This is a genomic window from Pseudomonas sp. 50_B, assembly GCF_017491625.1.
Classification (GTDB): Bacteria; Pseudomonadota; Gammaproteobacteria; order Pseudomonadales; family Pseudomonadaceae; genus Aquipseudomonas; species Aquipseudomonas danubii.
Map to the genome: position 1 here is coordinate 558,488 of NZ_JAFGYX010000001.1, position 55,429 is coordinate 613,916.

Consider the following 55,429-nt stretch of genomic DNA (forward strand, 5'->3'; position numbering starts at 1 on the left):
AAGGCCTTTGGCCCGCAGGCCACCGATGAGGCTGGCCGCCATGTTGCCGGCGCCGATAAAAGCGATACGAGTCGTGTTCATGACAGGTCCTTATGAGAGGTCAGGGTCAGTCGCATCAGGACTGACTGTAGTCGCGGGCACCAAACAGTGCGGTACCGATCCGCACCCAGGTGGCGCCCTGGGCGATGGCCGCTTCGAGGTCGTGGCTCATGCCCATGGAAAGGGTGTCCAGGGGCAGCTTGAGGTTGTCGCGCAGTTGGTTGTTCAGGGCCTGCACCGCCGCGAAGGCGGCTTCCTGGGCGGCGCGGTCCTCGGTGGGCTCGGGAATCGCCATCAGCCCGCGCAGTTGCAGGCGTGGCAAGGCGCTGATGGCCCTGGCCAGGTCTGGCAGGTCGGCCGGGGTACAGCCGGACTTGCTGGCTTCGCCACTGACATTCACCTGGATGCAGATGTTCAGCGGCGGCAGCTCGGCGGGGCGTTGCTCGGACAGGCGTTGTGCGATTTTCAAGCGATCCACGGAATGCACCCAGGCAAAGTGCTCGGCAATGGCGCGAGTCTTGTTCGACTGAATGGGGCCGATGAAGTGCCAACTCAAGGGCAGGTCCGCCAGTTCCTGTTGTTTGCCCAGGGCTTCTTGCAGGTAGTTCTCGCCGAAGTCCCGCAGGCCGGCGGCATAGGCTTCGCGCAGGGCGGCGGCGGGTTTGGTCTTGCTCACGGCCAGCAGCATGACGCTGTCCGGGGCACGCTGTACGGCCTGGCAGGCGCTGCGGATGCGCTCGGCTAGCTGGGCAATGTTGTCTGCTATCGTGGACATTCGATTTCTTCTCAAAAGTACCGGCGACCGGGAGCCTGTGACCTTGGCCGCCAACCGCCGCATGAATCCACCAGACCCTGATTGTCGACCGGCCCGAGCATCGCTCAAGGGCCGCGCCGGTCATTGCCTGGCATGGCGGCTGGGTCTGAAGCTCGCGGCATTCTACTGGAATTGGGGGGCACTATGGACATCACCGAACTCCTGACTTTGAGCATCTCCCGGGGTGCTTCCGACTTGCATCTGTCTGCCGGACTGGCGCCGATGTTGCGCATTGATGGCGATATTCGTCCGCTGGACAGCCCGGCCCTGGATGCACAGCAGGTGCTGTCCTTGATGCATGGCCTGATGAGCGAGCCACAGCGGCAGGTATTCGCCAGCCAGCAGGATCTGGACTTTGCCTACGAACTGCCGGGCGTGGCGCGGTTCCGGGTCAATGCCTTCCAGCACGTCCGGGGAGCGGCTGCAGTGCTGCGCCTGATCCCGTCACGGGTACAGAGCCTGGAGGCGTTGGGACTGGGGCAAGTGTTTCAGCAGATTGTCGAAGCGCCTCGGGGGCTGGTGCTGGTCACCGGGCCCACCGGTAGCGGCAAGTCCACCACCCTGGCGGCGATGATCGATCACCTGAACCAGCATCGGCAGCAGCACATCCTCACCCTCGAAGACCCCATCGAGTTCATTCATCCGCAGAAAAGTTGCCTGATCCACCAGCGCGAGGTGCCGCGTGATACCCGCAGTTTCGCCACCGCCTTGCGTGCGGCGCTGCGGGAGGACCCGGACGTGATCCTGCTGGGAGAGTTGCGCGATCTGGAAAGCATTCGCCTGGCCCTGACCGCCGCCGAAACCGGGCACCTGGTGTTCGCCACCCTGCACACTGCATCCGCGGCCAAGAGCATCGACCGGCTGGTGGACGTGTTCCCGGGGGAGGAAAAGGCCCTGGTGCGCTCGATGCTGGCCGAGTCGCTGCAGGCGGTCATTGCCCAGGTGTTGCTGAAGAAAGTGGGCGGTGGGCGGGTGGCGGCTCACGAAATCATGCTGGGCAATGCGGCGATCCGTAACCTGATTCGCGAGGACAAGGTGGCGCAGATGTATTCGGCGATCCAGACCGGCGGGGCCCAGGGCATGCGCACCCTGGACATGAGCCTCAAGGAATTGCTGGGGCAAGGGCTGATCAGCCGTGAACAGGCGCGGGAGCAGGCCCGGATGCCGGAGAGCTTTTGACAGGGCTGGAAATGCATTCGCCGGCAAGCCGGCTCCTACAGGTGGGTGTAGGAGCCGGCTTGCCGGCGAATGGGCGAATCAGCAGATCAGCGCTGCACGACCCGCAGAGGTGCCTGTTCCTTGGGCAGTACCCGCTTGGCAACCACGTAGTGGCTCTGCCAGTAGGGTTTCTTCAGGGTGTCGATGGTCACTGCCTTACCGCGCCGTGGGGCGTGGATAAAGCGGTCTTCGCCCAGGTAGATGGCGACGTGGTTGACCTTGCGGCTCTTGATGTTGAAGAACAGCAGATCGCCCGGCTTCAGGTCCTTGCGCTCGACCTTCTGCCCGTGGCCGCTGGCCATGGCGTTGGAGGTGCGTGGCAGGTCCACGGCGGCGACGTCATTGAAGGCGTAGCGCACCAGGCCGCTGCAATCGAAGCCTTTACTTGGGCTGCTGCCGCCCCAACGATAGGGGGTGCCCAGCACATTGACCGCACGGCTGAGGACAGTGGTGCTTGGCCGGCCGGCGTTGTTGGCCACCAGCTTGCTGTCGGCCTTGCTCAGGCGGGTGGGGTGCTTGATGGTGGTCTTGTTCTTGGCGGTGACCGTCGAAACATGGGGTTTCGGGGTGTAGCCATTAACGTTGGGAAGTCGTTGCTCACGGTTGGTGGCGTGGGCGGCCAGTGGCATTAATAGGCAAATGGTTAGCCATGTCTTGAAAAATGGTCGCATTAGGCAAGGCTCTTATTTGGTTAGCGCGCAACTTTATAACAGCTTTCAGGTCACTTCCGTGGCCGTTTGTCGATTCAACCTTGGGGTCAACTTCGGCAAAGAGGTGGCAACTTGACGCAGAAAACCGTCAGAAGTCAGGCAGTACAAGGCTTTGGCGGAACAGAAGGTAACATTGTCCACACGTCGAAAGCCTGTAAAAAAGTCACAAAGATTTTAAGAATATTTATCTATCACCTAGCAAGAGGCTCTTAATGAACACCTATCGTCAGGATGCATCCGCCCATGACACCCACAGCAAGGTGATCGGTTACCTGTTGTGGATTCTCGGTTTTACCGGCGCTCACCGCTTCTATTACGGCAAGCCGGTGACCGGGACCATTTGGTTCTTCACCCTTGGTCTATTGGGCATTGGCTGGCTGATCGACTTGTTCCTGATCCCGTCCATGGACCGGGAAGCGGACTTGCGCTTTACCTCTGGTCCCGTGGAATACAGCGTGGCTTGGATTCTGCTGACCTTCCTCGGGGTATTTGGCGTACATCGCATGTACCAGGGCAAATGGCTGAGCGGTGTGCTCTACCTGTTCACCGGTGGTTTGTTCTTCCTGGGGGTGCTGTACGACTTCTGGACCCTGAACGACCAGGTCTCCCTGGAAAACGCCAAACGCCGCTGATCCAGTCAGCGGCGCAGGCGGTGATGGCGTTGCATGGGGCTGTTGCCGCAGGCCGCCATCAGGAGCGGCGGCTCCTTCGGAGCCGTTCGCAGCCTGCGGCAGCGGCTACAGGGCGCCAGCCAGGCAATCAGCCTTGATAGCTGATATGCCCATCCACCAGGGTGTAGCGCACGGCGCCCGGCAGGCTATGGCCGAGGAACGGGCAGTTCTCGCCCTTGGACAGCCAGCGCTCGCCGGCCACGGTGGAACTGGCCGGGTCGAACAGCACCAGGTCCGCTGCACCCCCTTCCACCAGCTTGCCCGCCGGCAGGCGCAAGGCCTCGGCAGGACCCGCGCTGAGGCGCGCCAGCAGGGTCGGCAGGTCCAGTAAACCGTCCTGAACCAGGGTCAGGGCCAGTGGCAGCAGCAACTCGACGCTGCTGATGCCGGGCTCGGTGGCGCCGAACGGCGCCAGCTTGGCATCGCGCTCGTGGGGCTGGTGATGGCTGGAGATGGCTTGCACCACCCCGGACTTCACCGCTGCACGCAGGGCATCACGGTCGGCCCGCGAGCGCAGTGGCGGCTGCACGTGATACAGGCTGGAGAAGTCGATCAGCGCCTCATCGGTGAGGATCAGCTGATACAGCGCCACATCGGCGGTCACTGGCAGGCCGCGGGCCTGGGCCTGGGCGATCAGCTCAACGCCCCGGGCGCTGGTCAGCTGGCTGAAGTGAGCGCGCACGCCGCTTTGTTCCACCAGCAGCAGGTCCCGGGCCAGGGCCACGGTTTCCGCGCTTTCGGGAATCCCCGGCAAACCGAGGAAGCTGGCGGTAGCACCTTCATGGGCCAGGCCGCCTTCGGCCAGGTCGCGGTCCTGGGAGTGGAAGATCACCGTCAGGTCGAAGGTGGCGGCGTATTCCAGGGCGCGGCACAGGGTGCGGGTGCTGCGGAAACCGTCCAGGCCATTGCCGAAGGCCACGCAGCCGGCGTCACGCAACGCGATCAGCTCGGCTAATTGCTCGCCTTCCAGGCCCTTGCTCAGAGCCCCGATCGGGAAGACTTTGCTGTTGCCGGCTTCCCGGGCGCGGTCGAGGATCAGTTCGGCCACGGCCGAGGTATCCAGTACCGGTTTGGTATGCGGCGGGCAGCACAGGCTGGTGACGCCACCGGCCGCGGCGGCGCGGGTTTCGCTGGCGATGCTGCCCTTGCGGCTGTAGCCCGGCTCGCGCAGGGCCACGCTCAGGTCCACCAGGCCAGGCGCGGCCACCAGGCCCTTGGCGTCGATGATAGTGACGGCATTGAAACCATTGGGGGCGGCGCCGATGGCGACGATCTTGCCGGCTTCCAGGTGCAGATCAGTGGTTTGATCCAGGCCGCTGCTTGGATCGATGACGCGGGCGCCGAGAATGCTGAGCTTCACTGGGCGTTCTCCTGCTCGAATTGTCGCTGGGCGGTCTGCCCGCTCATGGCCATGGACAGCACGGCCATGCGCACTGCAATGCCGTAGGTCACCTGATTGAGGATCACCGAGTGCGGACCGTCGGCCACCGCCGATTCGATCTCCACGCCGCGGTTAATCGGGCCCGGGTGCATGACGATGGCGTCGGGCTTGGCCCCGGCCAGGCGTGCGGTGGTCAGGCCGAACAGGCGGTAGAACTCGCCTTCGCTGGGCAGCAGGCCGCCCTGCATGCGTTCACGCTGCAGGCGCAGCATGATCACCACGTCCACGTCTTTCAGGCCTTCGGTCATGTCGGTGTAGACCTTGACCCCGTACTGCTCGATGCCGATGGGCAGCAGGGTTTTCGGTGCGATCACGCGGATGTCCGGGCAGCCGAGGGTTTTCAGCGCCAGCATGTTGGAGCGCGCCACCCGCGAGTGCAGGATGTCGCCGACGATGGCCACCGAGAGGTTCTCGAAGCCGCCCTTGTGCCGGCGGATGGTCAGCATGTCGAGCATGCCCTGGGTCGGGTGGGCGTGACGGCCGTCGCCGCCGTTGATGATCGCTACCTGAGGGCACACGTGTTCGGCGATGAAGTGCGCGGCGCCGGAGTCGCCGTGGCGTACCACGAACATGTCGGCGGCCATGGCTTCCAGGTTGCGCAGGGTGTCCAGCAGGGTTTCACCCTTGCTCGCCGAGGAGGTCGAGACATTCAGGGTGATCACGTCCGCCGACAGCCGCTGGGCCGCCAGTTCGAAGGTGGTGCGGGTCCGGGTGGAGTTCTCGAAGAACACGTTGCACACGGTCTTGCCGCGCAGCAGCGGGACTTTCTTGACCGCCCGGGCGCCGACTTCGAGGAAGGAGTCGGCGGTGTCGAGGATTTCTGTCAGCAGCTCGCGGTTCAGGCCGTCGAGGGACAGGAAATGGCGCAGCTGGCCCTGATCGTTGAGCTGCAGCGGGCGCTTGGCGTCTAGAGGCGTCATCGCAATGGACTCTTAAAAGGGCGAGTTAGAGGGCGAGGTCTTGGAGCTCGAGTTGAAGCGGCGCAGGACCGGACAATTTTACCCGCTCGTGGGCGGCCAGCGACAGGGTCGCGCCCACCACATTCGGACGAATCGGCAGCTCGGCGGCGTTCAGGTCCAGCAGGCAGACCAGGGTCACGCTGGCTGGACGGCCATAGTCGAACAGCTCGTTGAGGGCGGCGCGGATGGTCCGGCCGCTCATCAGCACGTCATCGATCAGCACCAGATGCTGGCCTTCGATCTCGAACGGCAGTTCCGAAGGGCGAACTTGCGGGTGCAGGCCGTTCTGGCTGAAGTCGTCGCGGTAGAAGGACACATCCAGGGTGCCCAGGGGGGCGTCGCTGCCCAGGGCTTCCAACAGGGCCTGGGCCACCCACACGCCACCGGTACGGATACCGATGAAGCGCGGCTCGCTGATGGCGCGCTGGGCCAGGTGGGCGTTGAGATCAGTGGCCATCTGGCTGATCAGGGCGGCGGGATTGGGCAGGCTCATGGTGGCTCCTTCGTGGGCTCGCGCCTGCTGCCGGGCAGCAGGGCACGGGAACTTACGGCTGGTGTTGGGCCAGGAGGCGCGCAGCCTTGGGCCGCGCATCTTCAGGATTCGGGATCTCAGGTATTCAACAGCGTGGCGTTTTCGTCGAGCCAGCCCTGCAGCAGCAGGGCTGCGGCGATGGCGTCTACCGGGTTGTCGCGGTAACTGCCTTTCTGCCCGCCCCGGGCCAGGCGTTCGCCCTTGGCCTCGAAGGTGGTCAGGCGTTCATCGTGGGTATAGAAGGGCACATTGAAGCGGCCGTTCAGGCGCCGGGCGAACTTCTCGGCGCGCACGCACATGTCGCTGGGGCTGCCGTCCATGTTCAGGGGCAGGCCCACCACCACGGCGTCGGGTTTCCATTCCGTCATCAGCGCTTGCACCTGATTCCAGTCCGGCACGCCGTTCTGCGCCTTCAAGGTGCACAGCTCCCGGGCCTGGCCGGTGATGGCCTGGCCGACGGCAACGCCGATCTGCTTGGTGCCGTAGTCGAAGCCCAGGATCAGTCGCAAGGCCATCAGGCGTGCCCCGCCTGGCTGGTGAGCAGGCTGAGGTTGACCCCCAGGTGCCGGGCGGCGGCTTCCAGGCGCAATTCGCTGCTGGTGTTGAACAGGATGTCGGCGTCGAAGGGGCAGGTCAGCCAGGCGTTGTCCGCCAGTTCGGCTTCCAGCTGCCCGGCTTCCCAGCCGGCATAGCCCAGGGCGATCAGGCTCTTGGCCGGGCCCACGCCGTCGGCAATGGCGAACAGCACATCCTGGGAGGTGGACAGGGACAGTCCTTCGAATTCCACTGTGGCCTGATAGATCGGGCCGTTGGGGTGCAGGACAAAACCGCGATCAGTCTGCACCGGGCCGCCGCTGAAGATCGGCACATGCTGGCACAGCAGCGACGGTTCTTCGTCGGGGCGCAATTGTTCGAGGATATCGGCCAGGCTCAGGTCCAGGGGCCGATTGATCACCAGGCCCATGGCGCCGCTGGCATTGTGCTCGACGATATAGGTCAACGTCTGGGCAAAATTCGGGTCGGCCATATGGGGCATGGCGATCAGGAAGTGATGCTTGAGATAGCTGGGGCTGACATTTTTCATGAGCGCTAGTGTGGCGGTGGCGGGCCCGGCTGACAAGCGCGCCCTGTGCAGGAGCTGGCTTGCCAGCGAAGGCGTCATTGGGATTTGCGCCACTCTGTCGGGCCTCTTCGAGGCCGCAGGGGCGAACGATCAGTTGCTGGACAGTTTGTCGCCCCGGGCGAAGCGCCAGGTGCGGATGATTTCCAGGCGGTCGATGTCCGACAGGTCGCCGGTAAAGGGGGCGAACGGCGCCGCCAGGCGCACGATGCGTTGGGCGGCCTGGTCCAGCAGCGGCTGGCCGGAGGACTCCAGCACCAGCACTTCGTACAGGGAACCGTCGCGGTTGATCGAGACCATCAGCCGCAAGTTGCCGTAGATCTGCTTGCGCCGGGCTTCCTCGGGGTAGTTGAGGTTGCCGATGCGCTCGACCTTCTTGCGCCACTCGTCCTTATACCAGGCGCCCTTGTCGCGCATGGTGGAGGCGGCGCTCAGGCGGTGGATGCGTGGACGCTTGGCGTACAGCTGCTGTTCGTTGGCCAGTTCGGCTTCCAGGCTGGAAATCTCGCTGGACAGTTGGGCGCTGTCGAAACGCGGGGTATCGGCCTTGGGCGTCGGGTCTTTCTTGACCTCTTCACGCTGGGTCACGGTCTTTTTCGGCTTCGGCGCGGTGGTGGCCACGGCCGCTTTGGGCGCGACTTCCTTGACTTCAGGTTTGACTGACGGTGGCGGCACGACCTTTTTCACCGAGTTGTCCTGAAAGGGGGCGACTTCGGTGGTTTTCGGAATGGCTTTCTTGTCCAGGGTGCCGCTGCCTTCCTGATTTTCCTGGGCGAGGAAGTCGGCCTTCTTCGGCTTGGTCTCGCTCTTGAAGGTGGCCAGGGTGATTTCCAGGGTCTTGCTGATCGCCTTGGGTTCGGCAAAGGAAAAGCCCAGGCCGAGGATCAGTGCCAGGTGCAGGAGCGCCGCCAGGAACAGGGTAAATCCCAGGCGATCGGCCGCGCGCACGCCGCTATGGGCCAGCTCGGGGGGCAGATCGGACTGGAGGTTCATCGACGGTTCGACATCACAGGGGGCATCACACAACCAACATCACGGTTTCACAGGCGGCGCATGATAACGCAATGTTGGTTTCAAGCCTTGAGTGCCAAGCTTCAAGCGACAAGCTGCAGCTTGATGCAGATCAAGCTTGCGGCTTGTTGCTGGCGGCTTGCAGTTTGCGTTCGATGGTATCCATCAGCCGCGCGCCGATCTGGGTGCCGAAGGCATTGTCGATTTCACGGATGCAGGTGGGGCTGGTGACGTTGATTTCCGTCAGGTGCTCGCCGATCACGTCGAGGCCGACGAACAGCAGGCCCTTGGCCCGCAGGGTCGGGCCGACCTGGGCGGCAATCCAGCGATCCTTGTCGCTCAGTGGACGGGCCTCGCCACGACCGCCGGCGGCCAGGTTGCCACGGGTTTCACCGGCGGCGGGGATGCGCGCCAGGCAGTAATCCACCGGTTCGCCATCGATCATCAGGATGCGCTTGTCGCCGTCCTTGATGGCCGGCAGGTAGGCCTGGGCCATGATCTGCTGGCTGCCGAGCACGGTCAGGGTTTCCAGGATCACCGACAGGTTCGGGTCGCCGGCGCGGTGACGGAAGATCGAGGTGCCGCCCATGCCGTCCAGGGGCTTGAGAATCACATCGCCATGCTGGGCGGCGAACTCGCGCAACACATCGGCGCGACGGCTGACCACGGTGGGCGGGGTGCACTGGGGGAACAGGGTGGCAAACAGCTTTTCATTGCAGTCGCGCAGGCTCTGGGGCTTGTTGACCACCAGCACGCCGGCGCTTTCGGCCTGTTCCAGCAGGTAGGTGGAGTAGACGAACTCCATGTCGAAGGGCGGGTCCTTGCGCATCAGGATCACGTCCAGATCGCTCAGCGGGCAGTCGATCTCGGCGTCCAGCTCGAACCATTTCTCCGGGTTGGCGAACACCTGCAGCGGCCGCATGCGCGCCCGGGCCACGCCGGCGCCCTGGTACAGGTCGCGCTGCTCCATATAGAAGAGGGTCCAGCCGCGCTCCTGGGCGGCCAGCAGCATGGCCAGCGAGCTGTCCTTCTTGTAGGAAATGCTGGCGATAGGGTCCATGACAATCCCGACGCGAACGCTCATGGGTGGATTCCTTTAAGAAAATGAGTGGAAGCAAGGCAAAAAAAGTGGCGTCAGAGTGGCGCTGACAAGGGCCTGGGTCAAGGAAAAACCACTGCCTGGCGTGGTCCATAGATTGCAGGGGGGAGAGTGTGCTAAAAAGGCTCGCAGGCCGGGCCGAGGCCTTGAAGTTCAAGGGTTTGGGGCGTTGGCCAGCAGTACCGGATCAAATCATTCGCTGGGGCGATGGCAGAGCAGATATGGAACAGCATTCCAACGCCTTGAAGGTGATGGTGATCGACGATTCGAAGACGATTCGCCGCACGGCCGAAATGCTGCTGAAGAACGTCGGCTGTGAAGTCATTACCGCAGTGGACGGCTTCGAAGCGCTGTCGAAGATCGTCGACCACCACCCCGGAATCATTTTCGTCGACATCATGATGCCGCGGCTCGACGGTTATCAGACCTGTGCGCTGGTGAAGAACCACAGCGCGTTCAAGTCCATTCCCGTGATCATGCTGTCCTCCAAGGACGGCCTGTTCGACAAGGCCAAGGGGCGTATCGTCGGCTCCGACCAGTTTTTGACCAAACCCTTCAGCAAGGAAGAACTGCTGAGCGCAATCAAGGCCCACGTTCCGGACTTTGTCGCGCTTGCGCCACAGTAGACACGCACAATGGCGTCCGGCCCGCGGGCCGCGCGCCTATACCGTATGGGGAAGACCATGGCTCGTATTCTGATCGTCGATGACTCGCCGACTGAAATGTACAAACTCACCGGCATGCTGGAAAAGCACGGCCATGAAGTGCTCAAGGCCGAGAACGGTGCCGACGGCGTGGCCCTGGCCCGGGAAGAAAAACCCGATGCGGTGCTGATGGACATCGTCATGCCCGGCCTCAACGGCTTCCAGGCCACCCGGCAGTTGACCAAGGACGCCGAGACCAGCCACATCCCGGTGATCATCATCACCACCAAGGATCAGGAAACCGACAAGGTCTGGGGCACCCGCCAGGGCGCCAAGGACTACCTGACCAAGCCGGTGGACGAAGAGACCCTGATCAAGACCCTGAACAACGTCCTGGCCGGCTGATCGCCCGGCCATGAGCGAATCCCAGACCGCCTTCGAGCTGCTGCTGGAGATCGACCAGCGCTGCCGCCTGCTGGCTGCCGACCTGCCGTCCCAGGAAACCCGCCAGCACAGCTGGAGCGGTATCGGTTTCCGCCTGGGAGAGCACTGGTACGTCGCGGCCATGGGCGAGATCAGCGAAGTCCTGCACGAGCCGCGCTACACCCTGCTGCCCGGGGTCAAACCCTGGGTCAAGGGCGTGGCCAACCTGCGTGGGCGCCTGCTGCCGATCATGGACCTGTGCGGTTTTTTCGGTCATGAACTGTCGCCCCTGCGCAAGCAGCGGCGAGTGCTGGTGGTGGAGTACAAAGAGCTGTTCGCCGGCCTGCTGGTGGATGAGGTGGCCGGCCTGCAGCACTTTGCCCAGGACAGCCTGGAGCCCGGCCTTGGCGGATTCTCCGACGCCGCGATCAATCCCTACCTGCAAGGGCAGTTCCGTCGTGATCAGGTCTGGCAGGTGTTCAGCCCCTTCGCCCTGGCCCGTTCTCCCGGGTTCCTGGAGGTGGCGGCATGAATGACTCCCCGACGGCTGTGCAGCCCGTTTGCAGTGCCATGGCAGGCCCGTGCCTTCCTGGATCAATCCATGCTGCCCTGGCGATGCGTGCGTCCCGGGGACCCGAACGCGGGACCGCCCGCTCGCCAAAGGCCTGATCGATGACCAACGCCAAAACCGGCAAGCCCCTGGAGGGCTCCCGCAGTCGCTCGCAGATCATCGTGCTGTTCATCGCACTGATCGTGTTCATCATGCTGCTGTTCGCCAACTTCGCTTACCTCAATACCCAGGCCACCTACGACAAGCAGTACATCGGCCATGCCGGCGAGCTGCGGGTGCTGTCCCAGCGCATCGCCAAGAACGCCACCGAAGCGGCGGCGGGCAAGGCCGCGGCGTTCAAGCTGCTGGGGGATGCACGCAACGACTTTGCCCAGCGCTGGGGCTATCTGAAGAAGGGCGACCCGGCCACCGGCCTGCCCGGGGCCCCGGTGGCCCTGCGCCAGGAAATGCGCGCCGTGCAGTTGGACTGGGAAAAACTGCTGAAGAACACCGACGCGATCCTGGCCAGCGAACAGACGGTGTTGTCCCTGCATCAGGTGGCTGCGACCCTGGCGGAAACCGTGCCGCAGTTGCAGGTGGAATACGAAAAGGTGGTGGAGATCCTGCTCCAGCGCGGCGCCCCGGCAGCCCAGGTGGCAATGGCCCAGCGCCAGTCGCTGTTGGCCGAACGGATTCTCGGTGCGGTGAATACGGTGCTGGCCGGCGACGAAAACGCCGTGCAGGCCGCCGATGCATTCGGCCGCGATGCCGCGCGTTTCGGCCAGGTGCTCAACGGCATGCTGCAAGGCAACCCGGGGCTGAAGATCAGCCAGGTCGAAGACCTCGACGCCCGGTCCCGCCTGACGGAGATTTCCGAACTGTTCGAGTTCGTTTCCGGTTCCGTAGACGAGATCCTCGAAACCTCGCCCGAGCTGTTCCAGGTCCGCGAATCGGCGAGCAACATCTTCAGCCTGTCCCAGACCCTGCTGGACGAAGCCTCGCTGCTGGCCACCGGCTTCGAGAACCTGGCCGGCAGCCGCAAGCTGGACACCATCGGCGGTTATGTCCTGGGCCTGCTGGCACTGGCGTCGATCATCCTCATCGGCCTGGTGATGGTCCGCGAAACCAACCGCCAGTTGCGGGAAACCGCCGAGAAGAACGAGCGCAACCAGAACGCGATCATGCGTCTGCTGGATGAGATCGAGGACCTGGCGGACGGCGACCTGACAGTGACCGCTTCGGTGACCGAGGACTTCACCGGCACCATTGCCGATTCCATCAACTATTCCGTCGACCAACTGCGCGACCTGGTGGCCACCATCAACCTCACGGCGGGTCAGGTGGCCGGCGCGGTGCAGGAAACCCAGGCCACCGCCATGCAACTGGCGGAAGCCTCGGAGCATCAGGCGCAGCAGATTTGCGAAGCCTCCACGGCGATCAACGACATTGCCCAGTCCATCGATCAGGTCTCGGCCACCGCGGCGGAGTCCTCGGCGGTGGCCGAGCGCTCGGTGGAGATCGCCAACAAGGGCAACGAAGTGGTGCACAACACCATCCACGGCATGGACAACATTCGTGAACAGATCCAGGACACCGCCAAGCGCATCAAGCGCCTGGGTGAGTCTTCCCAGGAAATCGGCGATATCGTCAGCCTGATCGACGACATTGCCGACCAGACCAACATCCTGGCCCTCAACGCGGCGATCCAGGCCTCCATGGCCGGGGATGCCGGGCGCGGTTTTGCCGTGGTGGCCGATGAAGTGCAACGGTTGGCGGAGCGCTCCTCGGCGGCTACGCGACAGATCGAGACCCTGGTGCGGGCGATCCAGACCGATACCAACGAAGCGGTGATCTCCATGGAGCAGACCACCACCGAAGTGGTGCGCGGTGCGCGCCTGGCCCAGGACGCTGGGGTGGCCCTGGAAGAAATCGAAGGCGTATCCAGGACCCTGGCGGCGCTGATCCAGAGCATCTCCAATGCGGCCCAGCAACAGACCTCCTCGGCCGGTCAGATTTCCCTGACCATGAACGTGATCCAGCAGATCACCTCGCAAACCTCGTCCGGCTCCACTGCGACCGCCGAGAGCATCGGCAACCTGGCGAAGATGGCCAGCCAACTGCGCCGCTCTGTATCCGGCTTTACCCTGCCGGCGACCCGGGGACCGGCCCCGAATGACAACCGCTGACGCTGGGAACCCGTTTGCGATCTGGCGAGCACAGAAGGTTTTGACTGGAGTGGTTATGGTTGACCGGCATGACTATGTGGCCCTGGAATGGGTCAAGGGCGAAATTGCCGAGACCTTGAAGCAGGCCTATCAGGCACTGGAGCACCTGGCGGACGATCCCCAGGCCTTGGACGCCCTCGACCAGTGCCTGGAGGGGATTCATCAGGTCCATGGCAGCCTGCAGATGGTGGAGTTCTACGGCGCCGCGCTGTTGGCCGAGGAGATGGAGAAACTCGCCCTGGCCCTGCAGCAACAGCGGGTGGCCCAGCGTGACGAAGCCCTGCGCCTGCTGCGCCAGGCCATCAGCCAGTTGCCCCAGTACCTGGACCGGGTGCAGAGCGCCCGGCGCGACCTGCCGTTGGTGGTGTTGCCACTGCTCAACGACCTGCGCAGCGCCCGGGGTGAAAGCCTGCTTTCGGAAACCAGCCTGTTCAGCCCGCAATTGCCCAGCCTGCCGCCTCTTTCCGACAAGGCCCTGGCAGCCCTGGAACCCCTGGAATTCCCGACCCAGTTGCGCAAGCTGCGACACATGCTGCAGACCGCGCTGGTGGACCTGCTGCGTGAGCAGGACGCCGACATTTGCCTGGGCCACATGGCCAAGGTCTTCGAGCGCCTGGAGGCCCTGTGCCAGGATGCGCCGCTGGCGCCCTTGTGGCATATCGCCTCGGCCCTGGTGGAAGGCATGCGCCAGAACGAAATCGCCAACAGCCCGGCGGTGCGCAGCCTGCTCAAGGACGCCGACAAGGAACTCAAGCGGCTCCTGGAGCAGGGCATGCCCGGCATCAACCAGGCGGCGCCCGCCGAGTTGCTCAAGAGCCTGTTGTTCTACATCGCCAAGGCGCGCCATCCCACTCCATTGATGCTGACCATGAAAGAACGTTACGGACTGGACGATGCCTTGCCCGACAGCGCGGTGGTCGATGAGGAGCGGGCCCGCATGGCCGGCCCCGATCGCGATGCCATGCGTTCGGTGCTGGCGGCCGTGTGCGACGGCCTGGTGCGGGTCAAGGAGCGCCTCGACCTGTTCGTGCGCAGCGATCGCCAGCATGCCGGCGACCTGGACAGCCTGCTGTCGCCGCTGCGGCAGATCGCCGACACCCTGGCGGTGCTGGGGTTCGGCCAGCCGCGCAAGGTGATCATCGACCAGTTGGCGGTGGTGCAGAGTCTGGCTCAGGGCCAGCGGGCGCCGGACGACGCGGTGTTGATGGATGTGGCCGGTGCCCTGTTGTATGTCGAGGCGACCCTGGCCGGCATGGTCGGCACTGTGGAGCCGGAGAGTCGCGAAGAAAGCCGCCTGCCCACCACCGACCTGACCCAGATCCACCAACTGGTGATCAGGGAGGCACGGCTCTGCCTGCAGCAGGCCAAGGACCTGATCATCGAGTGCATCGAAGGTGACTGGGAGCGCGAGCTACTGGTTTCGCTGCCAGAGCTGCTGACCCAGGTGCGCGGTGCCCTGGCGATGATTCCGCTGCCCCGTGCCGCCAGCCTGATGGAGGCCTGCAACCAGTTCATCGTCGAGCATCTGCTGCTGGCGCAACCCAGGCCGGCCTGGCAGCAACTGGACCATCTGGCTGACGTGATCACCAGCCTGGAGTACTACCTGGAGCGCTTGAGCGAGGACCATGAAGCCCCGGGCGAAAAGATCCTCGACGTTGCCGAGCAAGGCCTGGCCGCCCTCGGCTATGTACCGGTGGAACAGGTGCCGTTGCTGGATCAGCCCCTGAGTCCCAACCAGGCCCAAGTGGCGCAGGACCTGCAGGCTCAGGATGATCCCCAGGTGGCGCAGTCCCTGGCGGATGCGCTGGCGCTGCCGGTATCGGCCCTCAACCCGCCGGCCCTGATCACCCCGGGCAGCCTGCTGCCGCCCCCTCGGGACGAGGAGCCCGTGGACGACGAACTGCGGGAAGTGTTCCTCGAAGAAACCGAGGAAGTGCTGGAAATGCTTCGCGAGTACCTGCCGCGCTGGGCGGCCGACCCCCAGGGCACGTCCGCCCTGAGTGAGCTGCGGCGGGCCTTTCATACCCTCAAGGGCAGCGGCCGCATGGTGCGCGCGCTGGTGCTGGGGGAGTTGGCCTGGGCGGTGGAGAACCTCCTCAATCGGGTGCTGGAACACAGCGTGGCCCCCGGCCCCGAGGTCCTGCAGCTGGTGGCGGACACGCTGGAGCTGTTGCCTGAGCTGATTGCCGAATTCGCCGTCCAGGGTCAGCGTCAGCGCGATGATGTCGATCGCCTGGCGGCGCGTGCCCATGCCCTGGCCAAGGGCGCCGAGGAGCCTGCCAGCGTGGCGCCGGACGACCACGCCCTCGACCCGCAGTTGCTGGAAATCTTCCGTGCCGAAGCCCAGACCCACCTGGACAGCATCCAGCGTTTTCTCGATCAGGCCGCCGAGCACGTGCCGTTGCAGGCCAGCGACGCACTGCAACGTGCCCTGCACACCCTCAAGGGCAGCGCCTCCATGGCCGGAGTGCTGCCCATCGCCGAGCTGGCCGGGCCCTTCGACCAATTGGCCCGGGAGTACCGGGCGCACCTGATTCCCCTGGACCTGGACGAAGTGGAACTGCTGCTGGAGGCCGAAGGCCTGCTGCGCCGTGGCTTGCGGCAGCTGGACAGTGATCCGCTGGCGCCCATCGATGGTGCCCGCTCATTGGTCGGCCGCGTCCTGGTGCTGCTGGGGGAGCGGCTGGAAGCCTTGCTCAACGCCCCGGACAGTGCCCCTCGGGCCAAGCGCGATCCGCAACTGATCAACAACTTCCTGGCCCAGGGCATGGACATCCTGCTGGATGCCGAAAGCCTGTTGCGGCGTTGGCAGCAGCATCCCGGCGAGCGCCAGGAGCTCAGCGCCTTGCTGGACGAGTTGACCACCCTTGGCGAAGGCGCTCACCTGGCCGACCTGCATCCGGTGGATGAGCTGTGCGAGGCCCTGCTCGATCTCTATGGCGCCGTGGAGGAAAGCAGCCTGGCGGTCAGCGAGGGCTTCTTCAATGAAGCCGAAAGCGCCCATGAAGCCCTGATCAACATGCTCGACGAGCTGGCGGCGGGCCAGGAAGTCAGCCCGCGGCCGGAGCGGGTCGAGGCCCTGCGCGAACTGTTGCACCAGGGCCTCGACCCGTCCGCCACCGGCTTGATCAGAAGCGACGGCAGCCGTGTCCTGAGTATCAGTGAACTGGGGACGGCCACCGCTGGTCTGGAGCAGGTTGCAGATCCTCTGCAAGCCGATGACGAGATCGTCGAGATCTTCCTCGAAGAAGCGGTGGATATCCTCGAAAGCGCCGACCAGGCCTTGCAGCGCTGGCTGGCCGATCCTGAAAATGCTGCACCGCTGTCGTCCCTGCAGCGGGACATGCATACCCTCAAGGGCGGTGCGCGCATGGCCGAAGTGGCCCCGGTGGCGGAACTGGCCCATGAGCTGGAGTCGCTGTACGAGGGGCTGGTGGACCGGCGCTACAGCCACAGTCAGCACCTGGGCCTGCTATTGCGCAGCAGCCATGAGCAGTTGGCGCTGCTGCTGGAACAATTGCAGGGGCAACGGCCGCTGGACGAGTCCCGGGCCCAGGTCGATGCCGTGCGGGCCTACCGGCAGCAGGCCGCAAGCCCTGCGGAGCCGGTGCCGAGCGCGGCGCAGGAAGACAGTGCCGCCCAGGACCCGGAGCTGCTGGAGATCTTCCTCGAAGAGGGCTTCGACATCATCGACAGCTCCGCCGCGGCCCTGGGGCGCTGGCAGGCCGACCCCCAGGCCCGCCAGGAGGTGGAAACCCTGCTGCGGGACCTGCACACCCTCAAGGGCGGTGCGCGGATGGTGGAGATTGCTCCCATCGGCGATCTGGCCCACGAGCTGGAGTTTCTCTTCGAAGGCCTTTCCGCCGGCCTGCTGCAACCCAGCCCGGCGCTGTTCACCCTGTTGCAGAAAAGTCACGACCGTCTGGCGCAGATGCTCGACGCAGCTCGGGCTGGCCAGCCCATCGAGGCGGCGCAGAAACTCATCGACGCCATCCACGACCTGAGCCATCCCCGTGTGCCGTCCACGTCTGGGGTGCCAACCCCGCTACCGGCGAGCAAGCCCGAGCCTGTTGCACCCGCTCCAGAAGCGGCGGCAGCCGGGGACATGGTCAAGGTATCGGCGGAGTTGCTGGACGACCTGGTGAACCTGGCCGGGGAGACGTCGATCTTTCGTGGCCGCATCGAACAACAGGTCAACGATGCCCGGGTGGCCCTCGGCGAGATGGAAACCACCATCGAGCGGATGCGTGACCAGCTGCGCCGCCTGGACACCGAAACCCAGGGACGGATTCTCAGCCGCCAGCAGGTGGAGGCCGAGCGCCTGGGCTACGAAGAGTTCGATCCCCTGGAAATGGATCGACACTCGCAGTTGCAGCAGCTGTCCCGGGCCCTGTTCGAATCGGCCTCGGACCTGCTGGACCTCAAGGAAACCCTCGACCGGCGCAACCATGACGCCGAGAACCTGTTGCAGCAGCAGGGGCGCATCAACACCGAGTTGCAAGAAGGCCTGATGCGCACCCGCATGGTGCCTTTCGAACGCATGGTGCCAAGGCTCAAGCGCATCGTGCGCCAAGTGGCCGAAGAGCTGGGCAAGGACGTGGAATTCGTGGTGGGCAATGCCGAGGGGGAAATGGACCGCAACGTGCTCGAACGCATGGTCGCGCCCCTGGAGCACATGCTGCGCAACGCCGTGGACCACGGCCTGGAATCCGTCGAGGCGCGGCTGGCCGCCGGCAAGCCGCGACAGGGGCGGATCACCCTCGACCTGTCCCGCGAGGGCGGCGACATCATCTTCGACATGCGCGACGACGGTGCCGGAGTGCCCCTGGAGGCGGTGCGCAACAAGGCCATCAAGCGCGGCCTGCTGGACCCGCAAGCCCCCATCAGCGACCGCGAGGTGCTGCAGTTCATCATGCAGCCGGGCTTTTCCACCGCCGAGAAGATCACCCAGATCTCCGGGCGCGGCGTCGGCATGGACGTGGTCCATGAAGAAGTACGCCAACTGGGCGGCAGCATGAGCATTGATTCGGTGGCCGGGCAGGGGGTGCATTTTCGTATCCGTTTGCCATTCACCGTCTCGGTCAACCGGGCATTGATGGTGCAGTGCGCCGACGAGCAGTACGCCATCCCGCTGAACACCGTGGAAGGCATCGTCCGGGTGCTGCCGGGTGAGCTGGACGCCTATTACCAACTCGACCCGCCGCGCTATGAATACGCCGGCCAGCGCTATGACCTGTGCTACCTGGGGGAGCTGCTGCACACCGTGCCGCGGCCCAAGCTCCTGGGCCAGGTGCTGCCGTTGCCGGTGCTGCTGGTGCACTGCAACGAGCAGCGTATCGCGGTGCAGGTGGACACCACGGCCGGCACCCGGGAGATCGTGGTCAAGAGCCTGGGCCCGCAGTTCGCGGCGGTGCAGGGCCTGTCCGGTGCGACCATTCTCGGCGATGGCCGGGTGGTGCTGATTCTCGACCTGCTGGCGCATATCCGCGCACAGCAGTTGCAAGCGCCCGTGCCGCGTCCGGCCGGGGAAGAAGCGCTCAGCGAGGTGGAGCCGCCACGGCCGATGCTGGTGCTGGTGGTGGATGACTCGGTCACCGTGCGCAAGGTCACCAGCCGCTTGCTGGAGCGCCACGGCATGAACGTGCTCACTGCCAAGGACGGAGTCGATGCCATGGCCGTGCTGGCCGAGCACACCCCGGACCTGATGCTGCTGGATATCGAGATGCCGCGCATGGACGGCTTCGAAGTGGCGATCCAGGTGCGTAACGATCCCCGTCTGCAGCACTTGCCGATCATCATGATCACCTCCCGTACCGGCCAGAAACACCGCGATCGGGCCATGGCCATTGGGGTCAACGACTACCTCGGCAAGCCTTATCAAGAGTCGGTGTTGCTGGAAAGCATCGCCCTGTGGAGCAAGAACCATGCTTGATCACCGCTCCAGCACTCTCACCGGGCTGTTGTTGCCCCTGGCCGACCGCACCCTGATCTTGCCGAACGTGGCGGTGGCCGAGTTGATCGACTACCAGCAGGGCGCCTTCGACCTGGACTCGCCACCCTGGTACCTGGGCCAGGTGCTCTGGCGCGAGCGGCGGATTCCGTTGATCAGTTTCGAATCGGCCTGTGGCAACAAGACGGTGATCGGCGAGCGGGCTCGCATCGTGGTGCTCAATGCCCTGGGCGGGCGCCCGGAACTGAAGTTCATCGCCTTGCTGGTGCAGGGCATTCCCCGCTCTTGCAAGCTCGACAGCCAACTGAGCTATGTCGACGTGCCCCTGGCCCCCCTGGAAAAAGCCGCGGTGCAGGTGGCCGAGCTGGTGGCCAAGGTGCCGGATCTGCTGGCGCTGGAAGAGTTGCTGGTGGGGGGGCTTTAGGGCCGCTTCGCCGGCAAGCCGGCTCCTGCACAAAACCGCCTGTAGGCGCGGGCTTGCCAGCGAAAGCAGCGCCTCAGGCAGTACGCAACCTGTCCCGCACTTCCATCAGCGCATAGCCCAGCAGGTTCAGGCCGCGCCATTGCTCCGGCCGGCTGGCCTTGGCGTCCTCGGCGGCCAGGCCAATGCCCCAGATCCGGTCCACCGGGCTGGCTTCCACCAGCACCTGGTCCCGGGTGGACAGCAAGTACTCGCCCAGGGCCGAGTGCTGGCTGAACTTGGCCAGGTTGCCCTGGACCACGATGTCGAAGCGCGCCGCTTGCCATTGCGTGTCATCGAAACCACGAACCTCACGGCCCAGTTGCTTCACATCGGCGGGCGTCACGGCCTTGAGGATGCGCCCGTGGGTTTCCCGGTCGTCGAACAGCAGGGCCTTGCCGGCCATCATGAAGTGCTCGGCGCTGGGATAGTGGATGCCCTCGATCTCGAAACCGGCGGCAAACCACTGGCTGAAGCAACTCGGGGAAATGCGCCCGTCCCGGGTCGGCTGGTGCCCCCAGAACATCAGGTAGTCGGGCTTCAGGCCGTGCTTGATCTGTTCCAGCAACGCCTGGTTCGAGCGAATCGGTGTGTCCATGCTGACTCTCATTGTTGTCTGCTCAGGCCATTGGCTGGCCGGTCCGGTGGGCATTGTGTACCGAGAGCGAGAAACGGCGCCATTGGCTTGGCAATCGTTACGCTCAGCGTAACTATCCAACGCCGGGCTTGATTGATGACCCCAGGTTTCACTCCTATGGTGACTGCCACGACAGCGAACCCGTGGAGTGAGCATGACAACAATAATTTCCCCCGACGCGCGCTGGTCGCGGCGGCGCAGCGAAAAGCAGCGGCGCCTCGAGCAGGTGCGGGCCATCGCCGATGGCGTGGTGTTGCCGAGCGACAAGATCGTCGCCGCCCTGGAAGCCCTGATCCTGCCCGGCGACCGGGTGGTGCTGGAAGGCAACAACCAGAAGCAGGCGGACTTTCTCTCCCGCTCCCTGGCCAAGGCCGACCCGGCCAAGCTGCATGACCTGCACATGATCATGCCCAGCGTCGGTCGTTCCGAGCACCTGGACCTGTTCGAGCGTGGCATCGCCCGCAAGCTGGACTTCTCCTTCGCCGGCACCCAGAGCCTGCGCATCAGCCAGTTGCTGGAAGACGGGCTGCTGGAAATCGGCGCCATTCATACCTACATCGAACTCTATGCGCGGCTGGTGGTGGACCTGATCCCCAATGTGGTGCTGTCCGCCGGCTTCATGGCCGACCGCGCCGGCAACATCTACACCGGCCCCAGCACCGAGGACACCCCGGCACTGATCGAGCCGGCGGCCTTCAGCGACGGCATTGTCATCGTCCAGGTCAACCAGTTGGTGGATGACGTCAGCGAGCTGCCCCGGGTCGACATCCCCGCCTCCTGGGTCGACTTCGTGGTGGTGGCCGACAAGCCGTTCTACATCGAACCGCTGTTCACCCGCGATCCACGGCATATCAAGCCGGTGCACGTGCTGATGGCGATGATGGCGATCCGCGGCATCTACGAAAAACACAAGGTGCAGTCGCTGAACCACGGCATCGGTTTCAACACCGCGGCCATCGAGCTGATCCTGCCGACCTACGGCGAGTCCCTGGGGCTCAAGGGCAAGATCTGCCGCAACTGGACCCTCAATCCTCACCCGACCCTGATCCCGGCCATTGAAAGCGGCTGGGTGGAAAGCGTGCATTGCTTCGGCACCGAACTGGGCATGGAGAACTACATCGCCGCGCGTCCGGACGTGTTCTTCACCGGCCGCGACGGCTCGCTGCGGTCCAACCGGATGTTCTGTCAGCTGGCCGGGCAATACGCGGTGGACCTGTTTATCGGCGCCACCTTGCAGGTGGACGGCGACGGTCACTCTTCCACCGTGACCCGCGGCCGCCTGGCTGGTTTCGGCGGCGCACCGAACATGGGCCACGACCCACGCGGGCGGCGCCACGGCACTCCGGCCTGGCTCGATATGCGCCAGGATCAGAGCGATGCACCCCAGGCCATGCTCGAACGCGGCAAGAAGCTGGTGGTGCAGATGGTGGAAACCTTCCAGGAAGGCGGCAAACCGACCTTTGTCGAGACCCTGGATGCCGTGGAGGTGGCGCGCAAGAGCGGCATGCCCCTGGCGCCGATCATGATCTACGGCGACGACGTCACTCACCTGCTCACCGAGGAAGGCATCGCCTACCTGTACAAGGCCCGCTCCCTGGAAGAACGCCAGGCGATGATTGCCGCCGTGGCTGGGGTGACCGCCATCGGTTTGCGCCACAACCCCAAAGACACCGCGCGCATGCGCCGTGAAGGGCTGATCGCCTTGCCCGAAGACCTGGGCATCCGCCGGACCGACGCCAGCCGCGAGCTGCTGGCGGCGAAAAGCGTCGCCGATCTGGTGCAGTGGTCCGGTGGCTTGTACAACCCGCCCGCCAAGTTCAGGAGCTGGTAATGCACGCACTCAACCTGCAATCACAACCCCTGAGCCTGGCCGAACGCCTGGCGGACCTGGCGGTGGACGCGCTGATCGACGAGGCCGACCTGTCGCCCAAGCCGGCCCTGGTGGACCGCCGTGGCAATGGTGCCCATACCGATCTGCACCTGGGCTTGATGCACGCTTCGGCCCTGGCCCTGTGGCCGGCCTTCAAGGAGATGGCCGAAGCGGCGCTGGCGTTCGGTGAAGTCGGCCTGCCTCTGCGCGAAGCCCTGGGCCGCATCGGCCGCGAAGGCGAACAGGCCATGCTCGCCACCACGGCGGGGGTGAATACCCATCGTGGGGCGATCTGGGCCCTGGGCCTGCTGGTGGCCGCCGCCGCGCTGGAACCACGATCCACAGGTGCCGGCAGTGTTGCGCTGCGGGCTGCGCGCCTGGCCCTGCTGGAGGATCGCTATGCACCACGGCCCTTGAGTCATGGCGCCCAGGTGGCGCTGCGCTACGGCGTGCGCGGTGCTCGGGAAGAAGCCCAGCAAGGCTTCCCCGCGGTGCTGCAATGGGGGCTGCCACAGCTCAAGCGCAGCCGCGCCCAGGGCCATGGCGAACAGAACGCCCGACTCGATGCCTTGCTGGCGATCATGAGCCGTCTGGCGGATACCTGCGTGCTGTACCGCGCCGGTGAGCAAGGCTTGCAGGCCATGCAGCAGGGCGCCCAGGCGGTGCTCGATGCCGGTGGCAGCGCCAGCCTTGCCGGTCGTCGTCGTTTGCATGAGCTGGACCTGCAACTGTTGACCTTGAATGCCTCGCCCGGCGGTGCTGCTGATTTGCTGGCGGCCAGCCTGCTGTTGGACCGGATCGAATCCGCCGACGCCTTTATCCAGGGAGCGCTGTAATGGAAACCTTGTCTTTTCAATTCCCCGCCGGCCAGCCCGGCCGTGGCCGCGCCCTGGTGGGCTGTGTGGGCTCCGGCGACCTGGAAGTGCTGCTGGAGCCGGGTCAGCCCGGCACATTGACCATCCAGGTGCAGACTTCGGTAAACGGCAGCGCCGCCCGCTGGCAGCACCTGTTCGAGCGCATGTTCGACGGCCAGTTGCCGCCGGCGCTGCTGATCGACATCCATGATTTCGGCGCCACTCCCGGGGTGGTGCGCCTGCGCCTGGAACAGGGCTTCGAGGAGATCGGCCATGACTGACAGCGCACGTTTATTGAACAAGCACAGCTTCGTCGAGCTGGGTGCTCGGCAGCGGGCCCGGGCCTTGCTGGATGCCGGCAGTTTTCGCGAGCTGCTGGACCCTTTCCAGCGGGTCATGTCGCCCTGGCTGGCGCGTCAGGGCGTGGTGCCCCAGGCCGACGACGGCGTGGTGATCGCCAAGGGCAGCATCGCCGGTTTGCCGGTGGTGATTGCCGCCATCGAAGGCGCGTTCCAGGGCGGCAGCCTGGGTGAAGTGGGCGGGGCGAAGATCGCCGGAGCCCTGGAACTGGCTGCCGAGGACAACCGCAACGGCATCCCGACCTGTGCCGTGCTGCTGCTGGAAACCGGTGGCGTGCGCCTGCAGGAAGCCAACCTCGGGCTGGCGGCGATTGCCGACATCCATGCGGCGATTGTCGACCTGCGCCAGTACCAGCCGGTGATCGGCGTGGTGGCCGGCAGTGTCGGCTGTTTTGGCGGCATGTCGATTGCCGCCGGGCTGTGCAGTTATCTCGTGGTCACCCAGGAAGCGCGCCTGGGGCTCAACGGCCCGCAAGTGATCGAGCAGGAAGCCGGGCTTGAGGAGTACGACTCCCGGGATCGGCCGTTCATCTGGAGCCTGACCGGCGGCGAGCAGCGTTTTGCCAGCGGCCTGGTGGACCGTTACGTGGCCGACGACGTGGCGCAGATCCAGGCCCAGGTCCGCGAGTTGCTGGCCCTTGGCTTGCCCGAGCGGCAACGCAGCCGCGAGGCCGATCTGTACCTGCAACGCCTGGCCCGTTTGGACACCACGCCGCAAATCGATGCGGCGACGGTTCGCGATCTGTATCAAGGAGACCGCTCATGAGTGCTTGTTCTTTGCGGGGTTTGAACTGGTTCAACGCCTTGAGTGGCGGCGCCGCGCTGGTGGCCGGCCTGCCGCCGTCGCTGCGGGTGGCCGATGGTGAATTGGCGGGGCAACCGGTGCGTTTTATCGCCGTGGTGGCCGACCCGGAAAATCGCTTTCCCCGTGCCCGTCAGGGCGAGGTTGGATTACTGGAAGGCTGGGGCCTGGCCAAGGCCGTGGATGAGTTGATCGATGCCGACTGCGACCAGCCTCACAAGCGGGCGCTGCTCGCCATTGTCGATGTGCCGAGCCAGGCCTATGGCCGTCGCGAAGAGGCCCTGGGCATCCATCAGGCCCTCGCGGCGGCGGCCGACAGCTACGCCCGGGCGCGGCTGGCCGGGCACCCGGTGATTGCCCTGTTGGTGGGCAAGGCCATGTCCGGAGCCTTTCTGGCCCACGGTTATCAGGCCAACCGCTTGATCGCCCTGCGCGATCCCGGGGTGATGGTGCATGCCATGGGCAAGGCCTCGGCGGCGCGGGTCACCCTGCGCAGTGTCGAGGAACTGGAAGCCCTGGCCGCCAGCGTGCCGCCCATGGCCTATGACATCGGCAGCTACGCCAGTCTCGGGCTGCTCTGGGAAAGCGTATCGGTGCGGCAGATTGAACAGCCGGCAGTGGAGGATCTGGCGGTCGTCGAGGAATGCCTGTTGGCGGCGATTGCCGACGTGCGGGCCAAAGGTGTCGATCTGAGCTGCCGTCTGGGGGCGTCGAACCGGGCGGCGTCGAGCCGGGTTCGCCAATTGCTGCGGGAACAGTGGTGAACGGCCTCGGCCCCTGGCTGCCCCACGACTTGCTGTGGGGCATGACCCCGGCGCAGTTGGCCGCCGATGCGCCGGATTGGGCCTTTGCCGTGCTGGAGGCCGGGCAGCCGGTGGTGGTGCGGCGGGCGCTGACGGCGCCGGGGCAGATTGCTGTCGGCCTGCGCGGTCGCACCCGTGAGCAGCGCTACCCGGCTGTGCTGGCGTTGGAGTCGGTGCAGCGTGGGGTACATCCCGAGGCGCTGTGCCGGATGTCCGGCTCGCGCTCATTGCCGGCGCTTCGGGCGTTGCAGCAGTTACGCGGCGAGCTGGATGCCCTGGGCCTGGTCTGGGGCGTCAGCGGCAGCGCCGGTTTTGAGTTGGCCTGTGGGATTGCCGCGCTGCATCAGCACAGCGACCTGGACCTGATCCTGCGCACGCCGGAACCTTTTTCCCGGGCTCAGGCCCGCGAGTTGCTGGCCCTGCTGGAGTGCGCCGAGTGCCCGGTGGATCTGCAATTGCAGGTGCCGGCCGGCGCTCTGGCCCTGCGGGAATGGGCGGGAACGGCGCCTCGGGTGCTGCTCAAGAGTGCCGGGGGCGCACGCTTGGTCAGCGACCCCTGGTGCGCGCTGGAGCAAGCGGCATGAGCAGCTTGCTGGTGTTTCCGGGCCAGGGCGCGCAGCAGCCGGGGATGCTCCAGCGTTTGCCGCCAAGCCCTGAAATCCGCGCCTGCCTGGACGAGGCCAGCGAAGTGCTGGGCGAGGATGTGCTGACCCTGGATTCGCCCCAGGCCCTGGCCAGCACACGGGCCGTGCAGTTGTGCCTGTTGATCGCTGGCGTGGCCTGTGCCCGGACCCTGCTGCAAGCGCCGGTCAAGGCGGACTATGTGGCGGGCTTGTCCATCGGCGCCTACCCGGCGGCGGTGGTGGCCGGGGCCCTGGGGTTTGCCGATGCGTTGCGACTGGTGAGCCTGCGTGGCCAGTTGATGCAGCAAGCCTATCCGCAGGGCTATGGCATGACCGCATTGATCGGCCTGGATCTGGCGCAGGTGGAGGGGTTGCTGGCCCAGGTCCACAGCCCGCAAACGCCGGTGTACCTGGCCAATATCAACGCCGACAGCCAAGTGGTGATCGCCGGCAGCGATGCGGCGATGCATGCCGTGGCCGAGCTGGCCCGGGGGTGTGGAGTCGGCGTGGCCAAGCGTCTGGCGGTCAGCGTGCCGTCCCATTGCCCGTTGCTGGAACAACCGGCCCAGATCCTGGCCGCCGCTTTTGCCGAAGTGCCCTTGCAGGTGCCCGCCCTGGGTTATCTGAGCGGCAGTCGGGCCCGACCGTTGCGCACGGTGGAACAGGTGCGCGATGACCTGGCGTTCAACATGTGCCGGGTGGTGGACTGGCGCGGCACCGTGCAAAGCACCTACGAGCGCGGGGTGCGCCTGCAGATCGAACTGCCACCCGGCGCGGTACTCACCGGGTTGGCCCGCCGGGTGTTTGCCCAGGGGACGGTGATCGCCTTCGACGGCGCGCGCCTGGACACCTTGCAGGCGCTGATGCGTGAGGAGGGAAGCCGCGACCGATAGAGCACCGACTCAGGCTGACGAAGCACAAGAACAACAACTTCGACGATGCACTTTGAGGACAACAACAATGATTATCTACGGTGTGGCCTTCCTGGCCTTTTGTACCCTGGTGGGTATTTTCATCGGTGAGCTGCTGGGCAAATTGATCGGCGTGCCGGCCAATGTCGGCGGCGTCGGTATTGCCATGCTGCTGTTGATCGGCCTGGGCAGCTACCTGCACAAGCGCGGCTTGTTCGCCGGCAAGTCCGAGCAGGGCGTGGAGTTCTGGGGCGCGGTGTACATCCCCATCGTGGTGGCCATGGCCGCCCAGCAAAACGTGTATGGCGCGCTCAAGGGCGGGCCGATGGCGATCCTCGCGGGCACCCTGGCGGTGGTGATCGCCTTTGCCCTGGTGCCGGTGCTGGTGCGCATCGGCAACAAGGCGCCGGATGCGGCCGTTGCTCAGAAAACAGCGGGGTAAGGGCCATGTACGAATCGATGATGAAGGTCATTACCGGCTACGGGCTGATCAGCGGTTTTGCAGTGATCGGAATCACCATGTGGGTCTCCTACTGGATCTCCAACACCTTTACCAAGGGCCGCCTGCATGGCTCGGCCATCGCCATTCTGCTGGGGCTGGTGCTGTCCTACGTGGGCGGCGCCTTCACCGGTGGGCAGAAGGGCGTGGTGGATATCCCGCTGCTCTCGGGCATCGGCTTGTTGGGCGGAGCGATGCTGCGGGACTTCGCGATTGTCGCCACCGCCTTCGGTGTCAGTGTCGAGGAGCTCAAGCGCGCCGGATTCGTAGGGGTGCTGGCGCTGTTCGTCGGGGTTGGCTCGTCCTTTGTGGCGGGAGTGGGGGTGGCCATGGCGTTTGGTTACACCGATGCGGTGAGCCTGACCACCATTGGCGCCGGGGCGGTGACTTACATCGTCGGGCCGGTGACTGGCGCAGCCATCGGCGCCAGCTCCGAGGTCATGGCGCTGTCGATTGCCGCGGGGTTGATCAAGGCGATTCTGGTGATGGTGATGACACCCTTCGTGGCACCGCTGATCGGCCTCAACAACCCGCGCAGCGCGGTGATCTTCGGCGGTTTGATGGGCACTTCCAGCGGTGTCGCCGGGGGCCTGGCGGCCACCGATCCGAAGCTGGTGCCCTATGGTTGCCTGACGGCGGCGTTCTACACGGCCCTGGGCTGCCTGCTGGGGCCGTCGCTGCTGTTCCTGCTGATGCGTGGCCTGCTGGGCGCGTAGGCGCCGGCTTGCCGGCGAAGGGGCCTTTGAGACGTGCACAGGTCTTATGGACGCCTTCGCTGGCAAGCCAGCTCCTACGGCGGGTTGCGGTGTTGCCAATGACGCGTTTTGGCAGGAACCGGCTTCCTACGTGATTTGCCGATTGGCGTACATCCGGCATTCGGCCAACAGTGCCAACAGGTTCGGGTCGCGTTCCTTGGCCTTGAGAAACACCACGCCGATATGTTGCTGCAGGCGGTAGCGCGCCTGCAGCGGTATCAGTTTCACGCGGTTCTCGTAGACGGCCGCGATCCTCCCCGGCAGCAACGCGTAACCCACCCCTGAGCTGACCATGCTCAGTAAGGTGAAGATGTCGTTGACCTGCATCGCTACCTTGGGTTCGAACCCCGCCTGCTTGAACACCCGCACCCCATCCTGATGAGTGGCAAAGCCTTGGGTCAGGGTGATGAAGGTGGCATCGCGCACGTCGGCCAGGTCCACTTCACGCTGCTGGGCGAAGGGCGAATCGGCGGGAGTGGCAAGGAAAATGTCGTCGGAAAACAGCGGCAGTTGTTCACAGTCCGGGTCGTTGACGCTGTCGTCCAGGGAAATCAGGATGGCGTCCACTTCCATGTTCTTGAGCTTGTACAGCAGGTCGATGTTGGAGCCCAGGATCAGGTCGATGTTCAGTTCGCTGCGGCGCAGCTTCAGGCCCATGATCAGCTGCGGCACGGTTTTCACCGTCAGCGAATAAAGCGCGCCGAGCTTGAAACGTTCTGCGGAAAAGCCCGCCGCTTCACGGGTCAAACGCACGCTCTCGACCACGTCCTGGACCAGCTTCTGGGCGCGTTCTTCGAGGACGAAGGCGCTTTCCAGCGGCGTCAGGTTGCGCCCCTCATGCTTGAACAGCGGGCAGCGCAGAGCGTTTTCCAGGGAGTGGATGGCGCGGTGCACGCTGACATTGCTGGTCTGCAACTCGGCGGCAGCGCGGGCCAGATTGCCGGTGCGCATGAAGGCCAGAAACACTTCGAGCTTTTTCAGGGTCAACTCTTCGTCGATGAGCATGGACTGGCCTCGGCTGATGAGGGGCTGATAATGCCCGATGAGTCAGGGCGTGGCCGCTGGTTTTTTATTGGCCGTGCCCCAATAGACATGTTGCGCTTTCAAGCTGCAGGCCTGAGCCTTGCGTGTTTTTTCAATGTTTCAAGGGTGAGCGACAGATGTATCACGGAGAAAGATTCAACGCCTGGACCCACTTGCTGGGTGCGATCGCCGCGTTTGTCGGCGGGATCTGGCTGGTGGTGCTGGCCAGCCTCGATGGCGACCCGTGGAAGATCGTCGGTGTGGCGATCTATTCCTTCACCTTGCTGGTGCTCTACAGCGTGTCCACGGTCTACCACAGCGTGCGTGGGCGGGCCAAAGGCATCATGCAGAAGGTCGATCACTTTTCCATCTATCTGCTGATTGCCGGCAGCTACACCCCCTTCTGCCTGGTGACCCTGCGCGGGCCCTGGGGCTGGACCCTGTTCGGGATTGTCTGGGGGTTGGCGCTGATTGGCATCCTGCAGGAGATCAAGCCGCGTTCCGAGGCGCGAATTCTGTCCATCGTGATCTACGCAGTCATGGGCTGGATCGTGCTGGTGGCGGTCAAGCCGCTGCTGGCGGCTTTGGGCCCCGCCGGTTTTGCCTGGCTGGCCTCGGGTGGCGTGCTGTACACCGTGGGCATCATCTTCTTTGCCCTGGATAGCCGCCTGCGTCATGCCCATGGCATCTGGCACCTGTTTGTGATCGCCGGCAGTCTGCTGCACTTCATCGCCATCCTGTTCTACGTCCTATAAGGGGTGGTCCAGCTGGGCCTGGGCCTGGTGGGCGAAGATCTCCAACAGGCTGGCCAGGGTGTGGGGCGGTGGTTCGGCGGCGCGGGTCACGGCGTACAGGGTGATGGGCAGCGGCGGGCTCAGGGGGCGGATGGCGGTGCTGGCGGTTGACGCGCCCAGGGCGGTGAACGGGTCGATCAGCGCCAACCCGGCGCCGGATTCGACCATGGCCCGGGCCAGGGAATAGGTCTGTACGGCAATGCTGATCCGCGGCGGCGGTTCCACGGCCTTGAGGTAGCTGTCGAGCCGGGCCGACAGCGGGTCGCTGCTGCTCAGGCCAATCAGTGGTGCATCCGCCAATTCCATCAACGCCAGCGGCTGGCCGCGCATGGCGGGCGGCCAGTAGTCCTGCGGGGCCAGGGCCACCAGCACGCCCTCGGCCAGGGGCTGTGCACAGAGCCCGGGGTGGTCCGGGCGCTGCAGGGTCAGGGCCACATCGATTTCCCGCATCAGCAGGTTCTGCACCAGTTCGCGGCTATGGGCGCTGGACAGTTCGCACAGGCTGTCCGGGTAGCGGCGGGTCCATTCGCTGATGGCCGGCGGCAGCAGTGCCAGGGCCAGGGCCGGGGTGGCGCCGATGCGCAGGCTCTGGCCCGGCGCCCGGCGCAGGTTCTGCGCCAGCCGCCTGACCCCTTGCAGGCTTTCGCTGACCTTGTCCACTTCCCGCTCCAGCTCCAGGGCTTCGGGCGTGGGTTGCAACTTGCCCCGTACCCGCAGGAACAACGGAAAACCCAGTTGCAGTTCGGCGTGCTGCAGGACCTTGCTCACTGCCGGCTGGGAGACGTGCAGCAGCTGCGCGGCGCCGCTGATGGAGCCGGTCTGGCGAATGGCCTGGAAGATTTCGATGTGACGCAGTCGCATGGGTAGTCCATAACCTTTGTTTATGGGTGGTCCATCTTTATTCATTGTTCGGCGCCTGTCACCTGCCCCTAACCTTGCGCCATTCAACAAGCGGTCGGGGACAGTCATGAGTCAGCGGGTTTGCATCATCGGCGGTGGCGTCATTGGCCTGGCCAGCGCCTATGCCCTGGTTCGCCAGGGCCTGGAAGTGACGCTGGTGGAGGCCCAGGATGCCCTCGGCAGCCAGACCAGCTTCGCCAATGGCGGGCAGTTGTCCTATCGCTATGTAGCGCCCCTGGCCGATGCCGGTGTGCCTTGGCAGGCCCTGGGCTGGATGCTCAAGGGCGACTCGCCGCTCAAGCTGCGCCCGCGCCTGGACCCGGCGCAATGGCGTTGGTTGGCGGGGTTTCTCGGCGCCTGCCGGCATTCGGTGAACCAGCGCAATGCTGCTCATCTGCTGCGCCTGGCGCTGCTCAGCCAGAGCACGATGCAGAGCTGGCGCGAGGACGACGGCTTGGCGGGCTTCGACTGGCGGCGCAATGGCAAGCTGGTGACCTTTCGTGAGCGTGGCAGCTTCGACCACGCTCGGCACAACCTCGCGGACCGCCGCCAGCAGCAGGTGTTGTCGGCCGCCGAGTGCGCGGCGCTGGAACCGACCCTGGGCGACGCGCCCTTTGTCGGCGGCATCCACACCCCCGACGAGGAAGTGGCCGATTGTCATGGCTTCTGCCAGCAGTTGGCGGCGCGGCTGCGGGCTTCCGGGCGTTGCGAGATTCTCCTGGGCCAGCGGGTTCGGGGCATTCATCACCAGGGCGACCGGGTGCAGGCCATCGATCTGGGCGACCGGCTCTTACCGGTGGAGCACCTGGTGCTGGCGGCCGGTCACCGCAGCGCCGAGCTGCGCCTGCCCGGGCTCAAGCTGCCCCTGTATCCGCTCAAGGGCTATAGCCTCAGCGTGCCCATCGGTCCTGAGCACCGCGCACCGGATATCAGCATCACCGACTACAACCGCAAGATCGTCTACGCCCGGATCGGCCAGCAGTTGCGGGTGGCGGCCATGGTCGACATCGTCGGCTTCGATCCGTCCCCGGACCCGGCTCGGCTGGCCTTGATGCGGCGTCAGGCCGAGCAGACCTTCGCCGCCGCCGGTGATTATGCGGCGGCCAGCGAATGGGCCGGGATGCGTCCCGCCACTCCCAGCGGCGTGCCGCTGATCGGCGCCACCGCTTATCGCAATCTGTGGCTCAACCTTGGTCACGGCGCGCTGGGATTCACCCTGGCCTGTGGCAGTGGCCAGCTGCTGGGCGAACTGATTGGCCAGCGTTCCACCAGCATCGACATGCAGGGCCTGGCGCCCCGCGTCGCCTGAACGTTCAACAGGAGTCTTCAGATGAGTATCCAGCGTATCCACAGCAACCATCGCCTCAGCGGTGCCGTCACCTTTGCCGGACTGGTGTTCCTTTCCGGCCAGGTGCCGGGGGCCAGCAGCGACATCGGCGGCCAGACCCGGGAGGTCCTGGAGAAGATCGACGCCTTGCTGGCCGAGGCGGGCAGCGACAAGGATCATCTCTTGAGCGCGACGATCTACCTCAAGGACATCCAGGCCGATTTCGCGGTGATGAACGAAGTCTGGTCGGCCTGGCTGTCCCCCGGGCAGGCGCCGGCGCGCACGACCTTGCAGGCGGCCCTGGCGCGCCCGCAGATCCTCGTCGAAATCAGCGTCATCGCTGCTCGCCGCTGAATCACCTCTACCCACAACGGAGAATAACAATGCATAAGATCACGTTGCTCGGCTGCACCCTGGGGCTGTTGTTCAGCGCCGTTTCCCAGGCCAACGAGGCGCCCCTGGATGGCACCCTGGCCAAGATCGCCAATAGCTCCAGTATTACCTTAGGTTATCGCGATGCCTCGGTGCCCTTTTCCTACGTCGGCGACAACAGCGGCCAGCCCATGGGCTATTCGGTGGAGCTGGCGGGCAAGGTGGTGGAGCGCATCCAGCAGCAGTTGCACCTGCCCAAGCTGAAGGTGAAGTACAACCTGGTGACGTCCCAGACGCGCATTCCCCTGGTGCAGAACGGCACCGTGGATCTGGAGTGCGGTTCCACCGGCGTGACAGCCGAGCGGCAGAAGCAGGTGGCGTTTTCCTACGGTTTTATCTACGTCAAAGGGCAACTCTTGACCGCCAAGGACAGCGGGATCAAAAGCTTCGCCGATCTGCGGGGCAAGAACGTGGTGACCACGGCGGGGACCACCAACGAGCGGTTTCTCAAGAGCTACAACGTCGAGCACAAGATCGACATGTTCGTGATCAGCGCCAAGGACCACGGCGAGGCATTCCAGATGCTGCAGTCGGGGCGTGCGGCGGCGTTCTACATGGATGATGCGCTGCTCTACGGCGAACGGGCCAAGGCGCGGGACCCGCACAATTGGGTGGTGGTGGGGGAGGAGCAGTCGCGGGAGATCTACAGCTGCATGGTGCGCAAGGATGACCCGCAATTCCTGGCCCTGGTGAATGGGGTCCTGGCGGATCTGTATCGCAGTGGCGAGATCAACGGCATCTACCAGCGCTGGTTCCAGCAGCCGATTCCGCCCAAGGGCCTGAACCTGGAGTTCCCCATGACTGCCGAGCTGAAGGCGATCATCGCCCAGCCCACCAGCGACCCGGTGCAATAACCGGCTGTTGCGCCGCCACCTGTAGGAGCCGGCTGCCGGCGAAGGGTCTTTGATACGTGTACGGGACTGATGGGCGCCTTCGCTGGCAAGCCAGCGCCTACGGTGGGTATTTGAACGGGGACTGTTTTAGAAGTCGCCCCACAGTTGCTGGGCCACGGCCAGGGCGACCACGGGGGCGGTTTCGGTGCGCAGCACGCGAGGACCAAGACGGGCAGGCAGAAAGCCTGCACCGTGGGCCTGATCCACTTCGGCATCGGACAGACCGCCTTCCGGGCCAATCAGGAAGGCCAGGGTCTGGGGTTTGGCGTGGCTTTCCAGGGGCTGGGCCACGGGATGCAGGACCAGTTTCAGGTCCGCCTGGGTCTGCTTGATCCAGTCCGCCAGCAATACCGGTGGATGAATCAGCGGAACGCGGGAGCGACCGCATTGCTCACAGGCGCTGATGGCCACCTGGCGCCAGTGCAGCAGGCGTTTGTCGGCGCGTTCGTCCTTGAGCCGCACTTCGCAGCGCTCGCTGAAGATCGGGGTGATTTCGCTGACCCCAAGTTCCGTGGCTTTCTGGATCGCCCAGTCCATGCGTTCGCCCCGGGACAGGCCCTGGCCCAGGTGAATCTGCAGCGGCGATTCGTCCTGGCCGGCAAAGCGTTCATCCAGCTGCACCCGTACCCGCTTCTTGCCCACTTCCAGCAGCGTGCCGCGAAACTCCATCCCTGAGCCGTCGAACACCTGCAAGGCATCACCTTCGGCCATGCGCAGCACGCGTCCGATGTAATGGGCCTGGGCTTCCGGCAGTTCGTGTTCGCCAAGGCTCAAGGGGGCGTCGATAAAGAAGCGGGACAATCTCATCTGGTTTCTCTGTGCTGTAGGAGCCGGCTTGCCGGCAATAAACGATGGTGCGCTGCGTGGCGAAGCGCTTCGCTGGCAAGCCCGCTCCTGCGCCAGAGGGTGCAGGAGCGGGGCGAGGGACTCAGCCCGGATCGCGGAAGCCCGGGTGGAAGTCCTTGGGCACGGCCATGCTGACGCTGTCGCGGGTGGCGATGTCGATGCCTTCGCTGGCGACTTCGGCGAGGAAGTCGATCTGCTCCGGGGTGATCACGTAGGGCGGCAGGAAATACACCACGTTGCCCAGGGGACGCAACAGGGCGCCGCGCTCCAGGGCGTGCTGGAAAACCTTCAGGCCGCGACGTTCCTGCCACGGGTAGGCGCTCTTGCTGGCCTTGTCCTGGACCATTTCGATGGCCAGGACCATGCCGGTCTGGCGCACTTCGGCCACGTGGGGGTGATCCACTAGATGCGCAGTGGCGCTGGCCATGCGCTGGGACAGGGCGCGGTTGTTCTCGATGACGTTGTCCTGCTCGAAGATGTCCAGGGTCGCCAGCGCCGCCGCACAGGCCAGCGGGTTGCCGGTGTAGCTGTGGGAGTGGAGGAAGGCGCGCAGGGTCGGGTAGTCATCGTAGAAGGCGCTGTAGACCTCATCGGTGGTCATGCACGCGGCCAGGGGCAGGTAGCCGCCGGTCAGGGCCTTGGACAGGCACAGAAAGTCCGGACGGATGCCGGCCTGCTCGCAGGCGAACATGCTGCCGGTGCGGCCGAAGCCCACGGCGATCTCATCATGGATCAGGTGCACGCCATAGCGGTCGCAGGCTTCGCGCAGCAGCTTGAGGTACACCGGGTGGTACATGCGCATGCCGCCGGCGCCCTGGATCAATGGCTCGACGATGACCGCGGCTAGCGTGTCGTGGTGTTCGGCCAGGGTCTGTTCCATGGCGGCGAACATGTTTCGCGAATGCTCTTCCCAGCTCATGCCGTCGGGACGCAGGTAGCAGTCCGGGCTAGGCACCTTGAGGGTGTCCAGCAGCAGGGCCTTGTAGGTCTCGGTGAACAGCGGTACGTCGCCCACCGACATGGCGGCGATGGTTTCGCCGTGGTAGCTGTTGCTCAGGGTGACGAAGCGCTTCTTGGCCGGCTGACCGCGGTTGAGCCAGTAGTGGAAGCTCATCTTCATCGCCACTTCGATGCACGACGAACCGTTGTCGGCGTAGAAGCAGCGGGTCAGGCCTTCGGGGGTGATCTGCACCAGGCGCTCGGACAGCTCGATCACCGGCTGGTGGCTGAAACCGGCGAGGATCACATGCTCCAGCTGGTCCACTTGATCCTTGATGCGTTGGTTGATGCGCGGATTGGCATGGCCGAATACATTGACCCACCAGGAACTGACCGCGTCCAGGTAGCGTTTGCCTTCGAAGTCTTCCAGCCAGACGCCTTCACCGCGCTTGATGGGGATCAAAGGCAGTTGTTCGTGGTCTTTCATCTGGGTGCAGGGATGCCACAACACCGCGAGATCGCGTTGCATCCACTGGTTATTCAGGCCCATGTAGAGTCTCCTGGAGGCGGAATCGGGCAAGCCTATGCAATGCATGGCCGCGGGACAACCTATTGTGTGGGGCGACGGTCAGACAAATGCGCCCTGTACGCAAAGACGTGTCTGAGAGCTGCCAGGGCACCCGCCCTTGGTTATCCCTGAGTCTTCTGAAACGGTCCTTAATCTTTTCTTAACGAGCTCGGCCCAGACTATCGATCGTATTTCTCGATATTTCAAAGCAAAATTTTTCGCTTTAATTCGATAGGTAAATCGCTAGTCTTGGTCAGCGTTTCTTACAGGATGCAACTCGATGCAGTTACGTAATTCTTCTTCGCGCTACGGCTGGGTAAGCATTGTTCTGCACTGGGGCGTGGCCCTGGCCGTCTTCGGATTGTTCGCTTTGGGCCTGTGGATGGTCGGTCTCGACTACTACAGCACCTGGCGCAAAGACGCCCCGGACCTGCACAAGAGTATTGGCCTGACGCTGTTTGCGATCATGCTGCTGCGGGTGCTGTGGCGTTTTGTCAGCCCACCACCACCGGCACCGGCCAATCATGGGCGTCTGACCCGCCTGGGGGCCAAGTTGGGACATGGGTTCCTGTACCTGGGTCTGTTCGCGGTCATGATTGCCGGTTACCTGATCTCCACCGCAGACGGCGTCGGTATCCCGGTGTTTGGCTTGTTTGAAGTTCCTGCCCTGGTTTCCGGACTGCCGGACCAGGCAGATGTAGCAGGCGTGGTGCATCTGTACCTGGCCTGGGCGCTGGTGATCTTTGCCGGCATCCATGGTCTGGCGGCCTTGAAGCACCACTTTATCGATCGTGATGCGACCCTCACCCGTATGCTGGGTCGCAAAGCCTGATGTTCAACCTCGACTCAAAAGGAATAGAAAGCATGTTGAAAAAGACTCTCGCCGCTCTGGCAATCGGATCGGCTGTATTGGCGGCCGGTCAAGTGATGGCAGCGGACTACGTGATCGACAAGGAAGGCCAGCACGCCTTCGTCGACTTCAAGATCAGCCACCTGGGCTACAGCTTCATCACCGGTACCTTCAAGGACCTGGACGGCAAGTTCAGCTTCGACGCGGCCAAGCCTGAAGACGCCAAGATTGAAGTCAATGTGCGCACCGCCAGCGTGTTCACCAACCACGCCGAACGTGACAAGCACATCACCAGCAAGGACTTCCTCGACGCTGGCAAGTTTGCCGATGCCAAGTTCGTCTCCACCAGCGTCAAGCCTACCGGCAAGAATGCCGACGGCAAGCTGACCGCTGATGTGGCCGGCGACCTGACCCTGCACGGTGTGACCAAGCCGGTTGTGGTCAAGGCCACCTTCCTGGGTGAAGGCAAGGACCCATGGGGCGGCTACCGTGCCGGTTTCGAAGGCACCACCAGCATCAATCGCCAGGATTTCGGCAAGATGATGGACCTGGGCCCGGCGTCCAACAACGTCGACCTGTACATCACCTTCGAAGGTGTGAAAGCGAAGTAATGCTTCGTCTGTAGCCGCTGCCGCAGGCTGCGACAAGGCCCGCAGGGCCGTCGCGATTCAATTCGCACAGTCCTTATTGGACTGATCGCAACCTGCGCCAGGGCAAAAAAGCGCCCCCGACCACAAATCGGGGGCGTTTTTTATTGCCCGTCGTGTAACCCGGTGAGCCTGGCAGGCCCTTGCGCCGGGCTCCCCGTCGTTCGCAGCCTGCGGCAGCGGCTGCAGAAAGCGCCCTCGACCAGCCGCCACAAAAAACGCCCCGGGTCTTGCGACCAGGGGCGTTTTTCATTGCAGCCTGCGGACTCAGCGATTGCGGGTCAGCAGTGCCGGCTTCTCGCCCCGTGGGCGGCTCGGCAACTGGTCCAGTTGCTCAGGCGTCGGGAAGCGATCGGCCTTGGACTCCTTGTGCATGATCTTCGGCTGGTTGCCCCGAGGATTCTGCACTGCCGGCTCCTGGCGTGGCTGTTCGTCACGGTTCGGGCGACGATTGCGCGACTCGTCGCGACGACCCTGGCTGTCACGAGGGGCGCCGTTGCGTGGACCGCCGCTGCGCTTGGCCGGTGCGGTGCCGGTGGTGCTGCCGTTGCTGTTGCGTGGGTTGCCGGAGCGACCCTGGCCACCACCAGCGCCACCGCGTGGCGGATTGCCGGCACCGGCGCCCTGGGCCGGAGCCCCTGGACGGCGACCACGGCCCTGGTTGTTCTTGTTCTGGTAGGGGCTGACGTAGTCAGCGCGGTTACCGAAGTTGTCCACGTCGTCGTCGAGGAACTCATCCGGTGCCCGGTCGGCACGTGGCGTCGGCTGGCGCTGTTCGCGGGCCGGAGTGCCTTCACGCGGTTTCTGCTCGCGGGCCGGGCGCTCGCCACGGGCCGGCTTGTCTTTGCCGCCCTTGTCCTTGCCCTTGTCCTTGCGACCACCGCCGCCACCGCCGCCGTTCGGGCCGTCGCCACGTGGGCCACGAGGATTGCGCGGGTTGCGTACGTCCGGACGCTCGCGCACTTCCGGCTTCTCGGCTTCCACGGCGCTGGCATCGAAGCCCATCAGGTCGCCATCGGCGATCTTCTGCTTGGTCATGCGCTCGATGCTTTTCAGCAGTTTCTCTTCGTCCGGAGCCACCAGGGAGATGGCCTCGCCCGAGCGACCGGCACGGCCGGTACGACCGATACGGTGCACGTAGTCTTCGTCGACGTTAGGCAGCTCGAAGTTGACCACGTGGGGCAGTTGGTCGATATCCAGGCCGCGGGCAGCGATATCGGTGGCCACCAGAATGCGTACGTCGCCGGCCTTGAAATCGGCCAGGGCCTTGGTGCGGGCGTTCTGGCTCTTGTTACCGTGGATCGCCACAGCGCTCAGGCCGTGCTTGTCCAGGTACTCGGCCAGGCGGTTGGCGCCGTGCTTGGTACGCGTGAACACCAGCACCTGTTCCCAGGCGCCGGCGGTGATCAGGTGCGCCAGCAGCGAGCGTTTGTGGCTGGCGGGCAGGCGGAACACCCGCTGCTCGATACGCTCAACCGTGGTGTTGGGCGGGGTGACTTCGATGCGCTCGGGGTTGTGCAGCAGCTTGCCGGCCAGGTCCGTGATGTCCTTGGAGAAGGTCGCGGAGAACAGCAGGTTCTGGCGCTTGGCCGGCAGGCGCGCGAGGACTTTCTTCACGTCATGGACGAAGCCCATGTCGAGCATGCGGTCGGCTTCGTCGAGCACGAGGATTTCCACGTGGGACAGGTCGACGCTGCCTTGGCCGGCCAGGTCCAGCAGACGGCCGGGGCACGCCACCAGCACATCGACGCCACGGGCCATGGCCTGGACCTGCGGGTTCATGCCGACGCCGCCGAAGATGCAGGCGCTGACGAACTTCAGATCGCGGGCATACAGCTTGAAGCTGTCATGCACTTGCGCGGCCAGTTCGCGAGTCGGGGTCAGGACCAGTACGCGCGGTTGGCGCGGGCCGTGACGCTGGGATTTGTCCGGGTGACCGTTGGGAAACAACCGCTCCAGGATCGGGAGGGCGAAACCGCCGGTTTTACCAGTACCTGTCTGTGCCGCGACCATCAGATCGCGACCTTGCAACACGGCGGGAATGGCCCGCTGTTGCACCGGAGTAGGCTGGGTGTAGCCGGCGGCTTCGATGGCACCGACTAAAGCCTCGGAGAGACCGAGGGAAGCAAAGGACATGAGTAATCCTGTTTTAGTGAGGGCTTGGCCCAAAGGGATAATCTTGCCGGGCGTGAATGGCGTTTAAGAGGACGCAATCCCGTCCGGTCCTGCTGGCCTGAAGACTCATCCAACACAGGCTCGCGCGGGCCGGTTGGCTGCGCCGTAGCGGGGTGGAGAGGCCTTGAACAGGTTCCAGCGTCCGGGCGTGAGCCTGGCGGGAGGCGGGAGTATAACAGAGCAATCAGTATGCGCTGCTTTCCTGCTGCTCAACGGTTTTTTCTGACCCCCGGGTAGAGGATGACCTGACAGGGGGCAGAACAGGTTCCGCTCCGTACTTGGCGCTCAACTCGGCGTAGGCCGGCTCGCGCTTGAAGCGCTTGAGTTCGGCGCCGAAGCGTTGCACCAAAAGGTCCATCCCGGCGTTGCGGCGCAGCGCCAGGTACTGGCTCTGGCGGCTGATGACCGTAGGGTTCTGGCTGACCTGATCGCGAATGCCCAGGCTGTCCAGCAGATGCTGGCCCACTCGCTTGTCGGTGATCAACAGGTCGATGCGTCCCAGTAGCAGCTTGCCGAAGTTGGCTTCATGGGTCGGTGCCGGCTCGCGGTTGAACAGCGTCGAATTGCTGAAGTCATCGCTGTACAGGTAGCCGGGAGAGGTGCCGATGGTCAGGCCCTTGAGTTCATCCAGGTGCTTGAACGGATGTGGGCGCTGCTTGGCGTAGAACATCACGAACTCCACATCCGAGAGAGGCTCGCTGGGATAGAGCAAGGTATGGTCGCGCTGGTCGCTATGGAAGATATCCAGGGCTCCGTCGGCCTGGCCGGTTTCCAGCATGGCCAGGCAGCGTTTCCATGGCAGGAACTGCCACTCGACTTCTATCCCCAGGCGCTGAAAGACAATGGCCGTGGTTTCGTAGTCCAGCCCCAGGGCCTTGCCGTTTTCCTCATAGACATAAGGCGCCCAGGGTTCGGTGACAATGCGCAGCTTCTCGCCATGGGCGGCGACGCTCAGGCAAGTGCAGAGGAGGGCTATCAGCAACTGGGCAATGACGGACATTGCTGGAGATTACGACGAGAGATCATGCAATTGCTAGGGGGAGTTCCAGCCGCTCTGGCTCAAGGCTTGGGCAAATAAAAAGGCCCCGGTTTGCGCCGGGGCCTGGTGAAGGGTTGCCGATCAGCGCGGCAGCTTCAGGTTGTTCCAGATGGCCAGGCTCGGGTCGGCCTGGTTCAGGGTGTAGAAGTGCAGTCCTGGTGCGCCGCCCTGCAGCAGGCGCTCGCACATCTCGCTAATGACCTGCTCACCGAAAGCCTGGATGCTGGTGCTGTCGTCACCGTAGGCTTCCAGTTGCTTGCGGATCCAGCGAGGGATCTCCGCGCCGCAGGCGTCGGAAAAACGCGCCAGCTTGCTGTAGTTGGTGATCGGCATGATGCCCGGCACGATCGGGATGTTTACGCCCATCTTCTGCACGCGCTCGACGAAGTAGAAGTAGCTGTCGGCATTGAAGAAGTACTGGGTGATCGCACTGTCGGCACCGGCATTGGCCTTGCGTACGAAATGGGTGAGATCGTCTTCGAAGTTGCGCGCTTGCGGGTGCATCTCCGGATAGGCGGCGACTTCTATATGGAAGTGGCTGCCGGTTTCTTCACGAATGAAGCTCACCAGATCGTTGGCGTGGCGCAACTCGCCGCTGGCCATGCCCATGCCCGAAGGCAGGTCGCCGCGCAGGGCAACGATGCGCTTGATGCCAGCTGCCTGATACTGCTGCAGCAGACCGCGCAGGTCGTCCTTGCTGTCGCCGACGCAAGACAGGTGCGGTGCGGCAGGGACTTTTACTTCGCTCTCCAGTTGCAGCACGGTGTTGACCGTACGATCACGGGTCGAGCCGCCGGCACCGTAGGTGCAGGAGAAGAAGTCGGGGTTGTAGCTGGCCAGCTGACGGGCAGTGGCAAGCAGTTTTTCATGCCCAGCATCGGTCTTGGTCGGAAAGAACTCGAAGCTGTAGCGACGATCTTGGGACATGGAAGCAACCTCCAGCTACAAGCCGCAAGCTGAAAGCGCCAAGAGAAGCGTGGGTGCGCTCATCTCCTGATTCTGGAGCCTGTTGCCTGACACTGTTTAAGCAAATAGGGGCAAAGCTTGAGGCTCTGTGCGGCAAGCCCGGCTTGTGGCCCTGGCTTGCCGCTTGAAGCTCAACGCTTGCAGCTGCTCTTAGTAGCGATAAGCGTCTGGCTTGAACGGACCTTCGACGGTCACGCCGATGTAGTCAGCCTGTTGCTTGGTCAGTTGAGTGACCACGCCGCCGAAGCCGCGAACCATTTCCAGGGCCACTTCTTCGTCGAGCTTCTTCGGCAGGACTTCAACGGTCAGGCGCTCGGCTTTCTGGGCCGGCGACAGGTCGGCGTACTTCTGGCCGAACAGGAAGATCTGCGCCAGAACCTGGTTGGCGAACGAACCGTCCATGATGCGGCTTGGGTGACCAGTGGCGTTGCCCAGGTTCACCAGGCGGCCTTCGGCCAGCAGGATCAGGTAGTCGTCGTTCTGTGGGTCGAAATCGCCATGGCCGGTACGGTGGATCTTGTGTACCTGTGGCTTCACTTCTTCCCATGCCCAGTGCTTGCGCATGAAAGCGGTGTCTATTTCGTTGTCGAAGTGACCGATGTTGCAGACCACGGCGCGCTTTTTCAGGGCCTTGAGCATGTTGGCGTCGCAAACATTGACGTTGCCGGTGGTGGTCACGATCAGGTCGATCTTGCCCAGCAGGGCCTTGTCGATGCAGGCTTCGGTGCCGTTGTTGATACCGTCGATGAACGGCGAAACCAGTTCGAAACCGTCCATGCAGGCTTGCATGGCGCAGATCGGGTCGACTTCGGACACCTTGACGATCATGCCTTCCTGACGCAGGGACTGGGCCGAGCCCTTGCCCACGTCACCGTAGCCGATGACCAGCGCTTGCTTGCCGGACAGCAGGTGGTCGGTGCCGCGCTTGATGGCGTCGTTCAGGCTGTGACGGCAGCCGTACTTGTTGTCGTTCTTGCTCTTGGTCACCGAGTCGTTGACGTTGATCGCAGGAATCTTCAGCTCGCCCTTGGCCAGCATGTCCAGCAGGCGGTGTACGCCGGTGGTGGTTTCTTCGGTCACGCCGTGAACGCGATCCAGTACCTGTGGGTATTTGTCGTGCAGCAGCTGGGTCAGGTCGCCGCCGTCGTCGAGGATCATGTTGGCGTCCCAAGGCTGGCCATCCTTGAGGATGGTCTGCTCCAGGCACCACTCGTACTCTTGTTCGGTTTCGCCTTTCCAGGCGAACACAGGAATGCCGGCGGCGGCGATGGAGGCAGCAGCCTGGTCTTGAGTCGAGAAGATGTTGCAGGACGACCAGCGTACTTCGGCACCCAGGGCAACCAGGGTTTCGATCAGCACGGCGGTCTGAATGGTCATGTGGATGCAGCCGAGGATTTTCGCGCCCTTGAGTGGCTGTTCAGCCAGGTACTTGCGGCGCAGACCCATCAGAGCGGGCATTTCCGACTCGGCGATGATGGTTTCGCGACGGCCCCAGGCGGCCAGGGAAATGTCGGCGACTTTGTAGTCGGTAAAATCTGCAGGCGTGTTTACAGCGCTCATGAAGAGCCTCCATTCGTAGTGTGCGAATGGGCGCCGTTGTGCGTTTAGTGTCCGTACAGGGAAGCCTGTACCGACAACGCCCCATCCGAGCCTGACAGGTCATGCCTGCTGCAGCGCCCCTCGGACAGGTGGCGGGAAAACGGTATCAAGTGCAGATGACCGTTTTGAAACGGTGGCGATTATAGCCGCCAGAGCCAGACTTCCAAAAGTGTTTCTGTCGCCTGGATGAAGATCGTTAATCGCGACCATAGTCGATGTTGCGTAGAGCATGACCGTCCGGTCTGCCATTATGCCGGGCATCAATTGGCAGGACGGTCAGGAGTGAATATGAATTTCCACACCCGCAAGTGGGTAAAGCCCGAAGACCTCAACCCCAACGGCACGCTGTTCGGCGGCAGCCTGTTGCGCTGGATCGACGAAGAAGCGGCGATCTACGCCATTGTCCAGCTGGGCAACCAGCGAGTGGTCACCAAGTACATCTCGGAAATCAACTTCGTCAGTGCCTCACGCCAGGGCGACATCATTGAGCTGGGCATCACCGCCACCGAGTTCGGTCGCACTTCCATTACCCTGACCTGCGAAGTACGCAACAAGATCACCCGCAAATCCATTCTCACCGTAGAGAAGATGGTCTTCGTCAACCTGGGTGAAGACGGCCTGCCGGCGCCTCACGGGCGCACCGAAATCAAATACGTCAAGGACCAGTTCAAGGACGAAGCCTGAACCCACGCGCCAGCGAGTGCCTTGACCCCATTCGCCAGCCTGAGGCCTCCAATCCGAACGGAACAGCCCTGAACCTCGCGTGTCGTAACTCATACGACCCACCTGGTTCAGGACTCCCATGGACACTCGACACGACGGTAAAACCCCCGGTCTTTCGGCCGCGGAGCAGCAGGACGTCGACCGTAACCAGCCGCCCCGCGCGGCGGTCCTGCATGAAATCATCCGCACCCAGGGCGATCAGGAGCTGGAGCGCAGCGTCGCTGCCCTGTGGTGGTCGGCCTTGGCTGCCGGCCTGACCATGGGCCTGTCCCTGATGGGCATGGGCCTGCTCAACTCCCGCCTGCCGGATGGCGAAGCCTTCAAAGTGATCGCCAGCTTCGGCTACTGTGCGGGCTTTCTGGCGGTGATTCTCGCGCGCCAGAAACTGTTTACGGAAAATACTCTGACCGCGGTATTGCCGGTGATGAGCAAGCCGAGCCTGCAGAACTTCGGGCGGTTGTTGCGCTTATGGGGCGTGGTGCTGGTGGGTAACCTGTGCGGCACCTTGCTGGTGGCCTACGTGATGCTGCACCTGCCGATCTTCGACAGCCGAACCGACCAGGCCTTTCTGGAAATCGGTCGCAAGGTGATGGAGAACGACAGCTCGCAGATGTTTGCCAAGGGCATCATCTCCGGCTGGATGATCGCCACCATGGTGTGGATGATTCCGTCCATGGAGAGCGCCAAGATGTGGATCATCATCCTCATCACCTACCTGATGGCGCTGGGGGACTTCACCCACATCGTGGTGGGCTCGGCCGAAGTCTCTTACCTGGTGTTTGCCGGCGAGTTGGGGTGGCGGGATTTCTGGCAGGTGTTCGCCGGGCCGACCCTGGCGGGGAACATCATCGGCGGCAGTTTCATCTTCGCTCTGATCAGCCATGCCCAGGTGCGCAGCGAGAGCGGCACGCCGAACAAAAACGCGGATCGGGCAGGGGCACCCGATCCGCGACAGATCAAGAAGTGATCAGTGGGCCTCGGTCTTGGTTGCCGGGGTTTCCTGGGTGACGTGGCGCACCAGCTTGCCGATGCTCAGACCCTGCAGCAGGATCGAGGACAGCACCACGATGTAGGTGATGCTCAGCACCAGGTCGCGTTCCGGCCCCAGGGGCAGGGCCAGCGCCAGCGCCACTGAGACGCCACCGCGCAGGCCACCCCAGGTCAGCACGCGAATGGTGCCCCGGGGCACGCTGCGCCAGCGACGCAGCAGGAGGATTGCCGGGGCCACGGTCAACAGGCGCGACAGTATGATGGCCACTGCCAGCAGGCTCGCGGCCGCCAAGTGCAGCCAGTTGAACGGCAGCAGCAACAGTTCCAGGCCGATCAGGGCGAACAGCAGGGCGTTGAGCATGTCGTCCAGCAGTTCCCAGAAACCATCCAGGTAACGCCGGGTCATGTCGTTCATCGCCAGGTTGCGCCCCAGATTGCCGATGATCAGGCCGGCTACCACCATGGCGATCGGTGCCGATACGTGGATCTCGCTGGCCATGGCCGAACCGCCGATCACTAGAGCCAGGGTCAGCATCACTTCGATCTGGTGCTGCTCGATGCTCTTGATCATCAGGTACACCAGGTAGCCGATCAGCCCGCCGAACACCACGCCGCCGATGGCTTCATGCACGAACAGCCAGGCAGTGGCGCTCACCGTTGGGGTTTCACCCAGTTGGGCGATGCCCAGCAGCACGGTGAACACCACGACCGCTGTGCCGTCGTTGAACAGCGACTCGCCGACGATAGTGGTCTTCAGCGGCTTGGAGGCGTTGGCGGTCCGCAGTACGCCCAGCACCGCGATGGGGTCGGTGGGGGAGATCAGTGCGCCGAACAGCAGGCAGTAGAGGAAGCTCACGTGCCAGCCGAACAGGCCGAAGATCCAGTAGGCCAGGCTGCCGATGACGAAGGTGGCGATCAGCACGCCGACGGTGGCCAACAGGCCGATGGGCCAGCGATAACTGCGCAGATCGTTGAGGTTGACGTGCAGGGCGCCTGCGAACAGCAGGAACGACAGCATCCAGTTCATCAGCAGGTCGCCGAAGTCGATCTTGCCGATCAGTTCCTCGACATGCTCTTCCAGGCCGGGGAAACCGAGGTAGCTCAGTCCTTGCAGCAACAAGGAAAAGAGCAGGGCGGTGACCATCACGCCGATGGTCGGCGGCAGGCCGATAAAACGGAAGTTGACGTAGGTGAGCAGGGTGGTCAGGCAGATAAAAGCAGCGACAAGTTCAAGCATCCGGACTCCTTTGGATGATCGCAGGAAAAACAGCCTGAACTCTTTCAGGCCAAAGGTTTGATGTGCCGGCGACGGGACGGGACACAGTTCGTTATGGCGCGGGAGTCCGCTCCCTTGCCACGGCAATGCTGTTGAGCCGCACCCATTGACCGCAGCGAGGGGGCGACGTTGCAGGCCTGGCGGTAAAAATGCCCCGAGCACGCCCATGCTGCCGAATTCGCTGTCGCCACTGCCAAAAAAGCGGGCAACCAGTGCAAGCCGGGCAGCCGGCATGCGAGGATTCCCGCTCTGTGGTCGGGCACTCTGCCCAAGCATGACCGTGCCGCACGAGATCCGATGACCTTCAGGCAAACAGGGAGTGTGAGGTGCTGGCGACAAGTCTGGTTCTGGTGGCGGCGCTGCTGCATGCGGCATGGAACACCCTGATCAAGTTCAGCGGTGAACGATTGTTGGTGGTGGCCTGCATGGACAGCGTGGCGTTGCTGTTCGTGGCGATCATGCTGTTTTTCCTGCAGTGGCCGCCGCCGCAGATCTGGCCCTGGATCATCGCCTCGGCGGCCTTCGAGCTCTTGTACCGCTATCTGCTGATCCAGGCGTATCGGGTGGGGGACCTGGGGCTGGTCTATCCGTTGATGCGCGGCTTGTCGCCCCTGGTGGTGCTGGCCCTGACCCTGATTTTTGCCGGTGAGGTCCTGAGCACCCAGCAAATCCTCGGCATCCTGCTGATTCCCTTCGGCATGCTGTGTCTGCTCTGGCAAGGCGGGGGCGGCGCGCGCCTGCCCTGGAGCATGCTGCCGGTGGTGGCGCTGATCGGCCTGTGCATCGGTTGCTATACCTTTATCGACGGCCAGGCCCTGCGCCGCTGGTCGCATCCGCTGGACTACCTGACCTGGGTCACGCTGCTCAGCGCCTGGCCTTTTCCCCTGGTGGCCGTGGTGTGGAAACGGCCTGCGTTTGCGCAGTTCTGGCGTGAGCAGTGGCGCCTGGGGCTGAGCGTCGGCTTCTGTGTACTGTTGAGCTACGCTCTGGTGCTTTGGGCCATGCAGTTGGGCTCGATTGCAGAAGCGGCGGCGCTGCGTGAAATCAGTGTGATTCTGGTGGTGCTGTTCGGTATGCGCTACCTGAAAGAACCTTTCGGCCGGCCACGGCTCTTAGCCTGTGGATTGGTGCTGATTGGCATGTTGGTGATGAAGTTCTGAACACTCCCTAAAACTCTAAAAAAGGATTTGCTCCATGACTGTCGCTTTCTGGTGTGTGTTGATCGCAATTGTTCTGCCCTACCTGTGTACCGCCATCGCCAAGGGCGCAGGTAAATACGGGCTTCGCTACAACCATGACCCACGGGCGTTCCTGAGTACCCTGGAGGGGCTGCCCAAGCGTGCCCACAACGCGCAGCTCAATGGCTTCGAGGTGACTCCGGCATTTGCTGCGGCGGTGATCATTGCCCATGTGGCGGGTAACGCCGAACTGGTGACCATCAACGTCCTGGCGGTGTTGTTTGTCACCAGCCGCTTGCTGTACATGATCTGCTACCTGGCGGACTGGGCGATCCTGCGGTCCCTGGTGTGGTTCGTGGGCATGGGCCTGATCGCCAGTTTCTTCTTCGTTTCAGTCTGAAACACCCTCTTGCCGGCGAAAGCGTCTTCATGGTCGCCTCCGCCGGCAAGCCGGCTGCTACTGGGGTCAAGGGGTATCGGGCACTTCCGGTACTTTGGGCAGCGCCGCGCCCTTGGGCCAGAGCATCCAGATCTGCCCCTGCTGCTTCATGTCGCCGGCCAGTTGCCCGGCCGCCTCGCCTGTGCCCCAGAACAAATCGGCACGGACTTCTCCGGTAATCGCGCCGCCCGTGTCCTGAGCGGCTACGGGACGTACCAGGCTGCTGCCGTCGGGACGGGTGGTAGACAGCCACAACAGGCTGCCCAGGGGAATGACCTTGCGATCCACTGCGACGCTGTAGCCGGAAGTCAGCGGCACGTTCAATGAGCCACGGGGGCCTTCGTTGCTGTCCGGGTTGCGATTGAAGAACACGTAGCTCGGGTTGCTGCCCAGCAGTTCGGGAATCCGCGTCGGATGGGCCTTGGCCCAGGCGGCGATGGTGCCCATGGTCACGTCCTCTTTTTTCAGTTCTCCCTGCTCCACCAACCAGCGGCCGATGGGCCGGTACGGGTGGCCGTTCTGGTCGGCATAGCCGATCCGCAGTTGGCGACCGTCATCCAGCTGGATCCTTCCCGACCCCTGGATCTGCAGGAATTGCAGGTCCATCGGATCGGTCAGCCAGGCCAGCACCGGAGCCTTCACCCCCTTGGCTTCGATGGTCGCGGCATCGTCATAGGGCTTGAGCACCCGACCTTCGAGACGGCCCCTCAGGCGCTTGCCCTTGAGTTCCGGATAGAGGCTGTCCAGAGCGACGATGATCATGTCGTCCGGCACGCCGTACACCGGTACATTGGCCGTTCGGGTCTGGGTCAGGCTGCCGGGATACACCGGTTCGTAATAGCCGGTGATCAAGCCGGTGCTGCTGCCGCTGCCCGAGCGCAGCCCATAGACTTCCAGGTGTTCCTTGAGAAAGTCGCGGATGGCGGCCGGAGTCTGTGGCACGTTGGCTGCTGCAGCGCAGGTGGTGCCCCACACCGGGTCGGCTTTCAGGCGGTTGCAGGCACTGCGCCAGGAGCCGAAGCCGGCCAGCAGGTCGTTGTCGGCTACGCTGGGCAACGACTCCCAGGGTGCACTGTTGTAGGTGGCCAAGGCGTGGGTTGGCGCAGGCTTGCCGTTATCGCCGCCGTTGCAGCCGGCAAGCAGCGCCAGGGCTGGCAGGGTCCAGAGCGGGTGGCGACGCCAGCGGAGGAAGCTCGGGTTCATGCTGTATTTCCTTGAAGGGTCATCCACAGACTGGGTGGCAGTGGGCAACCCCTATTGTTAATAGGGCTATTGGTGTTTGCCGGGGAGGCGAGGATACTGGCCGCCGTTTCCGTGACCTGACCTGAAGCCACCATGACGCTAAAAAGACTTTCTGTTGTATTGCTGGCCTGCCTGACGCTTTCCGCCTGTGGCGGTGTCGACCCCAACTCTCCCCTGGGTCAGCGCAAGGCGATCTTCAAACAGATGCTCAAGACCGGCGAGGACCTGGGGGGCATGCTGCGTGGGCGGATTCCTTTCGACGGTGCACGTTTTGCCGAAGGTGCGGTCAAGCTCGACAGCCTGTCCCATGAACCCTGGAAGCACTTCCCCGAGGTCAAGGAAGAAGATCACACCAGCGCCACCGATGACGTCTGGCGCAAGCAGGCGCGATTCCAGGAGCTGGCACGCAACCTGGAGGCGGCCACCGGCGAACTGGTGACCATCAGCCAGGTCCAGCCTTACAAGGCCAGTAACCTGGGGCCGGCAGTGCAGAAGGTCGAGGATGTCTGCAGTGCTTGTCACAAAGAATTCCGCAATCACTGAGTGGCGGTTCTGACAAGGTGTTTTGCGCTGGCGAGGGAGCAGTCTCCCTCGTCACGACAAGCGCCGCTTACTTGTCCAGCTCGTCCAGGGCTTGCTGCAGTTCCTTGCGGGATTCGGCGAGTTTGTCCTTGCGCTTGTTGATCTTCTCCGAGTCGCCTTTCTTCATGGCTTTTTCCAGATCGGCCTGGCGCCGGCTGACTTCGTGCTTGGCTTCCAGCACCTTGTTTTCCCGATCCTTCTTCAGCGAGGCATCGGTGCAGTGGGCGTTGACTTCACTCAGGGCGCGCTCCAGGCCGGCTTGCTGATTGCTGTTGCCATGAGCCTTGGCTTGTTCAATCTGGGTCATGATCGCTTGGCGCTTGGCGGCACAACCGGTCAGTTGCGGAGCTTGTTCGGCGGCCAGCAGGGGCGCGCTCATCAGGCTGCACAGGGTCAAGGCAGCGAGGGATGGAAACAGTTTCATGGAAGGCTCCAGGTGGAAAAAAAGATCAAAAAATAACCAATTAAAATATTGACGCTGGCATCGGGAGTGGGGTGTTGGAGCCCAATCCCGCCTGGGTGGTTCAACCTGCGCCCCAGGATGATGGGTTAAAAACCTTCGATACCCGCTTCACTCAAGGTGGCACGCAGGGCCAGTACCTGTGGATCACGAAAGAATGCCGTCAGTTGCGCAGCACGTTCCGCTCCTATTCCTGCCTCGTCCTGCCAGTCCTGGCTGCTTTTCAGCGCCAGGGTTTGCCATGGCCCGCTCAGGTCAGCTGAGCCACTGGGTGGCAGCCCCAGGGATTTCAGCCAGCGAGGGAAGGGTTGCTGTCTTGCCCGGTGCAGGCTCTCGAGTAAACGAGAGCTGCTGCGCTTGCCGAAGCCGGCAATGTTAGCAAGCTCCGCCTGATCCAGGGTCAGCCAATCCAACAGGCCTTTGATACGCCCTGTTTCAATCAGCCTGCTCCAGGTTCGCTCGCCGATATTCTGCAGGTCCAGGCCCTGTTTGCTGCTGAGCCAGGTCAGTCGCGCGAGAAACTGACTCTCGCAACCGGGAGATGGCTGCCAGCAGCTCAAGCCATGAAAGTCCTCCTGGGCCGGAGCCTGGATGGCCTGGCGTTGCGGGCTCCTGAGTACCACGCTCTCCAGGCGCGGAATGGTCAGTCCGGCAAGGCTGATGGCCACCTGATCGCCGGGCGCTATGTCCAGTGCCCGCCAGCGTTGTAGCGAGCCGACGCTGACGCGACGGATCTGTCGGTCGTCGAGGGTGACAGGCTCGATATCCAGCAAAGGGGTGATGCGTCCGGTGCGGCCGATGCGGAATCGAACCTGACGCACATGGGCCAGGGCCTGGGCGTAGGGATACTTCCACGCGGCGATCCAGTGCGGCGCTTTGGCCTGCCAGCGCTCGGCGGCCGGGCGCTGGCTCTGCCGCAGGATGATGCCGTCGCTGGCGAAGGGCAGGGGTGAGCGGTACCAGTGTTCTCGCCATTGTCGAGCTTCGCTGAACCCGGTGATGGGCCGGCTGTATTCACGGCCCTCGGGAAAACCCAGTTGCGCCAGTTGCTCCAGGCGTTCACTCAAGGTGGCGGGGCCTTGGGGCCAGTCCCAGACAAACAGGCCGATCTGCTGTGCTTCTGCCATCGACAGGTGTTTGCGTGCCAGCCATCCGGCGACCCGGCTGCGGGCATTGAGGCTGCCCGCGCGGGACTGGATGTGTTGCTCCAGTCGTTGATACAGCTCCCCTTGCAGCAGCAGGTCCACGGGCTGTGGCAATTGTTTGGGGATGGCCGGGATCTGATGGGCGCTGGCGCTCCAGTCATGGCCCAGCAGGCCGTCACCCCGACTTAACGCCTGGTGGAAGCGACCCTGGCGGTAGATCAGGGTCACGGCCACGCCGTCGATCTTGGGTTGGGCCCAAACACCTTCGCGACCTTTTAGCCAGAGCTGGACGGCATTGTCATCGGGGAGTTTTTCCACTCCGGTGTGAGCAATAGGGTGGGGGATGCTGCCCCGGGCGTCGAGCAACGGCCGGTCCGCAGTCACGGGAATCTGTGGAAAGCAGTGCCGCAGGTTGGCCAGGCGCTGACGGGACTGGTCGTACAGCTCGTCGGCTACAGGCGATTGGCCGTGCCGGTGGTAGGGGGTATCCCAGTTCTTGAGCTGTTGTTGCAGGGCGGTGATTTCCAGGTTGGCCTGGGACGTTGGCCAGTCGGGACATTGGGCCTGAGCGGTTGGAGCGGCGAGGGCCAGAAGCAGCAGGAAGAGTCTTGGCGGCATGGGGAGCATCCTTGCTCTGATGGGCATGCGCTAAAGGCTAGAGGGGATTGGCTGTGGGCTTGGACGAAGGTGTTTGCCGGGTGTTTCATCGGGCGCCAAAACTTGTCGTCAATGGCGCAGGGCCCTGTATCGACGGTTGTCGGCTGGCTTTGCAAGGAAACCTTCAGCCACAAAAAAGCCCCGCCAGGCGAGCCGGACGGGGCTTTGGATGTTGCCAGGTGAAGCTTACAGGCCGGCAGCAGCGCGCAAGGCGTCGGCGCGGTCGGTTTTTTCCCAAGTGAAGGTGGTGAAGGTGTCCTCACCCACGGTCTTGGTTTGTGGGGCACGGCCGAAGTGACCGTAGGCCGCGGTTTCCTGGTACATCGGGTGCAGCAGGTCAAGCATGGTGGTGATCGCGTAAGGACGCAGGTCGAAGTGCTCGCGTACCAGCTTGACGATCTTGTCGTCGCTGATCTTGCCGGTGCCGAAGGTGTTCAGCGAGATCGAAGTCGGTTGCGCCACGCCGATGGCGTAGGACACCTGGATCTCGCAACGCTCGGCCAGGCCGGCGGCAACGATGTTCTTGGCCACGTAGCGACCAGCATAAGCGGCGGAACGGTCAACCTTGGATGGGTCCTTGCCGGAGAACGCGCCACCGCCGTGACGGGCCATGCCGCCGTAGCTGTCGACGATGATCTTGCGGCCGGTCAGGCCGCAGTCGCCCACCGGGCCACCGATGATGAACTGGCCGGTCGGGTTGATGTGGAACTGGGTGTCCTTGTGCAGCAGCTCGGCTGGCAGCACGTGCTTGACGATCAGTTCCATCACGCCTTCACGCAGGTCGTTGTAGGACACTTCCGGGTTGTGCTGGGTCGACAGCACCACGGCGTCGATGCCGACCACGATGCCGTTTTCATAGCGGCAGGTGACCTGGGACTTGGCGTCCGGGCGCAGCCATGGCAGCAGACCCGATTTGCGAGCTTCAGCCTGGCGATGGACCAGTTGGTGGGAGAAGGCAATCGGCGCCGGCATCAGCGCTGCGGTTTCGTTGCTGGCGTAGCCGAACATCAGGCCCTGGTCGCCGGCGCCCTGATCTTCAGGCTTGGCGCGGTCAACGCCCTGGTTGATGTCGGGGGATTGCTTGCCAATGATGTTCATCACGCCGCAGGTGGCGCCGTCGAAGCCGACGTCCGAGCTGGTGTAGCCGATGTCGCAGATCACGTCACGGACGATCTGTTCCAGGTCGACCCAGGCAGTGGTAGTGACTTCGCCAGCGACGATGGCCACGCCAGTCTTGACCAGGGTTTCCACCGCGACGCGGGCATGCTTGTCCTGGGCAATGATGGCGTCCAGCACCGCATCGGAAATCTGGTCGGCGATTTTATCCGGATGCCCTTCAGACACGGACTCGGAGGTGAAAAGGGAGTATTCGCTCATCTCGAGAGTTTCCTAAATTTACCGATGGTGAGTGTCGCCAGCCGGTCGCTGAAAGTGGCGGACCTGGATCTGGAAACCATTACGTAAGCCTACATAGAGACTTTCCCCGGGAGTCAGTCCCGCAGCGCTGGCCCAGCGGGCCAAATCATCTTGTTCGAACCCTAGCCAGAGATCGCCGCAAGCCTCTTTGGCCCAACTCTGGTTGTGGCTGCACAAGTCTGTTACCAACAGGCTGCCGCCTGGTTGCAGCAATCGGGCCATCTGCTTGAGGGCTTCGGCCGGTGCGGCGAAATGGTGCAGGACCATATTCAGCACTACGCAATCGGCCGTCAGTGGCACGCCATCCAATGCATCGGCCAATTGCAGGCTGACGTTAGCCAATGTTTCGCGCTCACACAGCTGGCGCGCCAGTTCAAGCATTGCCGGACTGTTGTCCAGAGCGGTGACCTGGGCAAAGCGTCGGGCCAGTTCAGGGAGAAATCCACCGTCACCGGGACCCACTTCAATGGCCGTGGCCATTGGCTTGAAACTCAGCTGGTCCAGCAGCGCGAGAACACTGTCGCGGTACTGCGGCAGTCCTGCGATCAGGTCCTGCTGGGCGCGGAATTTCTCCGCCACCCGGGAAAAAAAGTCCTGGCTGGCTGCGGCCCGTTGCCGGTGCACCAGGCCGATCCGGCCCTGGACATCCGCCGGCAGCTGCACCTGGTCCACTTCGTCCAGCAGTGCTGCGTGAAGCTTGCCCCCCAGGAGTTCGGTATGGGGCAGGGCGCGGCGATAGAAAATCGCATTGCCTTCACGGCGGGTCGCCACCAGGTTGGCCTGGGCCAGGACCTTCAAATGGTGACTCATGCCGGACTGGCCGATGGCGAAGATCTGAGCCAGTTCCAGTACACCGAACGAGTCGTTGCTCAGTGCGCGCAATACATTGAGCCGCAGAGGATCGCCGCCGGCCTTGCACAGGGCGGCCAGTTCGTCGCAATCGTCATGCTCAATGGAGGGTGCGTGCAGGTTCATAGGGGCGCAGTCTAGAGGTGCCTGCAAAGCCCTGCAACACCAATATCAAAACTTTTTGATATTGGTGTTGCAGGGGCCTTTGCCAGAGCCGTTCGTTGCCTTGTCAACGAACGGCGAGCGGGTTTCTCCAGTGGATTGAGTACTTATCCTTGGGAAAAACATGCCTGAGTGACTATCTGTCATTGCCCCCGCCAGACGCCTGAGGGAAAATGCAGGCCTTTTTTCCGTTTCGTTTTATTCAATCCTCAGGAGATCAGCGATGCCCAGCCGTCGTGAGCGTGCCAACGCCATTCGTGCCCTCAGCATGGATGCCGTGCAAAAAGCCAACAGCGGCCATCCAGGTGCCCCCATGGGTATGGCGGATATCGCCGAAGTACTTTGGCGTGACTACCTCAAGCACAACCCGAGCAATCCATCCTTCGCCGACCGTGACCGCTTCGTGCTGTCCAACGGTCACGGCTCGATGCTGATCTACTCGCTGCTGCACCTGACCGGCTACGACCTGTCTATCGATGACCTGAAGAGCTTCCGCCAACTGCACAGCCGCACTCCGGGCCACCCGGAATTCGGCTATACCCCGGGTGTGGAAACCACCACTGGCCCACTGGGTCAGGGCCTGGCCAATGCCGTGGGCTTCGCCCTGGCGGAAAAAGTCCTGGCGGCGCAGTTCAACCGTCCAGGCCACGACATCGTTGATCACCACACCTACGTATTCCTGGGTGATGGCTGCATGATGGAAGGCATTTCCCACGAAGTTGCCTCCCTGGCCGGCACCCTGGGCCTGGGCAAGCTGATCGCCTTCTACGATGACAACGGCATCTCCATCGACGGTGAAGTCGAAGGCTGGTTCACCGACGACACGCCCAAGCGTTTCGAAGCCTACAACTGGCAGGTGATCCGCAATGTCGACGGCCACGATCCGGAAGAGATCAAGACCGCCATCGACACCGCGCGCAAGAGCCCGCTGCCAACCCTGATCTGCTGCAAGACCACCATCGGTTTCGGTTCGCCGAACAAGCAGGGCAAGGAAGACTGCCACGGCGCGCCACTGGGTGCCGAGGAAATCGCCCTGACCCGCGCCGCGCTGAAATGGAACCATGGCCCGTTCGAAATCCCGGCCGACATCTACGCCGAGTGGGACGCCAAGGAAGCCGGTCGCGCCGTGGAAGCCGAGTGGGATCAGCGTTTCGCCGCCTACTCCGCTGCGTTCCCTGCCGAAGCCAATGAACTGGTACGTCGCCTTGCGGGCGATCTGCCCGCGGACTTTGCCGAGAAGGCCAACGCCTATATCGCTGAAGTCGCGGCCAAGGGCGAAACCATCGCCAGCCGTAAAGCCAGTCAGAACACCCTGAACGCCTTCGGCCCGCTG

General features: G+C 63.7%; 54 protein-coding genes and 1 riboswitch (2 of these 55 cut by a window edge). Of the genes, 29 read left to right on the forward strand and 25 right to left on the reverse strand.

Annotated features, from left to right (window positions below; genetic code table 11):
* Positions 1–81, reverse strand: the 5' portion of a protein-coding gene (gene proC, locus J5M73_RS02680) for a pyrroline-5-carboxylate reductase (protein ID WP_102862079.1). It extends 738 nt beyond the left edge of the window; 81 of the gene's 819 nt are visible here — the first part of the coding sequence; it begins with the start codon at positions 79–81; its stop codon lies off the left edge, out of view.
* Between the two features lie 34 nt (positions 82–115).
* Positions 116–814 (reverse strand): YggS family pyridoxal phosphate-dependent enzyme, encoded by a 699-nt coding sequence (locus J5M73_RS02685; RefSeq protein ID WP_102862078.1) that lies wholly within the window; start codon positions 812–814, stop codon positions 116–118.
* Between the two features lie 183 nt (positions 815–997).
* On the opposite strand from J5M73_RS02685, the gene J5M73_RS02690 reads away from it, so the two are divergent.
* Positions 998–2,032, forward strand: coding sequence for a type IV pilus twitching motility protein PilT (locus tag J5M73_RS02690; RefSeq protein ID WP_207814989.1), 1,035 nt, complete (start codon positions 998–1,000; stop codon positions 2,030–2,032).
* An 86-nt stretch (positions 2,033–2,118) separates the two neighbouring features.
* Here the strand turns inward: J5M73_RS02690 and J5M73_RS02695 are convergent, their stop codons facing one another.
* A complete protein-coding gene (locus J5M73_RS02695) occupies positions 2,119–2,742 on the reverse strand; it encodes a C40 family peptidase (RefSeq protein ID WP_102862076.1) in 624 nt (207 codons plus the stop codon).
* A gap of 251 nt (positions 2,743–2,993) precedes the next feature.
* Between J5M73_RS02695 and J5M73_RS02700 the strand changes: the two genes are divergently transcribed.
* On the forward strand, positions 2,994–3,413 hold the full coding sequence (locus J5M73_RS02700; protein WP_102862075.1) for a TM2 domain-containing protein: 420 nt from the start codon (positions 2,994–2,996) through the stop codon (positions 3,411–3,413).
* Positions 3,414–3,540: 127 nt separating this feature from the next.
* Here J5M73_RS02700 and J5M73_RS02705 read toward each other — a convergent pair whose 3' ends face one another.
* The 7 genes from J5M73_RS02705 to gshB all read right to left on the reverse strand — a co-directional run bounded on the left by J5M73_RS02705 (position 3,541) and on the right by gshB (position 9,599).
* A complete protein-coding gene (locus J5M73_RS02705; protein WP_102862074.1) occupies positions 3,541–4,812 on the reverse strand; it encodes a dihydroorotase in 1,272 nt (423 codons plus the stop codon).
* Positions 4,809–5,813, reverse strand: a complete 1,005-nt coding sequence (locus J5M73_RS02710) for an aspartate carbamoyltransferase catalytic subunit (protein ID WP_011064007.1) — start codon at positions 5,811–5,813, stop codon at positions 4,809–4,811. Before J5M73_RS02710 ends, J5M73_RS02705 begins: the two co-directional genes overlap by 4 nt.
* Positions 5,814–5,838: 25 nt before the next feature.
* Positions 5,839–6,345, reverse strand: a complete 507-nt coding sequence (pyrR, locus tag J5M73_RS02715) for a bifunctional pyr operon transcriptional regulator/uracil phosphoribosyltransferase PyrR (protein ID WP_060841533.1) — start codon at positions 6,343–6,345, stop codon at positions 5,839–5,841.
* A gap of 116 nt (positions 6,346–6,461) precedes the next feature.
* On the reverse strand, positions 6,462–6,899 hold the full coding sequence (gene ruvX, locus J5M73_RS02720) for a Holliday junction resolvase RuvX (protein ID WP_102862073.1): 438 nt from the start codon (positions 6,897–6,899) through the stop codon (positions 6,462–6,464).
* Positions 6,899–7,468 (reverse strand): YqgE/AlgH family protein, encoded by a 570-nt coding sequence (locus tag J5M73_RS02725; protein ID WP_102862072.1) that lies wholly within the window; start codon positions 7,466–7,468, stop codon positions 6,899–6,901. Before J5M73_RS02725 ends, ruvX begins: the two co-directional genes overlap by 1 nt.
* Before the next feature lie 129 nt (positions 7,469–7,597).
* On the reverse strand, positions 7,598–8,497 hold the full coding sequence (locus J5M73_RS02730) for an energy transducer TonB (protein ID WP_102862071.1): 900 nt from the start codon (positions 8,495–8,497) through the stop codon (positions 7,598–7,600).
* A 130-nt stretch (positions 8,498–8,627) separates the two neighbouring features.
* The gene (gene gshB / locus J5M73_RS02735; RefSeq protein ID WP_102862070.1) at positions 8,628–9,599 is read right to left on the reverse strand and encodes a glutathione synthase; all 972 of its coding nucleotides are present in this window, start codon (positions 9,597–9,599) and stop codon (positions 8,628–8,630) included.
* Between the two features lie 236 nt (positions 9,600–9,835).
* On the opposite strand from gshB, the gene pilG reads away from it, so the two are divergent.
* The 6 genes from pilG to J5M73_RS02765 all read left to right on the forward strand — a co-directional run bounded on the left by pilG (position 9,836) and on the right by J5M73_RS02765 (position 19,830).
* Positions 9,836–10,240, forward strand: a complete 405-nt coding sequence (pilG, locus tag J5M73_RS02740) for a twitching motility response regulator PilG (protein WP_025131048.1) — start codon at positions 9,836–9,838, stop codon at positions 10,238–10,240.
* A gap of 57 nt (positions 10,241–10,297) precedes the next feature.
* Entirely contained in the window at positions 10,298–10,663 is a 366-nt protein-coding gene (gene pilH, locus J5M73_RS02745) for a twitching motility response regulator PilH (protein WP_011064000.1), read from the forward strand.
* A 10-nt stretch (positions 10,664–10,673) separates the two neighbouring features.
* Positions 10,674–11,213: a chemotaxis protein CheW gene (locus J5M73_RS02750; RefSeq protein ID WP_102862069.1), complete on the forward strand. Its 540-nt coding sequence runs from the start codon at positions 10,674–10,676 to the stop codon at positions 11,211–11,213.
* 140 nt (positions 11,214–11,353) lie between these two features.
* Positions 11,354–13,417 carry a methyl-accepting chemotaxis protein gene (locus J5M73_RS02755; RefSeq protein ID WP_102862068.1) on the forward strand — a complete coding sequence of 688 codons (2,064 nt, stop codon included), beginning with the start codon at positions 11,354–11,356 and terminating at the stop codon, positions 13,415–13,417.
* 55 nt (positions 13,418–13,472) lie between these two features.
* Positions 13,473–19,388: an Hpt domain-containing protein gene (locus J5M73_RS02760; RefSeq protein ID WP_102862067.1), complete on the forward strand. Its 5,916-nt coding sequence runs from the start codon at positions 13,473–13,475 to the stop codon at positions 19,386–19,388.
* Entirely contained in the window at positions 19,381–19,830 is a 450-nt protein-coding gene (locus J5M73_RS02765) for a chemotaxis protein CheW (RefSeq protein ID WP_102862066.1), read from the forward strand. The genes J5M73_RS02760 and J5M73_RS02765 overlap by 8 nt, the downstream gene beginning before the upstream one ends.
* Positions 19,831–19,903: 73 nt before the next feature.
* Here J5M73_RS02765 and J5M73_RS02770 read toward each other — a convergent pair whose 3' ends face one another.
* Positions 19,904–20,464, reverse strand: a complete 561-nt coding sequence (locus J5M73_RS02770) for an NADAR family protein (RefSeq protein WP_102862065.1) — start codon at positions 20,462–20,464, stop codon at positions 19,904–19,906.
* Positions 20,465–20,657: 193 nt separating this feature from the next.
* Here J5M73_RS02770 and mdcA point away from each other — a divergent pair, with 193 nt between their 5' ends.
* The 9 genes from mdcA (at position 20,658) to madM (ending at position 27,940) form a co-directional block, all read left to right on the forward strand.
* Complete coding sequence (mdcA, locus tag J5M73_RS02775) at positions 20,658–22,334, forward strand: malonate decarboxylase subunit alpha (protein ID WP_102862064.1); 1,677 nt, start codon at positions 20,658–20,660, stop codon at positions 22,332–22,334.
* Entirely contained in the window at positions 22,334–23,209 is an 876-nt protein-coding gene (locus tag J5M73_RS02780) for a triphosphoribosyl-dephospho-CoA synthase (protein WP_207814992.1), read from the forward strand. Before mdcA ends, J5M73_RS02780 begins: the two co-directional genes overlap by 1 nt.
* On the forward strand, positions 23,209–23,508 hold the full coding sequence (locus J5M73_RS02785) for a malonate decarboxylase subunit delta (protein ID WP_102862062.1): 300 nt from the start codon (positions 23,209–23,211) through the stop codon (positions 23,506–23,508). The genes J5M73_RS02780 and J5M73_RS02785 overlap by 1 nt, the downstream gene beginning before the upstream one ends.
* Positions 23,501–24,352: a biotin-independent malonate decarboxylase subunit beta gene (locus tag J5M73_RS02790; RefSeq protein WP_102862061.1), complete on the forward strand. Its 852-nt coding sequence runs from the start codon at positions 23,501–23,503 to the stop codon at positions 24,350–24,352. The genes J5M73_RS02785 and J5M73_RS02790 overlap by 8 nt, the downstream gene beginning before the upstream one ends.
* Positions 24,349–25,152 (forward strand): biotin-independent malonate decarboxylase subunit gamma, encoded by an 804-nt coding sequence (gene mdcE / locus J5M73_RS02795; protein ID WP_102862060.1) that lies wholly within the window; start codon positions 24,349–24,351, stop codon positions 25,150–25,152. Before J5M73_RS02790 ends, mdcE begins: the two co-directional genes overlap by 4 nt.
* On the forward strand, positions 25,149–25,775 hold the full coding sequence (locus J5M73_RS02800; RefSeq protein ID WP_102862059.1) for a malonate decarboxylase holo-ACP synthase: 627 nt from the start codon (positions 25,149–25,151) through the stop codon (positions 25,773–25,775). Before mdcE ends, J5M73_RS02800 begins: the two co-directional genes overlap by 4 nt.
* Positions 25,772–26,707, forward strand: coding sequence for a malonate decarboxylase subunit epsilon (mdcH, locus tag J5M73_RS02805; RefSeq protein ID WP_102862058.1), 936 nt, complete (start codon positions 25,772–25,774; stop codon positions 26,705–26,707). The genes J5M73_RS02800 and mdcH overlap by 4 nt, the downstream gene beginning before the upstream one ends.
* A 67-nt stretch (positions 26,708–26,774) precedes the next feature.
* Complete coding sequence (gene madL, locus J5M73_RS02810) at positions 26,775–27,167, forward strand: malonate transporter subunit MadL (RefSeq protein ID WP_047306475.1); 393 nt, start codon at positions 26,775–26,777, stop codon at positions 27,165–27,167.
* 5 nt (positions 27,168–27,172) lie between these two features.
* The gene (madM, locus tag J5M73_RS02815; RefSeq protein WP_016968745.1) at positions 27,173–27,940 is read left to right on the forward strand and encodes a malonate transporter subunit MadM; all 768 of its coding nucleotides are present in this window, start codon (positions 27,173–27,175) and stop codon (positions 27,938–27,940) included.
* Positions 27,941–28,066: 126 nt separating this feature from the next.
* Here madM and J5M73_RS02820 read toward each other — a convergent pair whose 3' ends face one another.
* Complete coding sequence (locus tag J5M73_RS02820; RefSeq protein ID WP_047306474.1) at positions 28,067–28,984, reverse strand: LysR substrate-binding domain-containing protein; 918 nt, start codon at positions 28,982–28,984, stop codon at positions 28,067–28,069.
* 155 nt (positions 28,985–29,139) lie between these two features.
* Here J5M73_RS02820 and J5M73_RS02825 point away from each other — a divergent pair, with 155 nt between their 5' ends.
* Positions 29,140–29,757, forward strand: coding sequence for a hemolysin III family protein (locus J5M73_RS02825; protein WP_102862057.1), 618 nt, complete (start codon positions 29,140–29,142; stop codon positions 29,755–29,757).
* Here J5M73_RS02825 and J5M73_RS02830 read toward each other — a convergent pair.
* Complete coding sequence (locus J5M73_RS02830) at positions 29,752–30,657, reverse strand: LysR family transcriptional regulator (protein ID WP_102862056.1); 906 nt, start codon at positions 30,655–30,657, stop codon at positions 29,752–29,754. The genes J5M73_RS02825 and J5M73_RS02830 overlap by 6 nt on opposite strands.
* A 106-nt stretch (positions 30,658–30,763) precedes the next feature.
* Between J5M73_RS02830 and J5M73_RS02835 the strand changes: the two genes are divergently transcribed.
* The 3 genes from J5M73_RS02835 to J5M73_RS02845 are packed head-to-tail and all read left to right on the forward strand — an operon-like array spanning position 30,764 to position 33,309.
* Positions 30,764–32,005 carry a D-amino acid dehydrogenase gene (locus J5M73_RS02835; protein ID WP_207814994.1) on the forward strand — a complete coding sequence of 414 codons (1,242 nt, stop codon included), beginning with the start codon at positions 30,764–30,766 and terminating at the stop codon, positions 32,003–32,005.
* A gap of 21 nt (positions 32,006–32,026) precedes the next feature.
* Positions 32,027–32,377 carry a RidA family protein gene (locus tag J5M73_RS02840; RefSeq protein WP_102862054.1) on the forward strand — a complete coding sequence of 117 codons (351 nt, stop codon included), beginning with the start codon at positions 32,027–32,029 and terminating at the stop codon, positions 32,375–32,377.
* A gap of 29 nt (positions 32,378–32,406) precedes the next feature.
* Positions 32,407–33,309, forward strand: coding sequence for a transporter substrate-binding domain-containing protein (locus tag J5M73_RS02845; RefSeq protein ID WP_102862053.1), 903 nt, complete (start codon positions 32,407–32,409; stop codon positions 33,307–33,309).
* A gap of 126 nt (positions 33,310–33,435) precedes the next feature.
* Here the strand turns inward: J5M73_RS02845 and J5M73_RS02850 are convergent, their stop codons facing one another.
* Positions 33,436–34,155, reverse strand: coding sequence for a 16S rRNA (uracil(1498)-N(3))-methyltransferase (locus J5M73_RS02850; protein ID WP_102862052.1), 720 nt, complete (start codon positions 34,153–34,155; stop codon positions 33,436–33,438).
* A 121-nt stretch (positions 34,156–34,276) separates the two neighbouring features.
* A complete protein-coding gene (locus tag J5M73_RS02855) occupies positions 34,277–35,683 on the reverse strand; it encodes an adenosylmethionine--8-amino-7-oxononanoate transaminase (protein WP_207814996.1) in 1,407 nt (468 codons plus the stop codon).
* A gap of 298 nt (positions 35,684–35,981) precedes the next feature.
* Here J5M73_RS02855 and J5M73_RS02860 point away from each other — a divergent pair, with 298 nt between their 5' ends.
* Both J5M73_RS02860 and J5M73_RS02865 read left to right on the forward strand, forming a co-directional pair.
* Positions 35,982–36,533, forward strand: coding sequence for a cytochrome b (locus J5M73_RS02860; RefSeq protein ID WP_016968753.1), 552 nt, complete (start codon positions 35,982–35,984; stop codon positions 36,531–36,533).
* Positions 36,534–36,565: 32 nt separating this feature from the next.
* Entirely contained in the window at positions 36,566–37,162 is a 597-nt protein-coding gene (locus J5M73_RS02865; RefSeq protein WP_031320659.1) for a YceI family protein, read from the forward strand.
* A gap of 303 nt (positions 37,163–37,465) precedes the next feature.
* Here J5M73_RS02865 and J5M73_RS02870 read toward each other — a convergent pair whose 3' ends face one another.
* The 4 genes from J5M73_RS02870 to ahcY form a co-directional block, all read right to left on the reverse strand.
* Complete coding sequence (locus J5M73_RS02870) at positions 37,466–39,334, reverse strand: DEAD/DEAH box helicase (RefSeq protein WP_102862050.1); 1,869 nt, start codon at positions 39,332–39,334, stop codon at positions 37,466–37,468.
* Positions 39,335–39,557: 223 nt separating this feature from the next.
* Positions 39,558–40,373: a transporter substrate-binding domain-containing protein gene (locus J5M73_RS02875; protein WP_102862049.1), complete on the reverse strand. Its 816-nt coding sequence runs from the start codon at positions 40,371–40,373 to the stop codon at positions 39,558–39,560.
* A gap of 120 nt (positions 40,374–40,493) precedes the next feature.
* On the reverse strand, positions 40,494–41,339 hold the full coding sequence (gene metF / locus J5M73_RS02880; protein ID WP_102862048.1) for a methylenetetrahydrofolate reductase [NAD(P)H]: 846 nt from the start codon (positions 41,337–41,339) through the stop codon (positions 40,494–40,496).
* 189 nt (positions 41,340–41,528) lie between these two features.
* The gene (gene ahcY / locus J5M73_RS02885; protein ID WP_102862047.1) at positions 41,529–42,938 is read right to left on the reverse strand and encodes an adenosylhomocysteinase; all 1,410 of its coding nucleotides are present in this window, start codon (positions 42,936–42,938) and stop codon (positions 41,529–41,531) included.
* 21 nt (positions 42,939–42,959) lie between these two features.
* Positions 42,960–43,066, reverse strand: a riboswitch (S-adenosyl-L-homocysteine riboswitch).
* A gap of 199 nt (positions 43,067–43,265) precedes the next feature.
* On the opposite strand from ahcY, the gene J5M73_RS02890 reads away from it, so the two are divergent.
* A complete protein-coding gene (locus J5M73_RS02890; protein WP_060841501.1) occupies positions 43,266–43,661 on the forward strand; it encodes a hotdog domain-containing protein in 396 nt (131 codons plus the stop codon).
* 118 nt (positions 43,662–43,779) lie between these two features.
* The gene (locus J5M73_RS02895; protein ID WP_207814997.1) at positions 43,780–44,667 is read left to right on the forward strand and encodes a formate/nitrite transporter family protein; all 888 of its coding nucleotides are present in this window, start codon (positions 43,780–43,782) and stop codon (positions 44,665–44,667) included.
* Here J5M73_RS02895 and J5M73_RS02900 read toward each other — a convergent pair whose 3' ends face one another.
* Positions 44,668–45,927 carry a sodium:proton antiporter gene (locus J5M73_RS02900; RefSeq protein WP_102862045.1) on the reverse strand — a complete coding sequence of 420 codons (1,260 nt, stop codon included), beginning with the start codon at positions 45,925–45,927 and terminating at the stop codon, positions 44,668–44,670. It abuts the gene before it with no gap.
* 365 nt (positions 45,928–46,292) lie between these two features.
* Here J5M73_RS02900 and J5M73_RS02905 point away from each other — a divergent pair, with 365 nt between their 5' ends.
* Both J5M73_RS02905 and J5M73_RS02910 read left to right on the forward strand, forming a co-directional pair.
* Positions 46,293–47,126, forward strand: a complete 834-nt coding sequence (locus J5M73_RS02905) for an EamA family transporter (protein WP_102862044.1) — start codon at positions 46,293–46,295, stop codon at positions 47,124–47,126.
* Positions 47,127–47,160: 34 nt separating this feature from the next.
* Entirely contained in the window at positions 47,161–47,544 is a 384-nt protein-coding gene (locus tag J5M73_RS02910; RefSeq protein ID WP_102862043.1) for an MAPEG family protein, read from the forward strand.
* A gap of 66 nt (positions 47,545–47,610) precedes the next feature.
* On the opposite strand, the gene J5M73_RS02915 is transcribed toward J5M73_RS02910, so the two are convergent.
* The gene (locus J5M73_RS02915) at positions 47,611–48,786 is read right to left on the reverse strand and encodes a murein transglycosylase A (RefSeq protein WP_102862042.1); all 1,176 of its coding nucleotides are present in this window, start codon (positions 48,784–48,786) and stop codon (positions 47,611–47,613) included.
* 132 nt (positions 48,787–48,918) lie between these two features.
* On the opposite strand from J5M73_RS02915, the gene J5M73_RS02920 reads away from it, so the two are divergent.
* Positions 48,919–49,368, forward strand: a complete 450-nt coding sequence (locus tag J5M73_RS02920) for a cytochrome c (protein WP_025131121.1) — start codon at positions 48,919–48,921, stop codon at positions 49,366–49,368.
* A gap of 67 nt (positions 49,369–49,435) precedes the next feature.
* On the opposite strand, the gene J5M73_RS02925 is transcribed toward J5M73_RS02920, so the two are convergent.
* The 4 genes from J5M73_RS02925 to J5M73_RS02940 all read right to left on the reverse strand — a co-directional run bounded on the left by J5M73_RS02925 (position 49,436) and on the right by J5M73_RS02940 (position 54,060).
* Positions 49,436–49,831, reverse strand: coding sequence for a DUF1090 domain-containing protein (locus J5M73_RS02925; protein ID WP_102862041.1), 396 nt, complete (start codon positions 49,829–49,831; stop codon positions 49,436–49,438).
* A 125-nt stretch (positions 49,832–49,956) separates the two neighbouring features.
* Positions 49,957–51,630, reverse strand: a complete 1,674-nt coding sequence (gene ligB, locus J5M73_RS02930; protein WP_102862040.1) for an NAD-dependent DNA ligase LigB — start codon at positions 51,628–51,630, stop codon at positions 49,957–49,959.
* Positions 51,631–51,855: 225 nt separating this feature from the next.
* A complete protein-coding gene (metK, locus tag J5M73_RS02935) occupies positions 51,856–53,046 on the reverse strand; it encodes a methionine adenosyltransferase (RefSeq protein WP_102862039.1) in 1,191 nt (396 codons plus the stop codon).
* An 18-nt stretch (positions 53,047–53,064) separates the two neighbouring features.
* Positions 53,065–54,060 carry a metalloregulator ArsR/SmtB family transcription factor gene (locus J5M73_RS02940; RefSeq protein ID WP_102862038.1) on the reverse strand — a complete coding sequence of 332 codons (996 nt, stop codon included), beginning with the start codon at positions 54,058–54,060 and terminating at the stop codon, positions 53,065–53,067.
* 259 nt (positions 54,061–54,319) lie between these two features.
* Between J5M73_RS02940 and tkt the strand changes: the two genes are divergently transcribed.
* Positions 54,320–55,429 carry the 5' portion of a transketolase gene (gene tkt / locus J5M73_RS02945; protein ID WP_207166695.1) on the forward strand. Its footprint extends 888 nt past the window's final position, so 1,110 of the gene's 1,998 nt are visible here — the first part of the coding sequence; the start codon lies at positions 54,320–54,322; its stop codon lies off the right edge, out of view.

Excerpts from the sequence above, each read along its gene's own strand:
- J5M73_RS02825 (WP_102862057.1), top strand. The coding sequence starts at position 29,140 with ATGTATCACGGAGAAAGATTCAACGCCTGGACCCACTTGCTGGGTGCG.
- J5M73_RS02900 (WP_102862045.1), bottom strand. The coding sequence starts at position 45,927 with ATGCTTGAACTTGTCGCTGCTTTTATCTGCCTGACCACCCTGCTCACC.
- J5M73_RS02865 (WP_031320659.1), top strand. The coding sequence starts at position 36,566 with ATGTTGAAAAAGACTCTCGCCGCTCTGGCAATCGGATCGGCTGTATTG.
- pilH (WP_011064000.1), top strand. The coding sequence starts at position 10,298 with ATGGCTCGTATTCTGATCGTCGATGACTCGCCGACTGAAATGTACAAA.
- J5M73_RS02870 (WP_102862050.1), bottom strand. The coding sequence starts at position 39,334 with ATGTCCTTTGCTTCCCTCGGTCTCTCCGAGGCTTTAGTCGGTGCCATC.
- J5M73_RS02915 (WP_102862042.1), bottom strand. The coding sequence starts at position 48,786 with ATGAACCCGAGCTTCCTCCGCTGGCGTCGCCACCCGCTCTGGACCCTG.
- J5M73_RS02860 (WP_016968753.1), top strand. The coding sequence starts at position 35,982 with ATGCAGTTACGTAATTCTTCTTCGCGCTACGGCTGGGTAAGCATTGTT.
- J5M73_RS02785 (WP_102862062.1), top strand. The coding sequence starts at position 23,209 with ATGGAAACCTTGTCTTTTCAATTCCCCGCCGGCCAGCCCGGCCGTGGC.
- metF (WP_102862048.1), bottom strand. The coding sequence starts at position 41,339 with ATGTCCCAAGATCGTCGCTACAGCTTCGAGTTCTTTCCGACCAAGACC.
- ruvX (WP_102862073.1), bottom strand. The coding sequence starts at position 6,899 with ATGGCCTTGCGACTGATCCTGGGCTTCGACTACGGCACCAAGCAGATC.
- J5M73_RS02845 (WP_102862053.1), top strand. The coding sequence starts at position 32,407 with ATGCATAAGATCACGTTGCTCGGCTGCACCCTGGGGCTGTTGTTCAGC.
- pilG (WP_025131048.1), top strand. The coding sequence starts at position 9,836 with ATGGAACAGCATTCCAACGCCTTGAAGGTGATGGTGATCGACGATTCG.
- J5M73_RS02695 (WP_102862076.1), bottom strand. The coding sequence starts at position 2,742 with ATGCGACCATTTTTCAAGACATGGCTAACCATTTGCCTATTAATGCCA.
- gshB (WP_102862070.1), bottom strand. The coding sequence starts at position 9,599 with ATGAGCGTTCGCGTCGGGATTGTCATGGACCCTATCGCCAGCATTTCC.
- J5M73_RS02685 (WP_102862078.1), bottom strand. The coding sequence starts at position 814 with ATGTCCACGATAGCAGACAACATTGCCCAGCTAGCCGAGCGCATCCGC.
- J5M73_RS02770 (WP_102862065.1), bottom strand. The coding sequence starts at position 20,464 with ATGGACACACCGATTCGCTCGAACCAGGCGTTGCTGGAACAGATCAAG.
- J5M73_RS02910 (WP_102862043.1), top strand. The coding sequence starts at position 47,161 with ATGACTGTCGCTTTCTGGTGTGTGTTGATCGCAATTGTTCTGCCCTAC.
- J5M73_RS02940 (WP_102862038.1), bottom strand. The coding sequence starts at position 54,060 with ATGAACCTGCACGCACCCTCCATTGAGCATGACGATTGCGACGAACTG.
- J5M73_RS02835 (WP_207814994.1), top strand. The coding sequence starts at position 30,764 with ATGAGTCAGCGGGTTTGCATCATCGGCGGTGGCGTCATTGGCCTGGCC.
- J5M73_RS02820 (WP_047306474.1), bottom strand. The coding sequence starts at position 28,984 with ATGCTCATCGACGAAGAGTTGACCCTGAAAAAGCTCGAAGTGTTTCTG.
- J5M73_RS02690 (WP_207814989.1), top strand. The coding sequence starts at position 998 with ATGGACATCACCGAACTCCTGACTTTGAGCATCTCCCGGGGTGCTTCC.
- J5M73_RS02840 (WP_102862054.1), top strand. The coding sequence starts at position 32,027 with ATGAGTATCCAGCGTATCCACAGCAACCATCGCCTCAGCGGTGCCGTC.
- J5M73_RS02725 (WP_102862072.1), bottom strand. The coding sequence starts at position 7,468 with ATGAAAAATGTCAGCCCCAGCTATCTCAAGCATCACTTCCTGATCGCC.
- J5M73_RS02875 (WP_102862049.1), bottom strand. The coding sequence starts at position 40,373 with ATGTCCGTCATTGCCCAGTTGCTGATAGCCCTCCTCTGCACTTGCCTG.
- J5M73_RS02730 (WP_102862071.1), bottom strand. The coding sequence starts at position 8,497 with ATGAACCTCCAGTCCGATCTGCCCCCCGAGCTGGCCCATAGCGGCGTG.
- J5M73_RS02920 (WP_025131121.1), top strand. The coding sequence starts at position 48,919 with ATGACGCTAAAAAGACTTTCTGTTGTATTGCTGGCCTGCCTGACGCTT.
- mdcE (WP_102862060.1), top strand. The coding sequence starts at position 24,349 with ATGAGTGCTTGTTCTTTGCGGGGTTTGAACTGGTTCAACGCCTTGAGT.
- ahcY (WP_102862047.1), bottom strand. The coding sequence starts at position 42,938 with ATGAGCGCTGTAAACACGCCTGCAGATTTTACCGACTACAAAGTCGCC.
- J5M73_RS02850 (WP_102862052.1), bottom strand. The coding sequence starts at position 34,155 with ATGAGATTGTCCCGCTTCTTTATCGACGCCCCCTTGAGCCTTGGCGAA.
- J5M73_RS02890 (WP_060841501.1), top strand. The coding sequence starts at position 43,266 with ATGAATTTCCACACCCGCAAGTGGGTAAAGCCCGAAGACCTCAACCCC.
- J5M73_RS02780 (WP_207814992.1), top strand. The coding sequence starts at position 22,334 with ATGCACGCACTCAACCTGCAATCACAACCCCTGAGCCTGGCCGAACGC.
- J5M73_RS02790 (WP_102862061.1), top strand. The coding sequence starts at position 23,501 with ATGACTGACAGCGCACGTTTATTGAACAAGCACAGCTTCGTCGAGCTG.
- J5M73_RS02755 (WP_102862068.1), top strand. The coding sequence starts at position 11,354 with ATGACCAACGCCAAAACCGGCAAGCCCCTGGAGGGCTCCCGCAGTCGC.
- J5M73_RS02830 (WP_102862056.1), bottom strand. The coding sequence starts at position 30,657 with ATGCGACTGCGTCACATCGAAATCTTCCAGGCCATTCGCCAGACCGGC.
- madM (WP_016968745.1), top strand. The coding sequence starts at position 27,173 with ATGTACGAATCGATGATGAAGGTCATTACCGGCTACGGGCTGATCAGC.
- ligB (WP_102862040.1), bottom strand. The coding sequence starts at position 51,630 with ATGCCGCCAAGACTCTTCCTGCTGCTTCTGGCCCTCGCCGCTCCAACC.
- madL (WP_047306475.1), top strand. The coding sequence starts at position 26,775 with ATGATTATCTACGGTGTGGCCTTCCTGGCCTTTTGTACCCTGGTGGGT.
- J5M73_RS02760 (WP_102862067.1), top strand. The coding sequence starts at position 13,473 with ATGGTTGACCGGCATGACTATGTGGCCCTGGAATGGGTCAAGGGCGAA.
- J5M73_RS02710 (WP_011064007.1), bottom strand. The coding sequence starts at position 5,813 with ATGACGCCTCTAGACGCCAAGCGCCCGCTGCAGCTCAACGATCAGGGC.
- J5M73_RS02700 (WP_102862075.1), top strand. The coding sequence starts at position 2,994 with ATGAACACCTATCGTCAGGATGCATCCGCCCATGACACCCACAGCAAG.
- J5M73_RS02765 (WP_102862066.1), top strand. The coding sequence starts at position 19,381 with ATGCTTGATCACCGCTCCAGCACTCTCACCGGGCTGTTGTTGCCCCTG.
- mdcH (WP_102862058.1), top strand. The coding sequence starts at position 25,772 with ATGAGCAGCTTGCTGGTGTTTCCGGGCCAGGGCGCGCAGCAGCCGGGG.
- pyrR (WP_060841533.1), bottom strand. The coding sequence starts at position 6,345 with ATGAGCCTGCCCAATCCCGCCGCCCTGATCAGCCAGATGGCCACTGAT.
- J5M73_RS02750 (WP_102862069.1), top strand. The coding sequence starts at position 10,674 with ATGAGCGAATCCCAGACCGCCTTCGAGCTGCTGCTGGAGATCGACCAG.
- mdcA (WP_102862064.1), top strand. The coding sequence starts at position 20,658 with ATGACAACAATAATTTCCCCCGACGCGCGCTGGTCGCGGCGGCGCAGC.
- J5M73_RS02895 (WP_207814997.1), top strand. The coding sequence starts at position 43,780 with ATGGACACTCGACACGACGGTAAAACCCCCGGTCTTTCGGCCGCGGAG.
- J5M73_RS02855 (WP_207814996.1), bottom strand. The coding sequence starts at position 35,683 with ATGGGCCTGAATAACCAGTGGATGCAACGCGATCTCGCGGTGTTGTGG.
- J5M73_RS02925 (WP_102862041.1), bottom strand. The coding sequence starts at position 49,831 with ATGAAACTGTTTCCATCCCTCGCTGCCTTGACCCTGTGCAGCCTGATG.
- metK (WP_102862039.1), bottom strand. The coding sequence starts at position 53,046 with ATGAGCGAATACTCCCTTTTCACCTCCGAGTCCGTGTCTGAAGGGCAT.